Annotated in this window: 55 protein-coding genes (1 of these 55 cut by a window edge); 25 read left to right on the forward strand and 30 right to left on the reverse strand. The window is 61.8% G+C overall.

Features of this window, described 5'->3' with window-relative positions:
* Positions 1–309: 309 nt before the first annotated feature.
* On the reverse strand, positions 310–990 hold the full coding sequence (locus ACFPN2_RS16955) for a GNAT family N-acetyltransferase (protein ID WP_380598569.1): 681 nt from the start codon (positions 988–990) through the stop codon (positions 310–312).
* 65 nt (positions 991–1,055) lie between these two features.
* On the opposite strand from ACFPN2_RS16955, the gene ACFPN2_RS16960 reads away from it, so the two are divergent.
* Complete coding sequence (locus ACFPN2_RS16960; protein WP_380598571.1) at positions 1,056–1,535, forward strand: RidA family protein; 480 nt, start codon at positions 1,056–1,058, stop codon at positions 1,533–1,535.
* 47 nt (positions 1,536–1,582) lie between these two features.
* On the opposite strand, the gene ACFPN2_RS16965 is transcribed toward ACFPN2_RS16960, so the two are convergent.
* Positions 1,583–4,804 carry an amidohydrolase family protein gene (locus ACFPN2_RS16965; protein WP_380598573.1) on the reverse strand — a complete coding sequence of 1,074 codons (3,222 nt, stop codon included), beginning with the start codon at positions 4,802–4,804 and terminating at the stop codon, positions 1,583–1,585.
* Between the two features lie 183 nt (positions 4,805–4,987).
* On the opposite strand from ACFPN2_RS16965, the gene purT reads away from it, so the two are divergent.
* Positions 4,988–6,178, forward strand: a complete 1,191-nt coding sequence (gene purT / locus ACFPN2_RS16970; RefSeq protein WP_380598575.1) for a formate-dependent phosphoribosylglycinamide formyltransferase — start codon at positions 4,988–4,990, stop codon at positions 6,176–6,178.
* A gap of 47 nt (positions 6,179–6,225) precedes the next feature.
* On the opposite strand, the gene ACFPN2_RS16975 is transcribed toward purT, so the two are convergent.
* A complete protein-coding gene (locus ACFPN2_RS16975) occupies positions 6,226–6,978 on the reverse strand; it encodes an EcsC family protein (protein WP_380598577.1) in 753 nt (250 codons plus the stop codon).
* 125 nt (positions 6,979–7,103) lie between these two features.
* Here ACFPN2_RS16975 and ACFPN2_RS16980 point away from each other — a divergent pair, with 125 nt between their 5' ends.
* The 3 genes from ACFPN2_RS16980 (at position 7,104) to ACFPN2_RS16990 (ending at position 8,755) form a co-directional block, all read left to right on the forward strand.
* Positions 7,104–7,592, forward strand: coding sequence for a nuclear transport factor 2 family protein (locus ACFPN2_RS16980; RefSeq protein ID WP_380598579.1), 489 nt, complete (start codon positions 7,104–7,106; stop codon positions 7,590–7,592).
* Between the two features lie 104 nt (positions 7,593–7,696).
* On the forward strand, positions 7,697–8,257 hold the full coding sequence (locus tag ACFPN2_RS16985; RefSeq protein WP_380598581.1) for a DUF6644 family protein: 561 nt from the start codon (positions 7,697–7,699) through the stop codon (positions 8,255–8,257).
* 21 nt (positions 8,258–8,278) lie between these two features.
* Positions 8,279–8,755: a DUF6644 family protein gene (locus tag ACFPN2_RS16990; protein WP_380598583.1), complete on the forward strand. Its 477-nt coding sequence runs from the start codon at positions 8,279–8,281 to the stop codon at positions 8,753–8,755.
* Between the two features lie 959 nt (positions 8,756–9,714).
* Here ACFPN2_RS16990 and ACFPN2_RS16995 read toward each other — a convergent pair.
* The 5 genes from ACFPN2_RS16995 to ACFPN2_RS17015 form a co-directional block, all read right to left on the reverse strand.
* A complete protein-coding gene (locus ACFPN2_RS16995) occupies positions 9,715–9,867 on the reverse strand; it encodes a hypothetical protein (protein ID WP_380598585.1) in 153 nt (50 codons plus the stop codon).
* Positions 9,851–10,294 (reverse strand): DUF6152 family protein, encoded by a 444-nt coding sequence (locus tag ACFPN2_RS17000; RefSeq protein ID WP_380598587.1) that lies wholly within the window; start codon positions 10,292–10,294, stop codon positions 9,851–9,853. Before ACFPN2_RS17000 ends, ACFPN2_RS16995 begins: the two co-directional genes overlap by 17 nt.
* A 19-nt stretch (positions 10,295–10,313) precedes the next feature.
* Positions 10,314–11,183 (reverse strand): hypothetical protein, encoded by an 870-nt coding sequence (locus ACFPN2_RS17005; RefSeq protein WP_380598589.1) that lies wholly within the window; start codon positions 11,181–11,183, stop codon positions 10,314–10,316.
* Between the two features lie 188 nt (positions 11,184–11,371).
* Positions 11,372–12,562: an aldose epimerase family protein gene (locus tag ACFPN2_RS17010; protein ID WP_380598591.1), complete on the reverse strand. Its 1,191-nt coding sequence runs from the start codon at positions 12,560–12,562 to the stop codon at positions 11,372–11,374.
* A gap of 180 nt (positions 12,563–12,742) precedes the next feature.
* A complete protein-coding gene (locus tag ACFPN2_RS17015; protein ID WP_380598593.1) occupies positions 12,743–12,973 on the reverse strand; it encodes an EF-hand domain-containing protein in 231 nt (76 codons plus the stop codon).
* A gap of 210 nt (positions 12,974–13,183) precedes the next feature.
* On the opposite strand from ACFPN2_RS17015, the gene ACFPN2_RS17020 reads away from it, so the two are divergent.
* The 4 genes from ACFPN2_RS17020 to treA all read left to right on the forward strand — a co-directional run bounded on the left by ACFPN2_RS17020 (position 13,184) and on the right by treA (position 19,440).
* Positions 13,184–14,653: a sensor histidine kinase gene (locus ACFPN2_RS17020; RefSeq protein WP_380598595.1), complete on the forward strand. Its 1,470-nt coding sequence runs from the start codon at positions 13,184–13,186 to the stop codon at positions 14,651–14,653.
* A gap of 14 nt (positions 14,654–14,667) precedes the next feature.
* On the forward strand, positions 14,668–14,874 hold the full coding sequence (locus tag ACFPN2_RS17025) for a SlyX family protein (protein ID WP_380598597.1): 207 nt from the start codon (positions 14,668–14,670) through the stop codon (positions 14,872–14,874).
* A gap of 196 nt (positions 14,875–15,070) precedes the next feature.
* Positions 15,071–17,809, forward strand: a complete 2,739-nt coding sequence (locus ACFPN2_RS17030; protein WP_380598599.1) for a TonB-dependent receptor — start codon at positions 15,071–15,073, stop codon at positions 17,807–17,809.
* A 59-nt stretch (positions 17,810–17,868) separates the two neighbouring features.
* Complete coding sequence (treA, locus tag ACFPN2_RS17035) at positions 17,869–19,440, forward strand: alpha,alpha-trehalase TreA (protein WP_380598601.1); 1,572 nt, start codon at positions 17,869–17,871, stop codon at positions 19,438–19,440.
* Positions 19,441–19,449: 9 nt separating this feature from the next.
* Here treA and ACFPN2_RS17040 read toward each other — a convergent pair whose 3' ends face one another.
* The 4 genes from ACFPN2_RS17040 to ACFPN2_RS17055 all read right to left on the reverse strand — a co-directional run bounded on the left by ACFPN2_RS17040 (position 19,450) and on the right by ACFPN2_RS17055 (position 23,414).
* On the reverse strand, positions 19,450–20,271 hold the full coding sequence (locus ACFPN2_RS17040) for a nucleotidyltransferase domain-containing protein (protein ID WP_380598603.1): 822 nt from the start codon (positions 20,269–20,271) through the stop codon (positions 19,450–19,452).
* 28 nt (positions 20,272–20,299) lie between these two features.
* Positions 20,300–21,670 carry a deoxyguanosinetriphosphate triphosphohydrolase family protein gene (locus ACFPN2_RS17045; RefSeq protein ID WP_380598605.1) on the reverse strand — a complete coding sequence of 457 codons (1,371 nt, stop codon included), beginning with the start codon at positions 21,668–21,670 and terminating at the stop codon, positions 20,300–20,302.
* Positions 21,671–21,836: 166 nt separating this feature from the next.
* On the reverse strand, positions 21,837–22,910 hold the full coding sequence (locus tag ACFPN2_RS17050; protein ID WP_380598606.1) for a FecR family protein: 1,074 nt from the start codon (positions 22,908–22,910) through the stop codon (positions 21,837–21,839).
* Positions 22,911–22,913: 3 nt separating this feature from the next.
* Positions 22,914–23,414, reverse strand: coding sequence for an RNA polymerase sigma factor (locus ACFPN2_RS17055; RefSeq protein WP_380598608.1), 501 nt, complete (start codon positions 23,412–23,414; stop codon positions 22,914–22,916).
* 159 nt (positions 23,415–23,573) lie between these two features.
* On the opposite strand from ACFPN2_RS17055, the gene ACFPN2_RS17060 reads away from it, so the two are divergent.
* A complete protein-coding gene (locus ACFPN2_RS17060; protein ID WP_380598610.1) occupies positions 23,574–24,293 on the forward strand; it encodes a pirin family protein in 720 nt (239 codons plus the stop codon).
* Entirely contained in the window at positions 24,290–25,183 is an 894-nt protein-coding gene (locus ACFPN2_RS17065; protein ID WP_380598612.1) for a pirin family protein, read from the forward strand. Before ACFPN2_RS17060 ends, ACFPN2_RS17065 begins: the two co-directional genes overlap by 4 nt.
* 188 nt (positions 25,184–25,371) lie before the next feature.
* Here ACFPN2_RS17065 and ACFPN2_RS17070 read toward each other — a convergent pair whose 3' ends face one another.
* The 5 genes from ACFPN2_RS17070 to ACFPN2_RS17090 all read right to left on the reverse strand — a co-directional run bounded on the left by ACFPN2_RS17070 (position 25,372) and on the right by ACFPN2_RS17090 (position 29,955).
* Positions 25,372–25,971, reverse strand: a complete 600-nt coding sequence (locus ACFPN2_RS17070) for a hypothetical protein (RefSeq protein ID WP_380598614.1) — start codon at positions 25,969–25,971, stop codon at positions 25,372–25,374.
* Between the two features lie 138 nt (positions 25,972–26,109).
* A complete protein-coding gene (locus ACFPN2_RS17075) occupies positions 26,110–26,892 on the reverse strand; it encodes a MipA/OmpV family protein (protein ID WP_380598616.1) in 783 nt (260 codons plus the stop codon).
* Between the two features lie 316 nt (positions 26,893–27,208).
* A complete protein-coding gene (locus ACFPN2_RS17080; protein WP_380598618.1) occupies positions 27,209–28,636 on the reverse strand; it encodes an ATP-binding protein in 1,428 nt (475 codons plus the stop codon).
* Positions 28,633–29,298 (reverse strand): response regulator transcription factor, encoded by a 666-nt coding sequence (locus ACFPN2_RS17085; RefSeq protein ID WP_380598620.1) that lies wholly within the window; start codon positions 29,296–29,298, stop codon positions 28,633–28,635. Before ACFPN2_RS17085 ends, ACFPN2_RS17080 begins: the two co-directional genes overlap by 4 nt.
* A 48-nt stretch (positions 29,299–29,346) precedes the next feature.
* The gene (locus ACFPN2_RS17090) at positions 29,347–29,955 is read right to left on the reverse strand and encodes an FMN-dependent NADH-azoreductase (RefSeq protein ID WP_380598622.1); all 609 of its coding nucleotides are present in this window, start codon (positions 29,953–29,955) and stop codon (positions 29,347–29,349) included.
* Positions 29,956–30,059: 104 nt separating this feature from the next.
* Between ACFPN2_RS17090 and ACFPN2_RS17095 the strand changes: the two genes are divergently transcribed.
* A complete protein-coding gene (locus ACFPN2_RS17095) occupies positions 30,060–31,016 on the forward strand; it encodes a LysR family transcriptional regulator (RefSeq protein ID WP_380598624.1) in 957 nt (318 codons plus the stop codon).
* Here ACFPN2_RS17095 and ACFPN2_RS17100 read toward each other — a convergent pair.
* Positions 31,003–31,635: a response regulator gene (locus ACFPN2_RS17100; RefSeq protein ID WP_380598626.1), complete on the reverse strand. Its 633-nt coding sequence runs from the start codon at positions 31,633–31,635 to the stop codon at positions 31,003–31,005. The two genes, ACFPN2_RS17095 and ACFPN2_RS17100, sit on opposite strands and share 14 nt — an antisense overlap.
* A gap of 124 nt (positions 31,636–31,759) precedes the next feature.
* Between ACFPN2_RS17100 and ACFPN2_RS17105 the strand changes: the two genes are divergently transcribed.
* The 3 genes from ACFPN2_RS17105 (at position 31,760) to ACFPN2_RS17115 (ending at position 33,211) form a co-directional block, all read left to right on the forward strand.
* Positions 31,760–32,131, forward strand: coding sequence for a hypothetical protein (locus ACFPN2_RS17105; protein ID WP_380598628.1), 372 nt, complete (start codon positions 31,760–31,762; stop codon positions 32,129–32,131).
* A gap of 91 nt (positions 32,132–32,222) precedes the next feature.
* Entirely contained in the window at positions 32,223–32,633 is a 411-nt protein-coding gene (locus tag ACFPN2_RS17110) for a helix-turn-helix domain-containing protein (protein WP_380598630.1), read from the forward strand.
* A 236-nt stretch (positions 32,634–32,869) separates the two neighbouring features.
* The gene (locus tag ACFPN2_RS17115; RefSeq protein ID WP_380598632.1) at positions 32,870–33,211 is read left to right on the forward strand and encodes a hypothetical protein; all 342 of its coding nucleotides are present in this window, start codon (positions 32,870–32,872) and stop codon (positions 33,209–33,211) included.
* A gap of 3 nt (positions 33,212–33,214) precedes the next feature.
* On the opposite strand, the gene ACFPN2_RS17120 is transcribed toward ACFPN2_RS17115, so the two are convergent.
* Entirely contained in the window at positions 33,215–33,958 is a 744-nt protein-coding gene (locus ACFPN2_RS17120; protein ID WP_380598634.1) for a phosphotransferase, read from the reverse strand.
* A 60-nt stretch (positions 33,959–34,018) separates the two neighbouring features.
* Between ACFPN2_RS17120 and ACFPN2_RS17125 the strand changes: the two genes are divergently transcribed.
* From ACFPN2_RS17125 to ACFPN2_RS17135, 3 genes are all read left to right on the forward strand, one after another.
* Positions 34,019–34,402 (forward strand): GNAT family N-acetyltransferase, encoded by a 384-nt coding sequence (locus ACFPN2_RS17125; protein ID WP_380598636.1) that lies wholly within the window; start codon positions 34,019–34,021, stop codon positions 34,400–34,402.
* A 3-nt stretch (positions 34,403–34,405) separates the two neighbouring features.
* Entirely contained in the window at positions 34,406–34,813 is a 408-nt protein-coding gene (locus ACFPN2_RS17130) for a DUF4431 domain-containing protein (RefSeq protein WP_380598638.1), read from the forward strand.
* A gap of 84 nt (positions 34,814–34,897) precedes the next feature.
* Positions 34,898–35,839, forward strand: a complete 942-nt coding sequence (locus ACFPN2_RS17135) for a rhodanese-like domain-containing protein (protein ID WP_380598640.1) — start codon at positions 34,898–34,900, stop codon at positions 35,837–35,839.
* Here the strand turns inward: ACFPN2_RS17135 and ACFPN2_RS17140 are convergent.
* On the reverse strand, positions 35,826–36,131 hold the full coding sequence (locus ACFPN2_RS17140; RefSeq protein ID WP_380598642.1) for an EF-hand domain-containing protein: 306 nt from the start codon (positions 36,129–36,131) through the stop codon (positions 35,826–35,828). The genes ACFPN2_RS17135 and ACFPN2_RS17140 overlap by 14 nt on opposite strands.
* Positions 36,132–36,323: 192 nt before the next feature.
* On the opposite strand from ACFPN2_RS17140, the gene ACFPN2_RS17145 reads away from it, so the two are divergent.
* Positions 36,324–36,836, forward strand: coding sequence for a Dps family protein (locus ACFPN2_RS17145; protein WP_380598644.1), 513 nt, complete (start codon positions 36,324–36,326; stop codon positions 36,834–36,836).
* 30 nt (positions 36,837–36,866) lie between these two features.
* On the opposite strand, the gene ACFPN2_RS17150 is transcribed toward ACFPN2_RS17145, so the two are convergent.
* Positions 36,867–37,226, reverse strand: a complete 360-nt coding sequence (locus tag ACFPN2_RS17150) for a PilZ domain-containing protein (protein WP_380598646.1) — start codon at positions 37,224–37,226, stop codon at positions 36,867–36,869.
* Between the two features lie 271 nt (positions 37,227–37,497).
* Between ACFPN2_RS17150 and ACFPN2_RS17155 the strand changes: the two genes are divergently transcribed.
* On the forward strand, positions 37,498–38,781 hold the full coding sequence (locus tag ACFPN2_RS17155) for a TetR/AcrR family transcriptional regulator (protein ID WP_380598648.1): 1,284 nt from the start codon (positions 37,498–37,500) through the stop codon (positions 38,779–38,781).
* Positions 38,778–39,812: a histone deacetylase family protein gene (locus ACFPN2_RS17160; protein WP_380598650.1), complete on the forward strand. Its 1,035-nt coding sequence runs from the start codon at positions 38,778–38,780 to the stop codon at positions 39,810–39,812. Before ACFPN2_RS17155 ends, ACFPN2_RS17160 begins: the two co-directional genes overlap by 4 nt.
* An 8-nt stretch (positions 39,813–39,820) precedes the next feature.
* Here ACFPN2_RS17160 and ACFPN2_RS17165 read toward each other — a convergent pair whose 3' ends face one another.
* The 7 genes from ACFPN2_RS17165 to ACFPN2_RS17195 form a co-directional block, all read right to left on the reverse strand.
* Positions 39,821–41,389 carry an ATP-binding protein gene (locus ACFPN2_RS17165; protein ID WP_380598652.1) on the reverse strand — a complete coding sequence of 523 codons (1,569 nt, stop codon included), beginning with the start codon at positions 41,387–41,389 and terminating at the stop codon, positions 39,821–39,823.
* A gap of 247 nt (positions 41,390–41,636) precedes the next feature.
* On the reverse strand, positions 41,637–43,937 hold the full coding sequence (locus ACFPN2_RS17170; protein ID WP_380598654.1) for a TonB-dependent receptor plug domain-containing protein: 2,301 nt from the start codon (positions 43,935–43,937) through the stop codon (positions 41,637–41,639).
* Positions 43,852–44,649, reverse strand: coding sequence for a phosphatase PAP2 family protein (locus ACFPN2_RS17175; RefSeq protein ID WP_380598656.1), 798 nt, complete (start codon positions 44,647–44,649; stop codon positions 43,852–43,854). The genes ACFPN2_RS17170 and ACFPN2_RS17175 overlap by 86 nt, the downstream gene beginning before the upstream one ends.
* Before the next feature lie 3 nt (positions 44,650–44,652).
* Positions 44,653–46,323, reverse strand: a complete 1,671-nt coding sequence (locus ACFPN2_RS17180; RefSeq protein ID WP_380598658.1) for a BamA/TamA family outer membrane protein — start codon at positions 46,321–46,323, stop codon at positions 44,653–44,655.
* A 55-nt stretch (positions 46,324–46,378) separates the two neighbouring features.
* The gene (locus ACFPN2_RS17185) at positions 46,379–47,413 is read right to left on the reverse strand and encodes a FecR domain-containing protein (protein ID WP_380598660.1); all 1,035 of its coding nucleotides are present in this window, start codon (positions 47,411–47,413) and stop codon (positions 46,379–46,381) included.
* 4 nt (positions 47,414–47,417) lie between these two features.
* A complete protein-coding gene (locus ACFPN2_RS17190) occupies positions 47,418–48,041 on the reverse strand; it encodes an RNA polymerase sigma factor (protein WP_380598662.1) in 624 nt (207 codons plus the stop codon).
* Between the two features lie 41 nt (positions 48,042–48,082).
* Positions 48,083–49,780, reverse strand: a complete 1,698-nt coding sequence (locus ACFPN2_RS17195; protein WP_380598664.1) for a phosphoethanolamine transferase — start codon at positions 49,778–49,780, stop codon at positions 48,083–48,085.
* A 143-nt stretch (positions 49,781–49,923) separates the two neighbouring features.
* Here ACFPN2_RS17195 and ACFPN2_RS17200 point away from each other — a divergent pair, with 143 nt between their 5' ends.
* Entirely contained in the window at positions 49,924–51,666 is a 1,743-nt protein-coding gene (locus ACFPN2_RS17200; protein WP_380598666.1) for an ArnT family glycosyltransferase, read from the forward strand.
* A gap of 1 nt (position 51,667) precedes the next feature.
* On the opposite strand, the gene ACFPN2_RS17205 is transcribed toward ACFPN2_RS17200, so the two are convergent.
* A complete protein-coding gene (locus ACFPN2_RS17205) occupies positions 51,668–52,111 on the reverse strand; it encodes a superoxide dismutase family protein (protein WP_380598668.1) in 444 nt (147 codons plus the stop codon).
* Between the two features lie 250 nt (positions 52,112–52,361).
* Here ACFPN2_RS17205 and ACFPN2_RS17210 point away from each other — a divergent pair, with 250 nt between their 5' ends.
* The 3 genes from ACFPN2_RS17210 to ACFPN2_RS17220 all read left to right on the forward strand — a co-directional run bounded on the left by ACFPN2_RS17210 (position 52,362) and on the right by ACFPN2_RS17220 (position 54,582).
* The gene (locus ACFPN2_RS17210; RefSeq protein WP_380598670.1) at positions 52,362–52,586 is read left to right on the forward strand and encodes a hypothetical protein; all 225 of its coding nucleotides are present in this window, start codon (positions 52,362–52,364) and stop codon (positions 52,584–52,586) included.
* Between the two features lie 15 nt (positions 52,587–52,601).
* Positions 52,602–54,020 (forward strand): CehA/McbA family metallohydrolase, encoded by a 1,419-nt coding sequence (locus ACFPN2_RS17215; protein WP_380598671.1) that lies wholly within the window; start codon positions 52,602–52,604, stop codon positions 54,018–54,020.
* A gap of 157 nt (positions 54,021–54,177) precedes the next feature.
* Positions 54,178–54,582 carry a response regulator gene (locus ACFPN2_RS17220; RefSeq protein ID WP_380598673.1) on the forward strand — a complete coding sequence of 135 codons (405 nt, stop codon included), beginning with the start codon at positions 54,178–54,180 and terminating at the stop codon, positions 54,580–54,582.
* A 4-nt stretch (positions 54,583–54,586) separates the two neighbouring features.
* Here ACFPN2_RS17220 and ACFPN2_RS17225 read toward each other — a convergent pair whose 3' ends face one another.
* On the reverse strand, positions 54,587–56,283 hold the 3' portion of the coding sequence (locus tag ACFPN2_RS17225) for a redoxin domain-containing protein (protein WP_380598675.1). Its footprint extends 67 nt past the window's final position; the window shows 1,697 of its 1,764 coding nt (coding positions 68–1,764); its start codon lies beyond the right edge, outside the window; the stop codon is at positions 54,587–54,589.

The following is a 56,283-nucleotide window of genomic DNA, read 5'->3' on the forward strand; positions in this document are numbered from 1 at the left end:
GCGCAACCCATTTAATGAATAAATATCCTTATATGGGACGAGCTATTGCGGTTCAGGCCGTCGTTACTCCTCCCTTATGTACAGAGAGTACACGGCGGTCGTCGCGCCTAGCCCTGAACCGCAATAGCTCGTCGCAGCCCATCCAATGAGTGTTAACAGGCCCTGGCGTCCCCGCTGCCGGGCCAGGGCCGGCAGCGCGGGGCGAGAGACTAGCGGGGCGCGCTGCGGGAAACCGAGAAGATCAGCACACAAATGCGGCGAGTCGCCCGCAAAAATGCCGCGCTGGGAGGAAATTTGTTAAGTGCGCCGCTAAACCCGTTTCATTAGCCACAGCGGCAGCGTCGCCCGGTCCGCGAAGCCGAGGCGAGCATACAAAGCACGCGCGCGTGCGTTTGTTTCGTTGACGTGGAGGAACGGCACGATGCCACGTGCGAGCTGTTTCGCGACGAGGTGATTGATCAAGCGCGCGGCATAACCGCGCCCGGTGAAATTGGGATGCGTGCAGACGGCGCTGATCTCTTCGTAGCCGTGCACTTTCATACGCTCGCCGGCCATCGCGGCGAACTGGCCATCTTGCCGGATGCCGAAGTACTCGCCCATCTCGGGCGTGCGGCGACGGAAGTAGCCAGGGAACACCAGCGCGGTGAGCCCCATCATGTCGGGGGCGTCGGCGTCGCTGAGCGGCACGATGCCTGTTGAGTCCTCGGCGGGCGGGGCGGCGTCGTCACGCCAGACCATCTGCACGATGTTGCCGGTGGCGAGCAGTTCCCAGCCTTGGTCGAGCTTGGGGGTGAGGCTGATGATGTTCACAATCTCGCCGGGGGACACCAGCTCGGCCAGCGCTTCGGCGGCTGCGGCAGTGGGCTCGGGGGCGGCGATGAAGGGGGCGACGTCGGCGGGATAGCGCTTCGCGACGGGCCCGCCGATGGCAAAGTGCGCCTGCGCGGTGGTCAGGGCGGACCAGATGGGGTTGTCGAGGATGGCTGGCATGCCACAATTTTATCCGAAGCGCTAAGCTGTCGGTCACCACGAACGAGAATACCGGAAGGTCGCCTATGCTGATTCACAATCGGGTTGGGTTGAGCATGATCGTCGGCGCGCTGTCGCTGCTGGCCGCCGTGAGCAGCGGCGCGACCGAGAAGCCGCAGTTCCTGAATTCGCCGCGAGCGCTGGAGCTGGACCGGCCGTTTTCCGAGGCCGTCCATGCCGGTGACTTTCTGTTTCTGTCCGGCCAGATCGGCGAAGACCCCGCCACCGCCAAGCTGCCGCCCGGCGGCATCGAGCCGGAGTCGCGTCAGGTGCTCGCCAATGTGAAGCGCGTGCTGGAAGCGAACGGTGCGACATTGAACGATGTAGTGAAGTGCACCGTGTTCCTGGCGGACATCAGCGAGTGGGGCGCGTTCAACAGTATTTATCGTGAGGTTTTCAAGAAGCCGTTCCCGGCGCGCAGCGCGCTCGGGGCCAACGGCCTGGCGATGAATGCTCGCGTTGAGCTGGAGTGCATCGCTTACCTTCCTCAAAAACGCGGCCGCTGATTTCGACGAGGGTCGCTGCGGCGGTTGGCCGCAGCGACCCGTCGTGGCTATTTCTGCCAGTACAACGGTGCGAGCTTGTGCTCGCCAGTCAGCTTCTCTGTGAGCGTGCCGCCCTCATAGATGCGCCCGTTCTGAATCACGTACGAAATATCGTCCGTCACCCGGATGTCTTCGAGCGGATTCCCATCCAGCACGAGTAGATCGGCCAACTTGCCGGCTTCGATCGAGCCGAGATCCTTGTCGAGTCCCATGTACTGCGCCGGCTGAATGGTTGCAGTCTGCAGCGCCTGCAGCGGCGACATGCCGCCCATCACAAAGCCCCACATTTCCCAGTGCGACCCCAGCCCCTCGCGCTGACCGTGCGCGCCGATGTGCACTGACACACCCGACTCCATCAGCTTCTTGGCATTCGCGACCGAGTCGAGAATGGGTTGATAGTCCGTCTTCGGCGCCATCTGACGGCGCACAGAGCGGGGCTGCACGATGTGAGGCGGCACGTACTTCGACAGCAATGGATGCGCCCAGACATCCGACTCTTGATAGAACATGAATTCCGCGCCCGGCCCGCCGTAAGTCACAACCAACGTCGGCGTGTAACCGACGCCGGTCTTCGGCCAGAACTGCAGGACATCGTCATGGAAATGTTGGGGCGGATTGTTGTGCTCGAGGCCGGTGTTGCCGTCCGCGATAATGGTCATGTCCATCGGGTACAGCGAGCCACCTTCGGCGACCACCATCATTCCGTTCTCGCGCGCAGCCGTAACAACCATTTGTCGTTGCTCACGACGCGGCTGGTTGTAGTTCTTCACGGAGATCGCGCCTTGCGCCTTGAGGCGTTGAATGTGATGGCGGGCGTCGTCGATGTTGCCGATGTCGGCAAGGCCTTCGGAGCGGGCGCCATAGACGACGTCGCCGGTCGAGAAGATGCGCGGCGCGGGGACGAGACCGGCGCGTTGATACTCAGCGGCGGCGAAGACTTCGGTGGCGGCGTTCGACGGATCGTGGACGGTGGTGACACCTAACCCCAGATGCGCGAGCGCGGACCAGTTCTGTTGAGGAATGAGGTCTTCGACGCCTTGCGGGCCGTGCGCGTGGATGTCGATGATTCCTGGCATCACCGTCTTGCCGGCGAGATCCAATCGTTTTGCGTCGGCTGGAATCTGCACCGAACTCGCGGCGCCGACGGCAGCGATGCGATTGTTACGAATCACGATCACGCCGTTGTCGATGACTTGATCGCCGTTCATCGTGATGATGCGTGCGCCCGTGAGCGCCACGACGCCGGTGGGTTTGTCGGCGGGCCGAGCGCTGCTGAGATCGGCGACGCGCTGGCCGTACACCGCCGCGGGCTCGGCGTTCGCAGTCGCCTTCGGGAACAGCGCCGACATTTCACCGCGATACAAGGCTGGGCCGAGGGTCCAGGTCAACGTGTCGCCATCGGTCCAGTTCAAATAATCGCCACCAATCTCCGAAGCGCGCACGGTACGGACCGACTTCGTCTTGGGAGACAGATCGAGCGTTCCTCCGGGCGGCATCGGCACGACGTAGACCTGGAAGTTCTCGCGGAACGCCACGTATTCGCCACTCGGCGAGACTTCGATGCGGCTCGCGTAGTTCGAGCGCGCGTGGACGCGACGGTCTTGCCCTTCAGCGTCGACGCTGACCAGTTCATGCGCCGGCTCGGCTTCCTTCGCGGGATCGGCATCCTGGGTGTAGTAAATGCGATCGGACGAATCGACGAAGTGCGGATTGCGACCCGTGTCTGTGAGCTTCTGCAACTCACCGCCGGCCGTCGGCACTCGATACAGGCCGGGCGCGACCGACCAGTTCGGCGATGTGAGATAACCGCCCGCCGCGCGTTGCACGACGATGGCATCGCCTTTCGGCGTGAAGCGCGGTTGATAGTAGTGACCAGGCTGCTTGGTGACGACGCGCGATTTTCCACCGCCGGCGCTGACGACGCGGATCTCGCCTAGCGTCGTGTCGTTCCAGCGTACGAAGACGAGGCTCTTGCCATCGCGGGACCACGAAGGAAATAGTTCGAACGCGTTGTCGCCATCGCTGGTGAGCTGCCGCGCGGTGCCGCCGCCGACATCGCGAATCCACAGACGGCCAAACGATTCATACACGACCCGCTGACCGTTCGGCGACACGGTTGCGAAACGAACCATGCGTGCCTGCACTTGATCCGGCGCTACGTCGACTTGGAAGCGAGGTGGAGCGATCGAAGCGCGCGTGCCGGTGACGTGGAAGGGAATGTCGTGCACCGTTAGTGAAGCGATATCCAGACGTTTGATAGCGCCGCCGGCCCAGAACACGAGCGACTTGCTGTCGGGCGTCCAGTCCATGCGCGGGTACAGGCCGTTGACGGCCCAGGTTTCCTGCATGTCGCGATCAAGGTCGGCGTAGATCAGTTTGATTTCGCCGGAGCGCAGGTCTTGCGTGTACAGCGCCGTCTTCAATGCCTCGGGCGTGCGCAGGCGACGAATGAATGCGAGATAACGGCCATCGGGCGACGGTGTCGGACGCACGGCGCCGCCCGCACCTGTGACGGCAGGGGATGTTTCGCCGCTGGCGAGCTCGAGACGTTTGATCGAGAACACCTCGTCGTTCACGTCCTGCGCGTAGGCGAAGCGATTGCCGGGCGTGGCGTTCTGTGTGTAATAGAGATATTTGCCGTCGGGCGAGAAGGTCGGCTCGCCGAGCTCCTTCTGATAGTCCTCGTTCGGGCGCTTCACGACCTGCACGCCGTCGCCGCCGTCGACGTTGTAGATCCAGATCTCGCCGGTGCCGAGCGAGCGGCGCGTCGTGAAATGTTTGCGGCCAGCCACGTAACGACCGTTGGGATGCCAGGCCGGATCGTTCAGCAGACGAAACTCTTCCTTGGTGAGCGGGCGGGGCGCATTGCCGTTGCGATCCATCAGCCACAGGTTATCGCCGCCGGCGCGATCCGACGTGAACACGATGCTATTGCCATCGGGCGAGTAGCGCGGCTGCATGTCCCAGGCCAGGCCGGAGGTGAGCGATTTGGCGTCGCCGCCGGCGATGGGCAGCTCGTAGATGTCACCCAACAGATCGAACAGGACGCGGCTGCCGTCCGGACTCACGTCCACGCTCATCCACGTGCCGGTGCGCACATCGATCGGGATCTCGCGGCGCTCGCCGGGCGGCGCGTTCACGTCCCAGGTTTTCTTGCCTTCCTCCGCGCCATGTGAGGCAGCGGCGAGTGTGGCGAGCAGCGTTCCCAGCAGCAGGCGTGAACGAGGCATGATCATCCTTTCGCTGACGAAAGGGCGAAGACTAAGACGACAAACGCCAGCCGGACAAGTCGACTACCCTGAGCGAGACGGGCCTGGTGGTCGCAAGACCAACTCGCTAGGGAATCTGGCTTGTTGTATGCAATCGCCATCGGCCCGATACTTCGCGGTCTACTCCTCCGTTGAGCAATTACCGTGACTACTCTAGGCACTCCGCTTTCGTCTTCCGCCACCCGCGTCATGATGCTCGGCTCGGGCGAGCTGGGTAAGGAAGTCGTGATCGAGTTGCAGCGCTATGGCTGCGAAGTCATCGCGGTGGATCGTTATCCGAACGCGCCGGCCATGCAGGTGGCGCATCGCTCGCACGTCATCAACATGCTCGACCCGGTCGCGCTTCGACAGGTCGTCGAGCTGGAGCGGCCGCAGCTGATCGTGCCAGAGATCGAGGCGATCGCCACGCCGGCGCTGATCGAGCTGGAGAAAGAAGGATTCACCGTGGTGCCGACCGCGCGGGCGGCGCGACTCACGATGGATCGCGAAGGCATCCGGCGCCTGGCCGCGGAACAGCTGAAGATCCGCACGTCGCCGTACCGTTTCGCCGATACGGAACAGGAATATCTCCAGGCGGTTCGCGATATCGGCATGCCGTGCGTGGTGAAGCCGGTGATGAGCTCGTCCGGTAAAGGTCAGAGCACGGTGCGAACCGAAGCAGATATTCCGCACGCTTGGAAATATTCGCAGCAAGGCGGGCGCACCGGCGCCGGGCGCATCATCGTCGAAGGCTTCATCAAGTTCGATTTCGAGATCACGCTGCTGACGGTGCGTCACAACGGTCAGACCAGCTTCTGCGCGCCCATCGGTCACTTGCAGATCGACGGTGACTATCGCGAGTCCTGGCAGCCGCAGCCCATGAGTGACGCCGCGCTGAAGGAGTCGCAGCGGATCGCGCATGCGGTGACGGAGAATCTCGGCGGCAATGGCATCTTCGGCGTCGAGCTGTTTGTCGCGGGCGATGAGATTTATTTCAGCGAAGTGTCGCCCCGGCCGCATGACACCGGCCTGGTGACCTTGATCTCGCAGGATCTGTCCGAGTTCGCGCTGCACGCCCGCGCCATTCTCGGGTTGCCGATTCCGGCTATTCGACAGCAAGGGCCTGCTGCTTCGTGTGCCCTGCTGGTCGAAGGCGAGTCGAAGAACGTTCGCTTCGAAAATGTCGACCGCGCCCTCACGCAGCCGGATACAGCGGTGCGTTTGTTTGGTAAGCCGGAGGTGCATGGTCAGAGACGCATGGGGGTGTCACTTGCGCTTGGTTCGAGCATCGATGAAGCTCGTGCTAAGGCTCGTGCGATGACTCAGACCTTATTAGAAGGCGTCCGTCTGTCTTGACGGGCTCAGGCCGCCGCGAAGCGGCCGGCCGGCTCTTGCCTTAGGCGCTAAGGCTGCGCGGAGCTTGTATCAACGAGCGCTGGTCGTTCGAACCAGCGCATCCGGTACGCGTTCATCGCGGTGACGCCAAGCTTCCTCAGCAGACTGTTGTTCACGATCACGCCCACCGGTGCGCCGATGACGGGCAGCAGCTGCGCCAGCTTCGCGAGATCGATGTAGTCGCGATATTCCTGCTGAAACTTGCGCCAGTCGAACTCGTCGATCGAGTTCGGCAGCGTCGCACTTTGTTCATGCCAGCGCTGCATCTTCTGATACACGTCGGCGCGATGTGTGTCGCTGGAGAAGGCTAGCTGGAAGATGTGAAGTAGATACAGCCGCTCTCGATAGTCCTCACCGGAGAAGCCATACAGCGCTGCGATCTCGAACAGCATCTTCAACTTGATGCTGAGAAGCAGCGGAAAGTCGGCCAGCCCCATCAGAAAGCCGCCGGCCCCGGTGATGCCGCCTTCGATGGCCGCTGTTTTCCGGTATCGATCCACCGTCGCACGCACGCGAGTTTCGCGATCCTCCAGACTGCCTTCGAGCAGCGGCGCCGACGCGATAAAGTTCGAGCCGCCGAGCACGGCACGCGTCATTTGTTTGATCACGGCGGTGACGCTGGCGTGCACTTTCTCTGGAATATAGCTGTTGATTTTGCGCTGAACGCCGCTGGTCGCGCGATTCCATAGGCCGGGCGGACGCTGCATCTCGTGTTGCCAGCGACGCAGCTCCTCCAGAGCCTGGGTTTCGTAAGCGCTCATGACGTGACCATGCCGCGTTTGTTTCTGCTCTGCAAGACATGCAGCGGCCGCGCCTGAAAAACGCAAGCTGTGCGCTACCATTCACGCTGACGCATCGAACTCACTACAACCAACAAGGACACCTCATGAACACCCTCGCTCGTTTCTTTACTCGCGCGACGGCCATCGTCGCGCTTGCCGTTGCGGGATCAGCGAACGCGGCGGATCTCACGACGCAGGACTACATCGACATCGAGCAGCTTTACGCAACGTACAACCACGCCATCGATTCGGGTGACGGCGAGGCGTGGGCGGCGACATTCACGCCGGACGGATCGTTCAATACGCGGTTCACTGGCAAGGAGGCGCTGGCGGGATTCGTGAAGCTGTGGCGCGAGAGGATGAATGGCGCGAATCGTCGCCACTGGAATTCGAACTTGCGCATCACCCCGTCGGCCGAAGGCGCGAACGGCACGGTGATGCTGATGCTGCTCGACGTGAGCACCAAGCCGCCGTCCATCGCGAGCACGGGGCTGTACACCGATGTTCTGGTAAAAACCCCGAACGGCTGGCGGTTCAAGGCGCGCCAGGTGAAGGGCGATACACCTCCGCCGCCGGCTGTGGCGAAACCCTGATTTCCTGGCCTGATCTTCACCCGGCGCGGACAGACATTGATATTTCTTGTCCGCCCGCGCCGGCGGCCCCGACTAGAATGAATTTGTCATCGGGGGGATACCGCGTGAATTCGGCGTTACTACGATTCGCTGAGTGGCTGGGCGAAAGCTCCTTCAGCGTGGGGCTGCACGAGTCCTACTACATGTACAACTGGATCGAGACAACGCATGTCATGACGCTGATGCTCAGCTTCGGCATGCTGGCGGTGGTCGATCTGCGCATGCTCGGGCTGGCGTTCGCGCACGTGCCGGCGTCGAAGATCGCCGAACGGCTCGATAAACCGATGCTGCTCGGCTTCTCCATCATGTTCATCACGGGGATTCTGCTGTTCTCCGCCATTCCCGTGCGCACCACGCAGAGTCTGTGGTTTCGTATCAAAGTGATCCTGCTGATCGCGGCGGCCATCAATGCGTGGCTGTTCCGAGGTTATTTACTCGCTTCCAAGAATTCGTGGGACTTGAAAGCGGTGGCGCCGCGGCGGGCGCGAATCGCGGCGGGGTTGTCGCTGGCGTTGTGGTGCGGAGTGATCATGACCGGCCGCTTCATCGCCTACGACTGGTTCGACTGCGGTGGCGACAATCCCGCCTTCGTCGATTGGGCGGCCGGCTGCGTGGCAGCCGAGTAAGCATCATCAGGGGAACCGCTCATGTTGCTGTCGTTTTTTGAATGGCTGGAAGCGTCGAGGCTCGGTGTCTTCATGAAGGATTTGCCGGCGACGTTTGCGATCGTCGAGGCGGTTCATTTGATGGGACTGGCGCTGCTCGGTGGCACGGTGCTGGCGCAGGACCTGCGATTGTTGAACGTGATCCTGCGGGATGTGCCGTCGAACGTGGTGACGGAGCAGGCGCATCGGTGGTTCAAGGTGGGGTTGTGGGTGCTCTTATTGACTGGGGTGCCGATGCTCGCGGGTGTGGCTACCAAGTGTTATCACAATGTTTTTTATTGGACCAAGATGGTTGCGCTTGCGGTGGGTGTTTTGTTTGTCTTCACGCTTAAGCAGCCGTTACTTCGTGGGGACCACTCGGCGCTCAAGCCTGTGACGCTCAAGCTCATGGCGGTTGCGTCGATGTCGGTTTGGTTTCTCGTCGCCGCGTCGGGGCGGTGGATCGGATTTTCCGGCTGACGGCTGTTGCCGTTTTTGAGGTTGCAGTCGGAGTCGGATCGGAGGCGTCGGTGGTCCGGCGTCGCCAGGGTGGGGGATCTCCTCCCCGGCACCGCGCACACGCCGTCGCTACGCTTCGCTCCCGCTGACGCGGGCGCCGTTGCTGTACATCCATGTAGCTGCTATCGGACCACCGTCCCTGGGTGGATCCAATTGCCGGGGAGGAGATCCCCCACCCTGTCGCCGCCCTCTACGTCAACTGCGCATTCGCGCGTGACTTTGCTCCGACCCTGCGACCCTCAACTCAGAAGCGAACGTGATCGTTGTCGTCACTGTCGTTGCGGCCGCGTTTGGGCGCGGCCGCTCTTCCACGGTTAGCTATTGATTTGAGCTTGATCGTTGTCGCCACTGTGCGCGGCTACGCTTCGCGCGCCGCTACGCTTCGCGCGCCGCTCTGATGAGCGTGGCTGTTACTTGAGTTCAATTGTTATCGCAACGGCAGTTGCGGCCCGCGCATAGCGCGGCCGCTAGCTGGCGCCGCGGGCGCTGATGCGCTCAATGTGAGCGCTATTCCCAGTTTCGAGCGACAGCAAGAAACGCCCAGCGCTCGTAGAGCGCGTTATTGCGAAACGAAGTTCGCTTGGCTGAGCTCCGCTCAACCGCATCGGCGGCGTCGGGAGGGTCTATCTCCTCCTGGCAGCCTCGAAAAAGAGGACCTTTTCGGGGCAGTGCGCCCAGGGATGGGACCAACGGGCCGAGCGATAGCGAAGGCAGTAGGGGAGCACGGTGCCAGGAGGAGATAGACCCGCACGACGACGCGGACCACCGACGCCTCGGACAGCAACGTCTCAATCAAGCGCCCAGGCGGCGCAGACCACCGACGCCCTCCGGCAGCAACGTCTCAATTAAGCGCCCAAGCGACGCAGACCACCGACGCCTCTGACAGCAACCTCAGCGAAACCCGCCGAGGTATCTAACAATTAGCCGTAAGCCATCTTCAACGCCGAGATGACATCGCTAATCTGCACCACCCAGTAACCCACAGTGGCGAGCACGATCGCACCAGACACACCCAGCGCGATTTTTTCACGAGTGCTCAAGGCAGCACCGAAGTGCTCACTTCTCACTCTCATCCGACCCATCCTTCGGCGCGCCCGTTCCCGACGATCCCATGAACAGCTTCCGCCCATCCGGGAACGTCACGTCGCGCCCGTTGGCGCGACACTTTGGTTTGCACAACCCGTCCTTCGACTGATAACCGCGCACCACAATCTCCGTGCCGATCTTCAGTGAGTCCTTGGTGATGCCACGACGGAGCAGCGTGTTAGGCGTGCCGCCTTCAACCATCCACGCTTCAACAGTCCCATCGGGCTTTTTGTTCTCGATGTGGATCCACGCGTGGGGATTGATCCATTCGATGCGGGTGACCGGGCCGCGAAGGTTCACCGGGCGGTTGGCGTCGAATTCGGCGGCGAAGGCGTGGTGGGCGTAGGCGACGGCGCTGCCGAGTACGGTGCTGGCCACAGCGGCGCTGGCGGCGATGAGAAGTTTGGTACGCATATTCCTTTCCTCGGAGAGACTATTTCTTCGCCGGCGGCGGGGCGCCTTCGGTGGCGGGTTTCTTGCGCAGATGGCCGTACATCAGCTCTTCGACGAACTCCACGCACTTGAATTGCATCAACTGAGCATTCGGCTCGACGCGACGATACAACGGCATGGCGATCTTCCACGCGCGGGTGAACGTCTCGGGATCTTCGATGGTTGCTTCATACCACAGGTGATCCGGGCCGCGTTGCGTGTAGCGCTCGGTCACCTTCAGCTTGTCGCTGTGATGATTGCCGGCGCGGTCGAACCAGGTTTGATCGTTGAAGCCGGTGACTTCGACGACCAGGGTGTCGCCGTCCCACTTGCCGACCGACTGGCCCATCCAGGAATCCGCCGGCGGCGGGCCGGGGTCTTTCATGTAAATGTTCCGGACCGCGCCCGCATATTCATACGCGATGAACGTCTGCGAGTTGCTCTGGAAGATCTGGAACGGATACGGCATGTACGTGGCACGCGGCACGCCCGGCAGATAGCACTTCACTTCCGGGTCCAGCTCGAGCCAGTTCTTTTGATTTTCTTTTTTCTTCGCGAGCGCCGCCGGCGTGTATGGAATCGCGTCGCCATCGACGACGCCGAGGCCGCCGGGCACCGAGCCGACGGCGCCGAGGGCGACGACCTGCGGAGCGGGCACGGGAACGAATTGACCAGGCACCAGCGCCATCGCGGCACGCGCGGCGTGCGGTTCGAGGTCGTAGTTGGCGGAATTCAGGGCCTGCCAGATGCCGTTCAGATCAGGCTTGCCGTCCTTGGTGCGCGGGCCCTTGGCGGGCTGTGCCGCGACGGCGACGGATGAAACGCAAACGGCCAGCGCCATTGCGATCGCGCGCGTCAGAACACTCTTCATTAAGTGAGTCTCCCCCGTGAATTTGCGAGCGATAAAACAACGCGCGCGAGGGGCGTGTCAATGAAACGCGTGTCAAGAAAAATCGGCGCCGGAGGCGGCGCCGAGATTATTAAATGATCGAAAGTGGCCGAGGCCCTTTCGGCGTCAAGAGATGTGAAGATTCCGCTGTGCGCGACGCGGATTCGCGCTCAACGCACGCTGAATGTATAGACCGTTTTGCTGTTGTATTCCTCACCCGGACGCAGCACCGTGCTGGGAAACGCGGGCTGATTCGGCGAATCGGGGAAGTGCTGAGTCTCCAGGGCGAAGCCGCTGTGCTTGCCGTACGGCTTGCCGGATTTCGCGGCGAGTGTGTCGTCCAGGAAATTGCCGCTGTAGAACTGCACGCCGGGCTCGGTGGTGTGCACTTCCATCACGCGTCGGGTGGACGGTTCAGAGACGCGGGCCGCCAGTGTCAGGCCCGGCTGCTTTTTCTTCAGCACGAAGTTGTGGTCGATGCCCTTGCCGAATTTGATCTGCTCGTTGTCGACATTGACGCGGTCGGCGAGCTTCACCTTGTTGCGGAAGTCGAACGGCGTATCGGTCACGGGCTCGATCTTGCCGGTCGGGATGAGCAGTTTATTTACCGGCGTATATTCGTTCGCATAGATGGTGAACTCGTGCCCGAGCACGTCGCCGTTGCCGTCGCCGGCGAGATTGAAATAAGCGTGCTGGGTGAGATTCACCACGGTCGGCTTGTCGGTGGTGGCATGATAGTCGAAGGACAGCTCGTTCTTGTCCGTGAGCGTATAAGTCACGCGTGTCTGCAGGTTGCCCGGAAAGCCTTCCTCGCCGTCCTTGCTGGTGTACGTGAAGATCACGCCCACCGAATCTTCCTTTTCGAACGGCTCGGCCTGCCACACCACTTTGTCGAACCCTTTCAGGCCGCCGTGCAGGGTGTTCGGACCGTCGTTCTTCGGCAGCTTGTAGGTCTGATCGTCGATCTTGAACTGCGCCTTGCCGATGCGATTGCCGTAGCGGCCGATGATGGCGCCGAAGTACGGCGGGTTCTTCACGTAGTCGTCGAATGTTTTCAAGCCGAGCGTGATATCGGTCGTCTTGCCCGTGCCATCGGGAACCAGCAGCGCGGTGATGATGCCGCCGTAGTTGCTGGCGCGCACTTCCATGCCGTTCGCGTTCACCATCGTGAACAAGTCAACGGCGGTGCCGTCGGGCAGGGTGCCGAAGGCGGACTTGCTGATCGTGTTCTTGGATTTTTCCTGAGGCGTCGGCGGAGCTTTGGGCGGTGCCGGCGGCGGCTTGCTGCAACCGACGAGTGCGGTTGCGAGCACCACGCAGGCCAACCAACGGAACGTGGACGACGAGAACTCATTCTTCATGTGTTATCCCCCGACGTTGACGACAAAATACTATCCGACCCGGGCAGGCCTGACAGGACAAGGGGGAGACATTGCCGGAAGGCCCAGGTCCATCTGTTTGAAGATGAGCCTGCGTGGGCGAACGTATCCTTGTCCGGCCAGTCGGGCGCGGGCCGCGCGGGCCCGCGCCGCTAGTTCAAATTATTTGTACTTGGCAAACTCGTCGCGCGTCAGCTCACCGTCCTTGTTGGTGTCCAGGCTCTTGAACGCGACGAACAGGGCGTCGTTGTTCGAGGCCTCGCTGAGGCTGATCTTGCCGTCGCCGTTTTTATCCAGCGACTCGAAAGTCGGCTTGGCGTCCGCCGCCAGCGCGCCGGTGGCTACCAGAGCGCCCAAGGCCGCCAGTGCGGACATGCGAGAGAATCGGGTCATGATGCTTCCTTCCTAACCTACGGTCTCTAGTGAATGGCGCCGACGCGGCAAGGTTCCGGCGCGGCCCCCGGCGCATCTTACTCCTGCCCCCGGCGGGGGCGAACTGGCATGTTTCGCACCGGGTCTATCCGCATGTTTGGCCAGTTGTGTTGGGGCGGCGGCCACCCATAATAGGGACTGTTAAATGGGTACGGCCAAGGAGCTGTCCGGATGGCCGAAGCCGTCACTACTTCCACCCGCGAGCATATCGAGGCGCGCGTCCTGGGCGAGCAGGTCGCGCTCATGTGTCGTCTGACTACGTCGCCGCTGACCGCCAGCGTCGTCATCGGTGCCATGATGGTCTGGCTGACCATGGAGGACCATGGTTGGGGCCCGGCGCTGATCTGGTACGCGGCGTTGTTGTTGGTGTTGCTACTACGTTGGCGGATTGCCGCGACTTATTTGCGCCGGCCACGCGGCCTGGCGGAGACCCATCGCTGGCGTCGGGCGATGATGGCGGCCGCGGTCCTGGGCGGTGCGTCCTGGTCGATCGCCGGCTCGTTTCTTCTGCCGCACGATCCGACCCGAGAGATTGTGATGTCCGTGTTCTTCATCGGCTGCACGGCGGCGGGCATGGGCTCGCAGGCGCCGGTGCGCAATGCCTATGCCTGTCTGTTGATTCCGTTCTGCCTGCCCTACATCGTCACGCAGTTGTGGCTGGGTGGGGATCGAGTAGCAGTCGCGCTGGCGTTCATGGTCTATATCCCCGTGGTGCTGGTGATCGCCAAACGGCAGACCGATTCGATCGAGCGTCAGATTCGGCTCGCGATCGAGAACGAGTCGCTCGCCGAGGAGTTGCGCCAGGAGCGCGATCGCGCCAATCAGGCCAACCACGAGCTGGAAGAGCAACTCATGGAACAGAAGCGCTCGACGCAACGAATCCGCGAGCTCAATGTCGAGCTGGAGCGTCAGGCCCACGAGCTGCGCACGGCGAATAACGATCTGGAAGGGTTTTCCTATTCGGTCTCGCACGATCTGCGGGCGCCGTTGCGAGCCATCGATGGATTCTCGCAATTGGTCATGGAGGACAAGACCAAGAGCATCAGCGCCGACACGCGGCATCATCTGCAACGCATTCGCGCCAACGTCGCCCACATGGCGTCGCTCATCGACGATCTGCTCGAGTTCGCACGCTGCGGCCGCCAATCGTTGGACTTCGGGCGACTCGACATGGCCTCGCTCGCGAAATACGCAGCCGAGCAGGCGCGTAGCACGCGGTTGAATGAAGCGGTGATGCCGACCATCGAGATCGGCGAGTTACCGGCGGCGCGCGGCGACGAAGGTTTGATTCGCCAGGTGTGGGTGAATCTGCTGGACAACGCGGTGAAGTACACGAGCAAGGTGGAGAGCCCGCACATCGTGGTCAGCGGACGCGAAGAAGGCGAGCGTCTGGTGTATGAGATTCGTGACAACGGCGTCGGTTTCGACAGCGCGTTCAGTTCGAATCTGTTCGGGGTCTTTCGCCGGTTGCACGGCGCGCGTGAATATCCAGGCTCGGGCGTCGGGCTCGCCATCGTGCAACGAATCGTGACCCGTCACGGCGGCAATGTGTGGGCGCACGCCGAGCCTAACAAAGGTGCCACGTTTAGTTTTTCGCTGCCCAAGCCCCATGCCAATGTCATGTTGAGGGCGGTCGGGTGAGCGCAGGTGATGTCATGAATGCCGAATTCATCGAGCGGATCGAGTTGAAGATCGCTTATCTGGAACGTGCCAATAACGATCTGAGCGAAGTCGTGTATCGCCAGCAACAGGAGATCGACGCGCTGCGCGCCAAGCTGGACGCATTGAACGGCAAAATGGAGGCCGCCATGACCGAGCACACTGTGTATACGCCCGAACAAGAACGACCACCTCACTATTGAGCCGAGCATGATCAGGCAGCCCCAGGCGGAGGCAAAAGTCACGCCTTTTGCCGACTCGCCACGCGGGGCCGTGCAGGATGCCCGGATCCCGCGTCAATAGAAACAGGGCAGCTTTGTGCCCTCACCCCCTCATAGCTGGCAACGGCTCGACGAACGAGCTGCTACAACTCTAATCGGGGGATACATGCTGCGTGCAATGATCGCATCGCTGCTGGCGGTCGCGTCGGCCGGCTCGGTTCTGGCTCAGACGACGGCGAATCCAACGACCGTCGATCAGACGCGCCAGGAATTCAACATCGCGGCTCAGCCGCTGTCGCAGGCGTTGCGTGAATATGCGCAACAGAGCGGCGATCAAGTCGTGTTTTATTCCGACATCGGCAAAGGCCGTGAAGCGCCCGCGCTCGCCGGCTCCTACACGCGCCAGGAAGCTTTGCAGCGCCTGCTCGAGAACACCGGTCTGAAATATCGGCGCGTGAACGCCAAGACCGTTGCGATCAGCACCGCCGCGCCCACGCGCCCCGAAGCAGCTATTCAGCGGACGTCGATGGCTGCGCCAATGCGACTGGCGCAAGCGACGGAAACAGTGCCGTTGCCTCAAGCGCAAGAACAAGGCGGTGGTGGCGAGCAGGCCCCGACCGATTCTTTGTTCGGTGTGGAAGAAGTGATTGTCACGGGCACCGCCGTTGCGGAGCGCACCAAGTTCGATTCAAGCGTAGCGATCTCCACGTTCAACGCCGAAGACATCGCTCAGCAGGCGCCGTCCAGCGCCGCCGATTTGATTTCGGCGGTGCCGGGCTTCTGGGTGGAATCGACGTCCGGTACGACACAAGGCAACGTGTTTGCCCGCGGCATCATTCAAGACGGCGGCTATCGCTACGTCGGCTTGATGGAAGACGGCATCCCGATCTATCCCGTGTTCGAGCTGTCGTTCTACAACCCCGATCAGTTCGTGCGCGTTGACGACACCATCGAACGTGTCGAAGCATTGCGTGGTGGCACAGCGCCGATCTTCACAGCTGGCGCGGTCGGCGGCACGGTGAACTTCGTCACTCAATCTGCGAAAGACACCGCGCGGGGCTCGATGAAGCTGGGCTTCAGCGATTACGGCATGTATCGCGCCGACGTTGCCTGGAGCGCGCCGCTCGGCGATGACTGGGGCATCGCGCTCGGTGGTTACTATCGAACGTCCGACGGCGTTCGCGATCCGGGGTATGCCGCCGACGAAGGCGGGCAGTTTCGCGTGAAGGTCGGGCGCAAGTTCGACAACGGCAGCATCGAATTCTTCGGCAAGTACATCGACGATCGTTCGTTGTTCGTCGTGCCGATTCCGTTGACGGGTAATCCGTCCGATCCGCGCGGCTTGAATGGCGCGGACGCCGGCACCTATTCATTGCACAGCGAAGATCTGGCTCGTGCGGGCTTGCCGGTGACCGCCGCTGAAGTGGGCTTGCGCGGCTCGAATCTGGAAGATGGCATCCATCCGCAGCTCGCCACGATCGGCGGCAAGCTCAACTGGGAATTCAACGACACGGTCTCGATGACCAATCTGTTGCGTTACACCGATGGCGAAGTGCGCTTCGACGGCATCTTTCCCGACGCGGCCCCTGTAACCGGCGCCGCCTTTGCGGCTGCTCGCGGTGTGGCTGCGAACTACAGTGTGATTTCGAGCGGCGCTTCGTACGCGGCGAATCAGTTAGTGCAGAACCACGGCCATTGGGTGGTGAACAAGGAATACGACGCGATCCAGGACGATCTGCGCCTCAACTTGAAGCTCGATACGCACGCGGTGACGTTCGGTTTGTATGTGGCCGATTATTCGATGAAGGATGCGTGGAGCCTGGGCAATCTGATCCTGATGGATGTGAGCGACCAACCGCGTCGTCTCGCGCTGCCGGGCGTCACTGACCCGAATGGTTTCACGAAGTACTCGACGTTCAACTTGCTCACCGACTACGACGCGACGGCGTACTCGCTGTATGCGGCGGACGAGTGGCAAGTCACGGACGCGCTGCGTTTTGATTTTGGCGTTCGCTACGACAGGCAGGATATCAAGGGAACGATTCGCGCGGGCTCGCAGGAAGTGGCGCCGGGTGTGCCCACCGACCTCGATGGCAATCCGGCGACGACGTACGACCGCAGCGTTTCGTTGATCGGCGCGAACCGCAGTACTGTCGACGAGGACTTCGACAACACCGGTTTTTCCATCGGCTTCAACTACGAGTTCACGCCACATCAGGGGCTGTTCGGTCACTACACCGACTCGGCCAAGCTGCCGCACTTCGACGATGTGCGTAACGGCGTGACGCAGAAGGATCAGGTCACGAACATCGAGCTGGGGTACAAGGCGTCGATCGAGCGGCTGGTGGTGTTCGCGACGTTGTTCCAGACCGAGTTCGACAACGTGCCGTTCCAGGACATTCTTTCCAATGGCAGTACCATCGTCCGTCGCGCCGAGACGCGCACGCGAGGTGTCGAGTTGGAAGGTGAGTTCCAGCCGCTCGATGCGCTGGGCATTCGTTTCAGCATCACTCAGCAAGATCCGACGTACGAAGGGTTCACGGGCTCGGCGGCGGGCAACACCGGCAACGTCATTCGTCGCATCCCGAAGACGATGGCGCGCATCACGCCGACGTATACGTTCATGGATGGAGCGGCGCGCGTGTACTTCACTTACACGTATGCGGGCAAGCGTTACGCGAACGACGAGAACACCATCGAGCTGCCCAAGTACAACAAGCTGGATGCCGGGGTGATGTTCGATGTCGGCGGCAACTGGACGATCCAGGTCACCGGCGACAACCTCACCGACGAGGTCGGCCTGACCGAAGGCAATCCCCGCACCGACGTGGGCTCGGGCGGGATCGGCAACATTTATATGGTGCGCCCGTTGTTCGGCCGTTCCTTCATGGGCTCGGTTACATATCGCTGGCCCTGACCGTGATTTGCGATCCTTGCGCCTTGCAGTGTCCGCCGTCCGGGTTGACACTGCGAGGCATGCTTCAAAACGTTCTGAGAGTCGCCTGCATGGGTGTTTGGTTGGCTGGCGCGACCGTCGCGTCGGCGCAGGAAGCCGTGCCCACTCCGGCCGATATTTATGGGGAGCTGTTCAAGGACGTGCAGCTCAATGCCGTGTTCCCCGACAGCAAGTCGTTCACCGACGCGCTGCCCAACCGACCGCCCGAGCGGATCCTGAGCGAGTATCGCCAGCTCAAAGGGCAGCCGGGCTTCGACCTGAAAAAGTTCGTCGCCGAACGCTTCTCGCCGCCGCCCAACGTCGCGTCCGATTTCCACACCGTCGCCGGGCAGGACGTCCGCCACCACATCGACGCACTCTGGAAAGTGCTCGAGCGCAAGCCCGAAGACCAGCGCGAATACACCTCGCGCATAGCGCTGCCATATCGCTACATCGTGCCCGGCGGGCGCTTCAACGAGATCTATTACTGGGACTCGTACTTCACCATGCAAGGCCTGGAAGAAAGCGGCCGGCACGATCTGACCATGGACATGATCGCCAACTTCGGCTGGCTGATCGATCAATTCGGCCACATCCCCAATGGCAACCGCAGTTATTTCCTGAGCCGCTCGCAGCCACCGTTCTTCGCGGCGATGATCGAGCTGGCGGCGGATGAGGAAGGGGAGTCGGTCTACAAGAAATATCTGCCGCAGCTGATTCGCGAATATCAGTTCTGGATGGACGGCGCCTCGGCGCTCAAGCCGGGCTCTTCGCATCGACGTGTCGTGAAGCTCGCCGATGGCACGGTGCTGAATCGTTACTACGACGATCGGAATGTGCCGCGCGAGGAAGCCTACAAAGAGGACGTCGCGACGGCGAAGGTCGCGGGGTCGCCGGAGATCTATCGCAATTTACGCGCGGCTGCGGAGAGCGGATGGGATTTCAGCTCTCGCTGGTTCGCTGGGAAGGAGCTCGCGACCATTCACACGACGGATTTGATCCCGCCGGATTTGAACAGCCTGCTGTATCAATTGGAACGGACCATCGCCAAGGGCTGTGAAGTGACGGCCGATACGTCGTGCGCCAAAGAGATGAAAGGCAAGGCCGAGGCGCGGAAGGCCGCGATCACGAAATATTTGTGGAACACGAAAGCGGGCGCGTTCACTGACTACGATTGGCGCGCGAAGAAATTGAGCCCGCAGGTGACGGCGGCGACGGTGTATCCGCTGTATTTCAATGCGGCCAGCAAGGAGCAGGGCAAGGCGGTCGCGACGACTGTGCGCACTACCTTGTTGAAGCCCCATGGCGTCGCGACGACCACTGTGTCTTCGGGCGAGCAATGGGATGCGCCCAATGGCTGGGCGCCGCTGCAATGGCTGGCTATCAAAGGGTTGAAGAATTACGGAGAGGAACAACTCGCGGCGACGATTGCTCAGCGCTGGGTTGGCAAGAACCTGCAAGTGTTCAAGGCCACCGGCAAGCTGGTGGAGAAGTACGACGTCCTTTCAGATCAGGCCGGCGGCGGCGGGGAGTATCCGTTGCAGGATGGGTTTGGCTGGACCAACGGCGTGCTTCGGAAGCTGTTGGCGATGTATCCGAAGTTGGCGGAGTGAGCCGTCGCGTCAGACCAGCTGTAGTTCTCCTCGATGGATCTCGATAGCGCCGAGGCTAAAGCTGGTGGCCTCGCTGTCGTTCATCTGTTCGAAGAGTTTGTAAGTATCTCGCTTGATCATGGAATTGCCGTAGCTCCGGCGCTCTGCGTTGACAATGTCGGTGTAGCTGTATCTGGTAGTGGACTCGGTGAGAAATTTCGCGGCCGCGCTGGTGACCCTTCGGGCCTCCTTGGAACACAGATGCCTGAAGACTCTTACGATCATGCCTAGCGGATTGGGGTTGGCTACCAACACGACGTCGAGCGTTCGTTCCCGCAGGTCCTCCAGGTAGCCTTCTCGGCATACGAATGCGCCGGTCCTCCAGTTCATGAGGATTGCATCCCAGTTCAGTACGGTGGTTTCCGTCAGCGATGCGATGCCGTGGTATCTGACAAGACCTTGCCTTATCGCCCAGGTGTCGGTCGCGTTCCAAATGTCGACGGGCCAGCCCGCCACGTCCAATCGGAAGCCACCAAACTTGTTCTGATGAGCGCCCAGCGAGGCAAGATATTTGACACAGTGGTCCCAATCGCCCTCGACGACGAGATCAAGATCGGAGGCGAAGCCACGGTAGCCGAACAGCGCAACATCCCTGAGCACGCCACCGAAAAGATACACGTCTCCATCGGGTACTACATCGGACACGAAGTCCAGAAACTCGACAATGCTCTTGTTTGGATGAGGAATCGCCACTTCCGGATCCACCCGCGTATCAATGTCCAGCGATCCTTGCTGATCTTCGCGTTGCGGAACGTCGCCGAACCTTAGCAATCGCTCGACGCGACTACGCAAATTCTCCAGCGAGTCGACAGGTTGTGGTCTAAGTGGCTGCATTATCTAAAGAACTGAACTCAGCGTGCTTGTGCATCAGATAGGACTCAGTCATTCCCGATAGCACATCGCACAGCAGTTGACAACGTGCGTACGCCGAGCCGCCAGCGGCACTATAGACTCTTCTATAGTTCTCCGATATCTCGCCGAAGACGAACCGTTCGAATGGGCTGTTCGGGTCGTTACCGCGCAGAATCGCGCGCCAAAGCGTATCCATCATGCTCTTGATGTACCGGTTGCCTTTCAGTTCGAGACGCAGCACCTCCCTGTGCTGAAATCCGTGGCGACGCGCAAATTCCTTGGCGGCTTTACAAAGCTGTGTGCAAGGCGAGTTCTTGATCAGCTCGAAACCAGGCCCGATGGTCCCTGCCATCATCTTGCCGATGTTGTCGACGAAAGTTTCCGTCGCTGCCTGAACCATTTCATGGATCGCTTTCACGCGGAACATCTGCATGGACATATCATTCAGCTCGCGCGAGCTGAGTTGCTCCAGCTTGAACTGTTTGTTCTTCGCTTGCGAAAACTCGACGACATTCCCTATTGCCCGGTCGCCGCCACCGAATGATTGCAGGAAATCCATCAGATCGTAGAAGGAGGCGTAGCCTTTCTTGACCGTGTCCTCGGCATCGATGACCGAATAGGCGATGTCATCACAAGCTTCCATGACGTACGCGAGCGGATGTCTTATTCCGGGCGCCAGGCCAGTCTGGTGCCACACCTCTTCGACAATCTGCCCCTCGCTTTGGAAAATCCCGTACTTCTTGAACCCTCCTTTATCCGATGAACCATAGATGCTGGGGTATTTGACGAGGGCGGCTAGTGTTCCCAACGTCAGGTTCAAGCCGAACTTATCATTGAGCAGTTGTAGTCGGGTGAGCAGTCTGAAGGTTTGTGCGTTGCCATCGAACTCCAGAAAATCGATCGGGACATCGGCGCCTGCCTTACCTTCTTGGAACCACTGCTGAATCGCTATCTCTCCCTGATGGCCGAAGGGTGGATTGCCAAGGTCATGAGCTAAACCGACCGCCGCCAGCATGGAGGGGACATTTCGCTTGACCTGCAACATTTCATGGTCCGGACCGAACACTGCGTCGGCGTGTTCGAAGGCCAGACGGACACCGATACTGCGAGCCAGATTGCTTACTTCATGAGAATGGGTCAGCCGTGTGCGGACAGAATCGTTGACCTCCATCGGGAACACTTGAGTCTTGTCGGCTAGCCGCCGTGTCGGAGTCGCAAAGAGAATGCGATCGTAATCTCGCTCGCACTCCGTTCTGCCGCCTCGAGTGCCCGTCGATTCCGCGGGTCCATGGAGATCCTTTCGGCGAACGTTGTTCAGCAGTTTTTCCCAGGTCAGCACGGAGGACTCCCTAAGTTGCTCGGTTAAGCACGGTCCTGCTGAACTAAGATCGAATGGGCAGGCGATATGATCCCTTTCTTGCTATTGCTGTCGAACGCACAATCCGCGGGGAAACGCGCGGCCTCAAGTTACGCGCGTTGCGCGCGGTGTTTTGGCGCGCGAAGAATTAGCGAGCGCTGACGGTCCACCCGTCAGCATCGCTGCGAACCTCCAGCGTCTCATCCCCTTTCAAGAACTCAGCCAACGACGCCGGATCCGTCGCATCGAACACGCCGTTGATCTTCCGCTCGCCCACGGAGGGATCTTCAATGCGAATTGCACGAGGACTATATCGAGCGAACTCGGCAGCCGCTGCGGACAGTGGGGTGTCTTCGAAGATCAGCCGACGTTCGGTCCACGACGTTACTTTCTCTGTATCGCGTAAGGAGACGCGAATCGCTGGCTGGGCCTTGCCGACGATGAGTTGATCGCCGACCGCGAGTTCGAATTCACTCACGGCCTTGGCCGTCGCAGCCGCTGAACGCTCAGCGGCATCGCGTTGATTCACGCGAACGCGACCTTCCAACACAGTCACCACCGTTCGAGCGTCGTTCGCCTTGACGTTGAAGGCAGTGCCGACGGCGACGATGTCCGTCGCGCCAGTGCGTACTCGAAACGGCCGGTTGGGATCTTTGGAGACGCGGAAGATCGCCTCGCCTCCCAACAACTCAATCGCGCGCAGGTGAGCTTCGAAGTGGGCGCGTAAGCGTGACTGACTGTTGAGCTCAACCACCGATCCATCTTCCAGCGTAATAGACCGCTGCTCGCCCACCGCCGTCACATACTCCGGGGCGAACCACCGTTCGATCTGCGAACGCCCCGCAATCAGCCCAGCCAAAACAAACACGCATGCCACCGCCGCCGCCATCGACCAGCGCAGCGCCTTGCGTTCAGGACGAGCGACGAAAACGGACGGCTGATCGAGTGGCGTGACATTTCCTTCGCCACTGACCTTGGCCGCCGCAACGAGAGAGGCCACTTCCATCTCCGGCCACAAGTCGCGCTGACTCATGCGCCCCGTGAGGCGACTCAGTCGCAAGAACTCATCCACGTGCTGACCCGACGCGCGCAGCCAAACGAAAAACTGCCTCCGCTCGGCCTCGGTGCAGTGCTCGTCCGACAGCACCGACAGCCAATGCGCGGCGCACTGCCGGGCGTGCGTCGTGGCTGGGTCTGAGGTGGTGTCTTGATCGGGGTGCATGGGTCAATCGAACTCGATGGTTGCGCGGAGCTGCGCGTAACCGGTAGTCAACATTCTTCGCACCATCCGGGGCGTCACACCCAAATGGCTGGCAATCTCGTCGTGAGACATGTCCTCACGCAGCTTCAGGTACACGACCGCTCGCACCATCGGTGTCATGGTCTGCAGGGCCGCGTCGAGCTGGGACTTGAATTGGGCGTCGTCGAGCAGCGATTCCGGGGTGGCGGTTGAGACCAGGGTGTCCAGCTCGGCGTCGCTATGAGGCCGGGCGTGGACCGCGCGCATGCGCCATTCCTGCGCGACGTTGCTGGCGACCCGGTACAGGTAGGCCTGCGGTTCCTTGATGTGCTCGATCTGTTCGACCCGGAGCAGGCGGATGTAGACCTCCTGGGCCAGGTCTTCCGGGTCGATGCGGCCGGGCAGCCGACGGCGCAGATAGCGCGTCAGGCCCGCGTTCCAATGGCGGGCCCACTCGGCGATGCGTTGGCTGCGGCCGGAGGACATGGCGACGCGACGTTTCCCGGATGGCTTCTGAGGGGTTCAGGGGCTATGAGGGGGCGAGGGCCGAAACCTGCCCGGGAGCATAAGATTTATCGCATGGGCGTGCTATTTCCGAGGACGGTCGCGGCGTACCTTGGACCCATCGAAACCAAGGAGCCAACCATGCAGAACATCCGACGCAGTAACGAACGCGGCTACGCCGATCACGGCTGGCTGAAGTCGTTCCACACGTTCTCCTTTGCCGACTATTACGACCCGCGGCACGTCGAATTCGGCGCCCTGCGCGTGATCAACGAGGATCGCGTCGCTGCCGGCGCGGGCTTCGGGACGCACGGGCATCGGGACATGGAAATCATCAGCTACGTGCTGGACGGCGAGCTGGCGCATAAGGACTCGATGGGCACGGGCGAGACCATTCGCCCCGGCGATGTTCAGCGCATGAGCGCGGGGCGGGGCGTGACTCACAGTGAGTTCAATCCGTCGCAGGAGAAGCCGGTGCATTTCCTGCAGATCTGGATTCAGCCGAATCAGCGCGGCGTGCAGCCGAGCTACGAGCAGAAGCACTTTCCGGCCGAGGACAAGCGCGGCAAGTTGCGACTGATTGCTTCGCCGGATGGTGCGAACGGCTCGGTCAGCATCCACCAGGATGCGAAGGTGTACGCCGGCTTGTTCGACGGTGAGGAGCAGGTGGAGTTGCCGATCGCGGCCGATCGTCAGGTGTATTTGCACGTGGCGCGCGGCACGGTGACGGCGAATGGCAACGTGCTCAATGCCGGCGATGCGCTGTCGCTGACGGACACATCGGCGTTGTCGCTGACTCATGGTCACGGCGCTGAAGTGATAGTGTTCGATCTGCAGCGAGTTCCTGGAGTGCGGCAGTGACGATTGAGTTGGTGATTCCTTCCCGGCGCAAGGACCTGGGCGGCTTCGAAGTCGGCCGGGTCCTGCCCTGGACGAAGCGGCGCATGGTCGGACCGTTCATCTTTTTCGACCACATGGGGCCGGTGAACTTTCCGCCCCAGGTGCCGCGCAAGACCGATGTGAGGCCGCATCCTCACATCGGCCTTTCCACCATCACGTATCTGTACGAAGGCGAGATCGTGCATCGGGACAGCGTCGGGTTTCATCAGACCATCCGGCCCGGTGAAGTGAACTGGATGACGGCCGGTCGCGGCATCAGTCATTCGGAGCGCTTCGATAGCATTCGTGACACCGGCGGTGCGTTGAACGGCATTCAAGCGTGGGTGGCGTTGCCGGAGGCGGCGGAGGAAACGTCGCCGAGCTTCGTGCATTTCGACGCGGGTCAGTTGCCGTCGCATGCGGAGCAGGGCTTGAGCGTCAAGGTCATCGCCGGGTCGGCGTATGGCATGACCAGTCCGGTGCAGACGCATTCGCCGTTGTTCTATGTGCATCTCGAGTTGGATGCGGGGCGGACGACGGATGTGTGCGGTGGGTATAGCGAGCGGGCGGTTTATATCGCCAAGGGGTCCGTTCGTCTCAACGGTGAGCGATATGAGACCGGGCAGATGGCGGTGGTGTCGCCCGGTGCGATGCCTTCGATTACGGCTGTTGAGCCGTCGATTGTGATGTTGCTCGGGGGCGAGGCGGTGGGTCCACGGAATATCTGGTGGAATTTCGTGTCGTCGAGCAAGGAGCGGATTGAGCAGGCGAAGGCGGATTGGAAGGCTGGGCGGATTCAGCTGCCGGTCGATGATGATAAGGAGTTCATTCCTTTGCCGGAGGATCCTCCGCCTGCGGCTCAGCCGATGTAGGTTCGGAGTACGGTGGTTCGCATCGCTTGGGGGAGGGATGTCCTTCCCCAGGCGCTGCCGCGATGTGAGTGGTGCGTTGAGAGGTAAGACAAGACGCGAGGCAAGCCGCCCAACGTCGGGGTGCGTTGAGAGGCGGGGCAGGCATTGCTCACCATCTTCGCGCCTTCTGAGGCGCAAGAAGGCGAGCTTTAATTTGGGACGGCGATCAAGGCGGCGACGGAGAGTTGCGGCTGGCCAACGTTGCCGAACGCAACCGAGCAGCGCAGGTTGTCTCGCACGACGCGGATCGACAGGTGTGGGAACACCTCGCGGCGGAGTTGTTTTACCAGCTCACAATCTCCCGACTCCAACTTGAGCGTCTTATCTCGCGACATGGAAACGGTTCTCCATTCGGCGGGAAAGCGAGCGATGTTCTCTGGCGTCGGCAGTGCTTCATTTCTCACCTTCGCGGCTAACTCTTCCGTGCTGGTGTGCTGAGTCACAGCGGCGACGTTGGCCTCCGTCGCCTCCACAGGCGATTCGAGCGTGATCTGCACGAACGCATCCGCCTGATCCGTACACCGTTGCATGACGATAGTGAGCCCGTCGCGGGCGCCAACGCTGCGGAGGATGGCTTCGAGGCGTCGCTGTAAGGTGCTGCACGAGTAAGCTGTGTTCGTGCCTTGATACGCGAACTCCAGCGACTGCTGCCGCCACACCGCAGTGACGTAATCGGGCGCAGCCGGCGCCGCGGCACCGGTTAACAGCAGCGCGATTCCAGCGACGATCAAGGTAGCTCGTTGAAGCACTCACCACTCCATTGCCGCTCGCCTTAACTCTGACTCCGAACTCTGAGTCCGAACTCTGAGTCCGAACTCTGAGTCCGAACTCTGACTCCGAACTCTGAGTCCGTCTCGCGCGCCAAACGGATTTGATGCGGAAGCGGCTCAGAATCTGTACATCACCGCCGTATCGAATTGGAAGTACGAATCGTCCTCGACGATCGGGCTGTCCTTGGCATCGCCTTGCAGCTGGCCGGCGGCCGCGCCGGCGGCGACGATCCAGCGCGGGCTCAGGGCGTAGACGGCGTTGACGAACAGTCGGGCGTCGCCAATGCCGCTCTGGGCTTCATATGGGGATAACCCTGATCTTTGACTTTGTTGCGGGTCGATGCCGAAAAAACTTTCCGCGTATTCGTCGTCGATCCAGCGCGCCGCGATTCCGTAACTGAGCGAGAAGCGTTGCGTGATGTCGGCGCGACTTTGCAACGTCAGTTCGGCGACGGTGCCGTGGCCTTGATCTGCGATGTCGGTCGATATAGCCGCCGTTGCTGTCACCGGCCCGAGGTTGTATGCGCCCTTGAGTCGAGCGACGGCTGTTCGATCGACGTCGCCGAGGCCGCGAAGATGGGAGGAATCGGATTCGTCGCGCTGTGTGACATCGGGGGCGAGCGACAGTGTCAGGGAGCTGTGATCGCGACGGACGAGATATGCGCCCAGGCCGTCGGCGTTCAGAAACCAACGATCGCCGTAGGTGACATTGAAGGCCGGCAATGGCAGGACCTCGAGCGAGTCGCTGCCCGGGAAATCGGGGCGAGCGATGACGCCGGCGCCGGCGCTGACTTGCCAGGACTTGTCGTGAGCGTCGTCACGGCTCTCGGCGATGATGTTTCCGGCGTAACAGAGGCCGACGCCGCTGAAGATCAGCAGCGCATAGCGAACCAAATGCATGACGGTCTCCCGAGTAGGCGAGACCAGCATAGGGAACGAAACTTAGCGGACACTTAGTTCGCGCCGAACATGGCTCCACTGCGCGAGCATACTTGCGCAAGCGAACAGCTGGACGAGGGCGCGCGTGCGCGGCGCGCGTAGGTGGCGTTTTAGATCTCAGGTTGGCGCCTGCGTTTCGTCGGCCAGCTCAGACACGGGCGATGTTTGGCGGCTGCGTTTCATCGGCAAGCTCAGACACGGGCGATGTTCGACGGCTGGGTTTCGCCGGCCAGCTCAGGCACGGGCGATGTTCGGCGGCTGGGTTTCGTCGGCCAGCTCAGACACGGGCGATGTTCGGCGGCTGCGTTTCATCGGCAAGCTCCGGCGGGGCCGATGTTTCTTCCTGTTCAACAACAGCCGGCTTAGCACTCGGTTGCACGATCACCGTCGCCGCTTCGAATCGCATCTTCGCGACCAGTCCCGAGCCATCGACGCGATTCATCAACTCCAGTCCGCAGCGATTCCGATCCGCCGCATTCTTAGCGATAGCGAGGCCGAGCCCGCTGCCTTCCGTCTCCGCGCCTTCGATGCGGAAGAAACGATCGAACACTCGCGGCAGTAACTCCGCCGGAATGCCGGTGCCGTTGTCGGCGATCTCGACGGTCACGACGCCCGTGTCCCGATGCAAAGTCACATCGACGATGCCACCGGGTGGCGTGTAGCGCAGGGCGTTGTCGAGCAGGTTGTGAATCAGGCTTCGCAGCTCGTCTTCATTCGCATGCACGGTCGCATCGATATCCGCCGCGTAGCCGAGATCGATCTTGCGCTTATCCGCCAGCGCCATGAAATCCGCGATGCTCGACTTCAGCATCCCATCCAGCTGAATCGCGACCGGCGGATCGGTCGGCCGCGGCGACTCCTGTCGGGCCAAGCGCAACAGTTGTTCGACCAGGCGTTTGGTCCGAGCCAGGCCCGCTTCGAGCTGCGTCAGCTGCTCAGCCGACGAAGCATCCGGCATGCGAGATTTCAAATTCTCCAGCTGCAAGCTCATCGCCGTGATCGGCGTGCGCAGCTCGTGGGCGGCGTCTTGCACGAAGCGACGCTGTGCCATGAACGCATTCCGCAAGCGTGCGAGCAAAGTATTCACCGCCATCACCAGCGGCTTGATCTCACAAGGAGCATGCTCGACCGGCAGCTCCGTCAAACGGTGCTCGTCCTGCTGAGCCGCCGCGCGAGAAATCAACTCGAGCCGGCGCACGGCCGGTCGCATGCCGAACCAGAGGAAACAGCCTGAGATTGGAATCATCAGCAGCACCGGCAAGGCCACCTGGAAGGCCTGCGACTTCACCAGGTGCCGACGGAACTGCAGGCTCTGCGCGCTCTGCACGGTGCGATCGGGAGATTGCAGGGTGTAAACGCGCCAGCGCGATTCGCCGATGGTCACATCGTGGAAGCCCTGCGCAGTCTGACGCTTCAGATCGAGCTCGGGCCAGGAGGTGGCGACCAGGCGATTCGAGCGATCCCAGATCTGCACGAACATGTCGCCCTTCTCGACCACGTTGTGACGCGTGAGCGGGCGCAAGGCCGGTGCCGAGCCGGACGCGCCGGCGTGGGAATCGGCGAACAGGCGCAGCTGGTTGTCCATGAAGACGCTGACCATGTTGCCGTACACGTGGTAGGTAACGGTCGCCGCCACGATGGCCGCTACCACATACAGCGGCATCAGCCAGGTCATCAGTTGTTTGCGGAGCGAATCTTTGCTCATGATGCGTCCTTGCTGACGCGCCAGCCCAGGCCGCGCACGTTGCGGATCACATCGGCGCCGAGCTTGCGCCGGACGCCGTGAATCAGAACTTCGACAGCATTGCTGCTGACTTCTTCGCCCCAGCCATACAAGCGCTCTTCCAGCTGAGTGCGCGACAGGATCGCGCCGGGCCGTTCGAGCAGCGCATGCATGAGACGGAATTCTTTGGCGGAAAGCAGAATGGACGTGCCGGCGTGAGTGAGCTCGCGACTGGAAAGATCCAGTTGAGTCTCTGCGGTGCCAATCGTGGACTGCGCGTGTCCGCCGACGCGGCGGACGATGGCTCGCATGCGTGCCAGCAATTCGCGCATCTCGAAAGGCTTGATCAGATAATCGTCCGCGCCGACATCCAGTCCCTGGACCCGATCGTCGACGCCGTCCCGCGCGGTCAGCACCAGCATGGGCGTGCGATCGCCGTCCTGACGCGCACGGCGCAGGACTTCGAGGCCGGAGCGGCGGGGCAATCCCAGATCCAGCAGCACGGCCGCATAGCCGCCCTGAGACAGCGCGTCCTGCGCCAGCACGCCGTCCTTGACCCAATCGACGGTCAGGCCATTCTCGGTCAGTGCCTGTCTCAGGCTCTGACCGATCATGGTGTCGTCTTCAACCAGCAGGATACGCATGCGCCGCACGTTCGTGGACGAACGTGCGGCTGTCAAGATGCGCTTGAGTTACGCGGCTCGCGGCAGCAACTCGCCGATCGCGTTATGAGCCTGATTCAAGCTCTTTTCGCGAGACTCTTCGCCCAGACCGAGGCCTTCGGCGAACACGAAGCTCACATCGGTGATGCCGATGAAGCCGAGGAACTGCTTCAGGTACGGCGTCTGCGTATCGGCCGCGTCGGCGTAGAAGCCGCCGCGAGTGATGAACACATACGCTTTCTTACCCTTGAGCAATCCTTCCGGGCCGTTGGCGGTGTAACGGAACGTCACGCCGGCGCGGGCGATGTGATCGAAGTACGCACGCAGCGTCGACGGGACGCTGAAGTTGTACATCGGCACCGCGAACACGATGGTGTCGGCGTTCTTGATCTCCTCGATCAGCGCATCCGAATACTCAGCGTGCGTGCGCTGTTCATCCGTGCGGGCTTCGGGCTGCGACAGGAACGCCTGGAAGCGCTCGGCCGTCAGGTGCGGCACCGGATCGCTCGCGAGGTCGCGCGTGATCACGCGGCCATCGGGATGCTGAGCCTGCCAGTCCGCGACGAAGCGCTGGGCGAGGCGGGACGACTGGCCGTTGGCGCCGGCCAGGCTGGCGTTGATCTGTAGCAAAGTGCTCATGTGACCTCCGAACTAGCTTTGTTTTCAGTGGTCACTATTTAAGTATTGAGTGGATCGATAAAAAAGCTCAAGATTTCGACGTTATTCATCGAATGGATCGATAGATGGCCGAAAATACCTCCCCGATCATGCGGTTGCCCCACATCAGCATGGAGCAGTGGCGGTGCCTGATTGCCGTCGTGGAGGCGGGCGGATACGCCCGGGCGGCGGAGGTACTGCATAAGAGTCAGTCCTCCGTGACCTACGCCGTGCAGAAGCTCGAATCGACCTTGCAGGTGAAGGCGTTCGAGATTCAGGGCCGCAAAGCCAAGCTCACGCCGACCGGTGAGATGTTGTATCGGCGGGCGCGCTTACTTCTCGAAGAGGCAGATGCCATCGAGCGCGCGGCGAGTCGCGTGTCGGCCGGATGGGAAGCGGAGATCTCCATCGCGGTGGAGATTCTGTTTCCAACCTGGCTGATGTTTCAATGTCTGGAGCGGTTCGGCAAGGAGAGTCCGCAGACTCGGATCGAATGGTACGAGACGGTGCTCGACGGCACGCCCGAAGCCTTGCGGACTGGCAAGGCGGATCTTGCGATTACCGGCGTCGTTCCGCCAGGACTGCCCGCGGAGCACTTGATGACGGCGCGGGTCACCGCAGTCGCGAATCCGAATCACGAGCTGCATAAGCTCGGGCGCCCGGTGGAGTTTCGAGATCTAAGGAAACATCGTCATATCATCGTGCGTGACACCAGCGCCAAGCGCGACAAGAAAGCATTGACGCTCGATGTCGCGCGTCGCTGGACGGTGAGCAACATGGCCACGTCGATCGGCGCGGTGTCGCGTGGCTACGGATTCTCCTGGCTGGCTGAAGATAAGATTCGTACGGAGCTGCAGAACGGCGAGCTGAAGGCGCTGCCGATGCGCGATATGAATCAACGCACACAGCCGCTGTATCTGGCCTTTGCAGATCGTGCGGGCGCGGGGCCCGGCGCGTTGCGTCTGGCGGAGATCATCAAGGAAGAAGTGAAAAACGCCTGCCTGTCCGTGGGGCGGGAAGAGCGCGAGGCTAGATCTCGATGATGCCGCGACTGAGCGCGATCGTGACGGCATGAGTCCGATCGTTGGCCGACAGCTTGGCCAGGATGCTCTTCATGTGCGCCTTGACGGTCTCTTCGGAGATTCCCAGCGTCACGGCGATCTGTTTGTTCGCGCTGCCGACCGCCACGCGCTTTAGCACGGCGATCTCACGTTCGGTGAGCGAGTCGTCGGCGGCATGCTCGGCGATTTCAGTGGCGATCTCCGGCGGCACGCGCCGGCGGCCGGCATGCACGGCACGAATCGTTTCCAGCAGCTCCTTGCGAAGCATGCTCTTGAGCAGGTAACCCGCCGCGCCCGCCTTCAACGCGCGCAATGCCTGCACGTCACCTTTATAGGTGGTCAGCACGATGATGCGGGCATCGGGAAACTCGGCGCGAATCGCGTTGATCGCATCGACGCCGTTCACGTCCGGCATCTGCAGGTCCATCAGCGTCACATCGGGGCGATGCTGGCGGAAGCTGTCGATGGCCTGGCGACCGTTGGACGCTTCGCCGATCAACACCATGTCGGGCTGCGCTTCGATCACCGAAGCGACTCCTTCGCGCAGCAGTGGGTGATCGTCGACGGTCAGGATGCGGATTGGCTTGGCGGACTCACTCATCTCGGGGCGATCATAGCAGGGCCACCCCGGCTGCCCGCCGGACACTCATCTCCCTCGAAAGGGTGAGGCGGCCGTCCCTGGCTTCGGGCTTACCTCGGCGCGGCGGCGGGCTAGCATCGAAATAGTGCAAAAACTGTTTTCCATGTTCCCGGCGGGCCCGCCCGGCGTCGCATTGTTATTACTGCGACTGTGTCTGGGCGCGCTGCTGTTCGTCGATCAGACCGGGCGAATCGCCTGGCCGATGCCAGTGTGGCTGGCAATTGGCAGTGTGCTCGCGGCGGCCGCGGTCGCCGTGGGCATTCTGACGCCGCTGTTCGCATTGGTTTGCGGCGTGCTCGAGCTCGCCGCGTTGGCCGGCATGGCTGAGCTTGGCGCACCCTGGGAAGTCTTCAATCTCATCCTCGCGATCGCCGCCGCGTTGCTCGGGCCCGGCGCGTACTCCATCGACGCCTGGATGTTCGGCCGGCGCGTGGTGGTATTGCCGCCCGAGCGGTAGTCGTCACTTCCCCAATCGGGGGATGTCAGGCCCGCGGCCCTCGACGACGATGTCATTCGCTGTCAACGCCATGTTCGCCTGGAGAGGGCCAATGACTACTCAACTACAGATGCACGACACCATGCCGCCGCGTGCATGGACTCGTGTCGTCGCCGGGACGCCGCGGGGCCTGAGCCGACGCGCGCTCAATCGTGCTCACAGTTACATGGCCGAGAATCTGGGCGAGCGTTTCACGCTCGACGATCTGGCCCGGCAGGCGGGGGTGAGTCGGTTTCATTTCGCACGGTTGTTTCGTGTGAGTACCGGCGATAGTCCGATGGCGTATCTGCTCAAGTCCCGCATCGAGCGAGCCAAGCAGATGCTGTTACAGGACGATCGGCCGGTGTGCGAGATCGCGGCGGCGCTGGGCTTCTGTGATCAGAGTCACCTGACGCGCACGTTTCGGCGCATGACCGGACTCACTCCGCGAGAGTTCGCACGTCTGCATGCCGACGTCGATTGAGTGAGAGCAGTGCGGCAAGGGATTGCCGCTGACACGGCAAGGGAATTCCGCGAATGCGGGAAGGCTCCGCAGTAAGCGTTGCTTGCAAGTCGGTCTTAGGGGTGCATTCAGGGTTGGTCTTATCCACGATTTTCCCTTACCTAACGATAACTACTCCAACTGGTGAGTAACCCGATCAGCGACGAGCACTCGAGTGCTCGAGGGGCGCACCGGATCGAAAAAGAATTGGAGAGGTCATGAGTCAGTCGGTTGAGAAGAAGACGTCGGCGCAGCCGGGCGTGGACCGGAAGTCCGGCCGGGCGGTGTTCGACGAAGGTCGCACAGTGTGGGAGTGGCAGACAGCCACGGGTGTGTTTGAGCGTCATGTGACCGAGGAGCAGCTTGCTCGTCTCGAGCATGCGGGCCTGCAATTGGTGGAACAGGCGCACGAAGGCCGCGCGATTTACGGCGAGACCGGCAGCCAGACGGCGTACAACGCTCGCAAGCAAGTGTTCGTGGGCCGTCCCGCGCCCGTCGTTCGGTCGACTGCGACCGGCTCGTTTCGTCAGTTCTTCCGTCGACTGTTGCCGTCGACCTGATCGTTATCGATAGCTGGCCCGAAGCTCGTGGGTTGCTTCGGGCGAGACCCCGATCCGGTCTTCGTTGTCCCAGAGAAAGCGATAGTAGGCAATGCGTCGCGCATCGGGCTCGATGTCGTAGGCGCGGAAGAATTCCTGCTCCCAGTCGGGGCCGTAGTTGTAGTCGAGATTCACGCTCGCGACCGCCAGGTCGGCCCAGCGATCGGCGCGGCCCAGTGAGCCCAAGTCGACATGGCCGATGGGATTGCCGTCGGCACCGATGATGGTGTTCGGCGAGCAAGGATCGCCGTGACATACAACTAATCGGTCGATCGGCGGCACGCCCAGTTGATCCAAAGGAACGCGCCGGCCGGTGCGGATCTCCGGCGACCATTCGAACGGACATTCAGCGACCGGCAATGTTTCATGCAGGATGCGGAGTCCACGTCCGATGGCGCGTGCCGCGAGTAGAGGCTGCGAGATCCACGGCTCCATCACCGCGCCCGTGCCGGCCAACGCGGCTGTCACCAACCACTGCGCTTCTTCATTCGTGCCGTAGTCGAGCACGCGCGGAACATTGTGATAACGCACGGCCCATTCCAGCTTCTGTCGTTCTGGCTCCAGATCGAGACGGGTGGTGTGGGGATTCCATTTGATGAAACGCGCCCCGGCTCGATACGTCGTGCCGCCGCGCTCATTGGTCCACACGAGTTGCGGTTGCGCCCCGGCGGCTAGCTCCAGGACCTTGGATGGGATAGGGTCAGTCATCCACGAACGATAGCGGAGACCGGAAGGATGCGGCAGGCTCGTTCAGCAGATGTGCCAGCAATGCATCGCGTGCGCATGTCCGTGCTCGAGAATCGGCTGGTCTCGCGGCAGTTGTCTGAACAGGACTACGTCGTCGAGATCGAAGTCACTGGACGCGGCTGGGTGATCGAATCCGAAGGAAACATCGTTGCCTTCGCCGTCGGCAACAGCGCGACCGGCAGCATCTGGGCGCTGTTCGTCGAGCCGGGGCACGAAGGCAAAGGTTACGGCCGTCAATTGCATGACGTCATGATTGCGTGGCTCTGGGAACAGGGACACGATCGGTTGTGGCTGACCACCGGGCCAGGGACTCGCGCGGCACGTTTTTATGAAGCTGCCGGGTGGCGGCAGGTCAGCGCGAGCACCGATGGCGAATTGCGCTTCGAGCTGCAGCGGCCGGAATAGGATATGTGGCGCGCTTTGCTGGTCATCGCATGTTTCAGCGTGACGCCGGCAGTGGCGTTGGAATACACGTGTCTGCAATACGGCCCCATCGATATCGCGGGCAGGATCGTGCAACAGACTCACGCGGGGCCGCCGGATTACGAGAGTGTGACGAAGGGCGATGAGCCGCGGACGGTGTGGATTCTGCAGCTCGATGAGCGCATCTGTGTCGAGGCCAACAGGAGCTATCCGCGCGAGCCATTGCAGCTCGAGATCGAATTGGCGCTGACGCCGGAGCAGTACCGGCAGTATCGGGGCCTGCTTGGACAGAAGGTGAGGGTGACCGGTGAGCTCAAGCACGGCGGTGCCAATTACCAGAAGCGCCTCGTCATCGCGCCCGGCGAGATTGAAAAGACGCGGCTGACGCCATAACTACAGCCTCATTCCGGCACAATAAGCGCACGGCGATGCCAGTTCCCCAGCCGGGGCCGGGGCACAATTCGCGGGTGAGGTTGGATGGACACGCTGCTGCACATCATCGAGAGCTACGGCCTGTGGGTCGTGTTCTTTTGCGTGCTGCTGGATCAGGGCGGTCTGCCGTTTCCCTCGTATGCGCCAATGATCGTGACCGCCGCGCTCGCCACTGACAAACACGAATCGCTGCTGCCGGTGTTGCTGGTCGCGACGCTCGCGGCGTTGATCGCCGATCTCGCGTGGTTCGCGGGCGGGCGGCGCTTCGGGAATCAGCTGCTGCGATTGATGTGTCGTGTCTCGTTGTCGCCGGATTCGTGTGTCGGCATGACTCGGAACATTTATGCGAAGTGGGGCGCGCCGTCGTTGATTCTCGCCAAATACATTCCCGGGTTTGCCGCCGTGTCGACCACGCTGGCGGGCGAGTCGGGCACGAGCGTCCGGCGCTTCATTATTTATGACGGCATCGGTGCCGCGCTCTGGGCCGCCGGCGCGATCGCGTTGGGCGCGATGTTTCATGAGGCGGTCGAGGCGCTGCTGGATCAGCTCGAGCAGCTGGGCCACTTCGCCCTGCTGTTGCTGATCGTCGCGATCGTGCTGTTCGTGCTGTTCAAATGGTGGCAGCGTCAGCGCTTCACGGCGCAGATCCGCATGTCGCGCATTTCGGTCGACGAGTTGCTGTCGCTGCTCGACTCAGGATCGGCGGCGGTGATTCTGGATGTGCGCAGCCCCGAGCGTCGCGCGGCGTCCGGCTGGATTCCGGGCAGCATCAGCGTGCGCGATCTCTCCGAGCTGCAGTTGAAGCCCGGCGAGGAAGTCATCGTCTACTGCGATTGCCCGAACGACGCCTCAGCGGCGGTCGTGGCGCGAAAGCTCAGCGAGCTGGGCTTCAAGCGGGTCCGGCCGCTGGCGGGCGGCATCGAAGCGTGGCAGGCGAGCGGGCGGCCGGTAGACCGCCACGCCACCGACACGGCTACTGCCGCGTGAGCTTGCCGACAGTGACGCGGTTTTTATCGGCGGCGGCGTTGAATTCGGCCACGGACACGAAGCCGTCGCCATCGGTGTCGAGCTCGACGAACGTATCCGACAGCCAGCGATCGAAGCCGGCTTCGGAGCGGCTCAGGCGGTTATCGCCGTTGCGGTCCAGTGCGGTGAACGAATTCGCGGTCGAGGTTTTTTTCTGGGCGTCGTCGTCGGCCAATGCGCCGGTGGCAGCGAGCAGGCCCGTGGTGCCTGCGACGGCGGCCAGAATAAGTTTTTGTATTACAAAGTGTCTCATGGTCTCGTTATCTCCGCGCCGATCCGCTCGGGCGGCGCGCGTATTGCAAATTATCCGCTCTGAATACTCCCTGAATGTTGCAGACGTCATCGATCCTGCACATAGAGCGTCGCTGTTGGAGCGGCCGGGAGCGAGCGGGTACGATGCTGAATCGGTTCAGTTCCCAGCTCGATTTTCGTGAGGAGAATCTGTATGGCCAAAGAAAGTTCCAAGAAAAATGGCGGCAAGAGCGCCGAGGTCGCCATCGACATCGGCATCGGCGGCAAGGATCGCGAGAAGATTGCCAACGGTCTGTCCAAGGTGCTGGCCGATACCTACTCGCTGTATTTGAAGACTCACAATTTCCATTGGAACGTCGAAGGCCCGATGTTCAACACGCTGCACCTGATGTTCATGGAGCAGTACACCGAGCTGTGGAACGCGCTCGATGCAGTGGCCGAGCGCATTCGTTCGCTAGGCTACCCCGCGCCGGGCACCTATAGCGAGTTCGCGCGCCTCACTTCCATCGAGGAAACCGAAGGTGTGCCGGAAGCCCTGGAGATGGTGCGCCTGTTGGTGGCCGGGCATGAAGCTGTCGCTCGGACCGCACGCTCGACTTTCCCGGCAGCGGAGAAAGGCGGCGACGAGTCGACCGCGGATCTGCTGACCCAGCGTCTGCAGGTTCACGAAAAGACGGCGTGGATGTTGCGCAGTCTGTTGAAGTGATTTGAGTCTGAGTGGCGCGCCCGCTGGCCGTCAGCGGGCGGCGCCCAGTAGCGCTTCGACCGCGCTCTGCGCGTCGTCATCCAGTTCCTGGAAGCGCAGCGAGATCCGGAATCCGTCCATTCCCACACAGGTACAGCAGACCACGCTGGTCCGCGCCTGCAACCGCACCGGATTACCACTCACAAAGGCATCCACCCGCACCAGCGCGGTCTCGCCTTCCCGCAGGGTGCGCTCCATCAGCAACCCCACGCCGCTGTTGGAGATCTGAATCGCTTTGGCGCTCAGAACGGTGGTATGGCCCAGGCGCACGCTGGCCGGCCAGCGCATGGCCTTGACGCGGGTGGCCCCGGCGTCGGAAGAGGGCCCGTGTGAGCTGAAAAAAGACTCCATGTCGGCCGTGTTCTTGGTTGCGGTATTCCGGTAGTGGCTTACTTCACCGGTCGATTCGGGGGAAATCGTAGCCTATTCGTGGGGAGAACGGCCGTCTGACCCGGTCGGAGGCGTTGGGAATTGTGAACCGGCTCTCGTGCTGGGCAGGACGCCCGAATGCCGGGGTCGCAGGGATGCGAAGGACCGGCCCGGCCCATGCGATGAATGAGTCGGGGGCGGGGTGAACGGAAACGGCGCTGCGGGTTACTATGGGTAACTCCGGTTTACTGCCATGACTTCGAATCCCAAAGACAGCACCGCCCAGCCCACCGTCGAGGCGCCCGCCTCGGGGGCGGGTGTCGTCAATCGTCACGAGCGGGTGCTCGACGAGGCCGCCCGACAATTGAATCAAAAGGGCGTGCTGCTCACCTCGCTGGCCGAAATCGCCGCGAAACTGGGTGTCACGCGCGGGGCGATGTATCACTACGTCGCCGATCGCGAGGATCTGGTATTCCAGTGTTATCGCCGGGCGGCCGAGATCATCGCGCGACATCTGCGGGAGGCCGAGCGCGTTGGCGGCACCTCGGCGGACGTACTAGTCGATTTCATCAGCCGCATGCTCGATCCCAAAGAGCCCGAGATCGCGGCCCGCGCCGAAATCGCGATGATGAATCAGACCCAGCGCGACACCATCCAGGGTCTGTATGACGGGTTGACCGCCCGCCTGGCGCATTTGCTGGAGACCGGGCATCGCGAAGGCGTGCTGAGATCCTGCGATATCGAGGTCAATGCGCGAGTCATTCTCAGTCTCGTGACCTGGGCGCCGCTGGCGCGACCCTGGGCGCACGCGGTCGGGCCGATGGGCGCGGAACGGTTGCGGTCCGCGGTGATGGCGACTGTGCTCGAAGGATTCTCGACCAGCGCGAACCTGCCGGCCTACGAGCCGTTGGATCTTTCCAAGCTCGCGCCTCAAGTGGTGAGCGCCTTCGATCGGGACGCGGCGCTCGAAGCCAAGCGCGAAGCCTTGTTACGAGCAGCGTCGCGGGCCTTCAATCGCAAAGGCATTGATGCCACGTCGCTCGAAGAAATCGCCGCGCAGCTCGGCACGACCAAGCGCACGTTTCATCATCACATCGGCAGCAAGCAGGAAGTGGTGTCGGCGTGCTACGAGCGCGCCTTCCGCATCTTTCTGTTTATCAAAGATCGCATGCTCGAATATTCGGGCACGCGCATGGAAGCGCTGTCGGCGTCGATGGACGCGCTGGCCCGCGCCTATCCCAATGAAGACCTGAACCCGTTGTCGCCGCTGGTCGGCCACGGCGCGTTGTCGCCGGAAGGTCAGGCGAAATTCGCGGTGCGCTCCGATCAGCTCGGCGACGCGTATCACGAGCTGATCCGTCACGGCATGCGCGAAACCAGCATCAAGGACGTGGACGTGCATGCGCGGGCGCTGATGTTGCCCGGCCTGCTCAGCTGGCTGGTCAAGGACGACGTGCCCACCGATCCGACCCAACAGCAACACATCGCCCGCGAGATCGCCAATCTGGTGGCCGTGGGACTTAGAGCCCGTTCATGAAAATCATCTATAGCGACCGTCACCGACTGCATGCCGGTGACAAGGAAATGTATCGCGGTCAACTCGTGCCGTGCTTCGAAAAGCCGGAGCGTGCCGACTTCGTTTATGACGCCGTGAAGGCGCGCAACTTCGGCGCGATCCTGGAGCCGAAGGAATTTCCGGTGTCGCTGATCGAGCGCGTGCATGCGTCCCGCTACATTCGTTTTCTCGAAAAGGCCTGGGATCTGTGGAGCGCTCAGGGCTACACGAACGATGCGCTGCCGGCGGTGTGGCCAGTGCGCGGCCATCGTACTGACATCGAGCCCGATCACTTCGCGGGCAAATTCGGTTTGTATTCTTACGACAGCGGCACGCCGCTGACGGCGGGCACCTGGGCAGCGGCAAAGACCGGTGCGGACATCGCGCTGACGGCTCAGCAGATCGTCGCGGGTGGCGAGCGCGCCGCTTTCGCGTTGTCGCGTCCGCCCGGGCATCACGCCGGCGCGGATTTCTTCGGCGGCTACTGCTTTATCAATAACGCCGCGGTCGCCGCTCAGGCGTTTCGTGACAACGGCGCCAAGCGCGTCGTCGTGCTGGACGTGGACTATCACCACGGCAATGGCACGCAGAACATCTTCTACGATCGCAGCGACGTGATGTTTCTTTCCATTCACGGCGATCCGCGCACCGAATATCCGTTCTTCCTCGGCCATGCCGACGAAACGGGCAGCGGCGAGGGTGTCGGTTACAACAAGAACTATCCGTTGCCGGCCGGTAGCAGCAATGCGTTGTGGTTCGATGCGCTGGGCGATGCGGTCCGTCGCATCAATGAGTTCAAGCCCGACGCGTTGGTGATCTCACTCGGCGTCGATACTTTCGCCGACGATCCGATCTCCAAGTTCCAGCTGCGCGAGCCGGAGTATTTGAAGCTCGGTGCGCAGATCGCGGCGCTCGGGCTGCCGACCGTATTCATTCTCGAAGGTGGCTACGCGGTGGCCGAGATCGGCCACAACGTCGCGCATGTCCTGCGGGGATTCGAAGACGCCGTGTGATCGGCGAGCTAGGTTTGCTCGCCCAGCGTAAACATGAACTGGGCGCCGGTATTGCCATCGCTAGTCGCCCAGATCTCGCCGCCGTGACGTTGAATGATGCGTTGAACGGTGGCTAAGCCGATGCCCACGCCCGGGAACTGCCGGGCGTCGTGCAGCCGGGTGAACGGCTTGAACAACCGGTCGGCCTGATTCGGATTGAAGCCCGCGCCGTTGTCCTGCACCCGATAGACGATGCCGTCGGCGCTGTCCCGATAAGAGCTCAGCTCGATGCGGCTGCGCTCGCGCTTGGAGCTGTATTTCCAGGCGTTCGACAACAAATTCTCCAGCACCACGCTCATCAGGCCGGCATCGGCCGTTGCCACCAGGCCGGGCTCGATGCAGATCTCGACGTCCCGTTGCGGCTCGGCGTTGCGCAGGCGGGTCACGATCTTGTTCGCGATCTCGCTGAGATCGGTCTGCTGCAGATACAGCTCGGTGCGAGTGATGTGCGAGAGTCGCAGCAGGTCGTCGATGAGCGAGCCCATGCGAGTGGTGGAGTCGCGCAGTCGCACGACCGATGCTGCCGGCAGCACGCCGGCATGCTCGCGAGCCATGTCCAGCTCGGCATTCATGATCCGCAGCGGCGCACGCAGATCGTGCGACACCGCCGATGAAAACGCCTCGAGTTCTTGATTCACTGTTTGCAGCTCGCGGGTGCGCTCGCGGACCTGACGTTCGAGGTTTTGATAGACCTCGACGTTTTCCATCGCCACCGCGGTGGTGTTCGCCAGCGCTTCCAACAACATCAGTTCCTGAGGCGTGCACTCGTGATGGTTCGCCCAATAGTTGCCGATGGCGCCGATCGGTGCGTAGGAGCGGATCGGCACCATCGCCAGACTGTGCACGAAGGTCGGCCGATACGCCGCGTGCGGAATGCGCGAGTCCTTATAGATGTCGGGAATGACGGCGGACTGGCTGTTGAGCATCGCCCAGCCGCTGATGCAGGTCTCCAGCGGGAAGCGTTGTCCTTTCCAGAGCGGCGAGATCGCGTCTTCATCCACGTAGTAACAGAAGGGGCCGTCGCGCAAAACAAACGTCGCGCCGTCGCAGCCGGTGAGCTGGCGGGCCGCCTTGCGAACGATGTCGACGATGGCGTCGATCCCACGTGCCAGCGACAGCTTCTGCACGACATCCACCAGCAACATCATGGCCGCTTGCGGAGGTGCCACCACCGGTGCTGGCGATTTGATATTCCGGCGCAGGGCTGCACTGAGCTGCCAAAGATGATCCTTGAGCACATAGTCATTGGCGCCGGCCGCGAAGCTCGCCGCCACTTCTGCATCGAGCGCCGCGCCCGAACAAACGATCACCGGCACTTCGGGATAGCTGGCCTTGGCCTCGACGATGGCATCTTCGGCGCTGTAGCCCGGCAGGTTGTTATCGACCAGCACGACATCGAAGCCGCCGGCCTTCAAGGCCTCGGAGTACTCGCTGGGGCTACGGACTTGGATGAAGGCGGCCTGGATGCCTTGTCGCTGGATGCCGCGCTCAATGATGAGCGCATCGCTCGGGTTGTCCTCGAGATGCAGGATCTTCATCTAACCTTCTGTCCTCGCAGCCTCCAGATGGCCTTCCGGGGCTATGGTCCGCTCTAATAATCGAAATGCTATGCGCTGCGGACGCGTATCTTCACGCCGAGCGCGACTGCAGGCGTGTGCGCCCGGTCACGTTCGAAGCGTCGCTACGTATTTTCCCCGCGCCCGACAGCCTAGATTACCAAGCGTAAGGCGTCCCTACCTATGAGGATTTGCAGGAAAGGTGGATCGGCTTCGCGCCCGGGCGCGATCAATATCGCCACAGCACTCCGGCCGAGGGCACCAGCGGCAGCCAGGAATTGAAATCGCGCTCGTAGCGGGTCGAGCCGTCGGCGTTCTGCCGGGCTTTGTACTCGACACAGCAAGGATTCTCCCGCGACGTCGCGTTGGTGAATTCGACGAATACATCCAGCGCGCCCCGAGGCATCAGGAAGGTTCGGGTCAGCCGCATATCCAGCGAATTGAAATCTTTCAGGCGGCTGCGATTGCGCGCCGAGACGTCAACGATCGGCACGCCGGTCACCGGATCGATGGGCAGCACCGTGGTCGGCCAGCCGCTGTGGTAGCTGTCGATGAGCGTGGCGGTCCACGGCCCGCTCGCCCAGGTCACGCCAAGATTCACGGCATGTCGTTGATCCCAGCTGCGTGGCACGTCCTCGTTACCGATTCGATCCGTGACCTGTGACCACGTGTAACTGAGGAAGCCGCTCCAGGGACCGCGAGGCCTCATCTGCATCAGCACTTCGATGCCTTCGGCCCGCGCGCTGTGCGCGTCGACCACGACGCGATCGAACTCCGCTTCTGGAAACAGGACCAGCGGATCGAGCATGTTCTCGAAGCGCGGGTGAATGCGCCGATAATATTTACGGTACGCCTCGACCCGCATGTTGAAGCCTTCGTCGAACGCGTGCTCCAGGCTCAGGATGGCGTGATCGGCATGCTGAGCGGGATAGAACTGCGAGATGCCGTCCTCGACCTGCAGCTCGTTGATGCCTTGGGATTGGAAGAAACGTCCCCAGCCGGCGCGCAGCCTGGTGTCCGGCGCTAACGAATACATCACACTCAGGCGCGGGCTCAATTGCTCGCCATCGTCGGTGCCGTCGTAAGTCTGCACGTCGACGCGCAGGCCGGCCTCGACCGTCCAGCGCTGGGCGAGCGTCGTTCTCATGTCCCAATACGCCGAGTTTTCATAACCCTCCGGCGCCGGCGAGACCCGACGCGTGGTCACCGAGCCCGGCGACCCTGGAAAGGGATAATCGGGGAACACCGTCAGATCGAGCGCGTAATCGTAGTCACCCCACAGCTTGCGAACCTCGCCGCCGAACCGATGCGTGATGGCGCCGACGTCCCAACTGTTCTCCAAGCGGAGCCCGGCGACATGAAATGACCGGTCGTCTTTGACCTGGCCGGTGCGCTGACCCGGTTGATCGACGTAGCCGCGGCGCTCGTTGACCAGGTCGGTGAACGAGCCGATCAAGCGGCTCGACGCGTGCGATGACCAGTTGTGGTCGAGTGTGAGCCAGCCATAGACGTTGCGATACTTGGCGCGAGCCTGCTGCGTGCCTTCCTCGCGCTTGGCGACGATTTGATCGCCGGACACGAGCGCGTCGAAAGAAATGCGAGTGTCGTCGTTCAAGGCATATTCCACGCGGGCGAAGCCGTCCGAATAGTCGGGCTTGCCAAAATCCTCTTCCGCGAATTGCGCGAGCTCGCCGAGATTGCCGCGACGAGCGGACACCAACGCTTGACCGCGGCCGCCGGCGAAAGGGGTCGCGGCCAGTGCACTCGTATTGAAGAAGCTGATGCCGGCTTCGTAATAACGCTCGGTCGGGCGAATGGTATGGGCATCGATGATGGCGCTCATGCGGTCGCCATACGGCGCCGGAAAGCCGCCCGAATAGAACTCGATGCCGTCGATCAGCCGGGAGTCCAGCAGACTGATGGGGCTGTAAAAGTTCTTGAGATGAAACGGCTCATACAGTCGCAGGCCGTTCAGCAGAATGGCCGTCTCGTTCGGCTCGCCGCCGCGAATCGGACCGAGGCTCGAGACGCCGTTGGTCGCCGTGCCCGGCAGGCGTTGCACGGCCCGCAATGTTTCATCGGCCAGGCGCGGCATCGCCTGCACTTCGTCCTGAGTCAGAAAATTCTTGGGCGCGATGCTCTCGGCCGCGGCCAGCACGTAACGGCTGGTTTGCACGACGACCTCTTCCAATTTCGCACTCTGCGGGGTCGGCGGTGAGGGCGGTCGTGGCGGTGGAGCATCGGTTGAATTGCGAACCACCGCATAAACGCGAGGTGCCGCTTCAGAAACCGTCAAGCCGTGTGCGGCCAGAATTTCGCGAGCCAGCTCCAGTCCGCGACTCGCATTCGGCTCGACCTGAACGCGCAGCGTGGTCGGGACGATCTGGTCGTTGTAGATGAAGATCAGGCCCTGGCTGCGCAGATCCTTGAGAACATCGCCGACGCTACGACCCTGCAGCTGTGCCACTGCGGTATGGCACATCAACAGTCCCGTCGACAGGCAGGCGAGGCGCCGCAGCGCTGACTTCATTGCTTTCCCACTGAGACGAGGCCGGATTCCATAGACGGGCCTTGAAAACGAACGTGTATACCGACAGCGAGACCGTCCACACCAGCATCGCACTCCACACATCATGCGATACGAAATGCGCGCCCCGTGCCTGTTGAGCGATGCCGAACACCAGGCCCATCAACAAGCCGGAGGCCAGGCCCAACCGCGCAACCCTGCGACTGCGCTCGCGAAACACGAAGTATAAGGCCAGCAGCGCATAACCGGAGCTGGCATGCGCGGCAGGAAAGCACTGGGCGTGACGTAGCGCTGCGGGGCGATGCTCGAACAGATGAATGAAGGGGAAAGCGCCGCCGAACTCGGTCAAATCGCGCGGGCAATCGACGTTGGTCAGGGTTTTCAGCAAGCCCACCAGTCCCACCGACAGCACCACCGAGACAAAAAAGTACAGCGAGGGCCTACGCAATACGTGCAACTGCGGTCGTGCCCAGGTCGCTGCCCACAGTGCCAACGCCAGCAACGCGACGATGCGCATGAACCACATGCCGCCGTGATGGATCAGCTCGTTGGCCCACCAGCTGCCGGCGCCGATCCAGCGCGACTGGACCTCGTCGAAGTACAGCGCATGCGCGATGGAAATATCGAGCGTCGTGGTGGCAAGCACGGCGGCGAGCAGTACGAACAGCACCAGCGGCGCACGCAGATGGCGCCAGTAAAACATTGCGTTTGACATGCGTCAGAAGGACTTCTTGGTTTCGATCAACAGTTGCAGGGAATCGATGTCGTTGCTCCGGTTCAGCGGCATCGCCAGATCGATGTGCAGGACATTGCCCAGACCGGATCGGGCACTGCCCAGTCGCAAGCCGATGCCTACATCCGAGAGCCAGCCCGAGGGCGCCGCTGCATATTGATCCTGTCCCCACGCACGGCCGGTATCGAAGAACACCGCGCCGCCGACGTTCACCAGCTTGAGCGGTTGCCAGTTGCTGTAGAAGCGTTCCTCCAGCGTCACCAGTGCGTTGGTCTTACCCGCCTGATAGCGCAATGGGTATCCGCGCAGACCGTTGTCGCCGCCCAGCAAGAGCTGCTTTTCTGGATCGAGGTTGGAAGTGATCGACGCCGTGACCGATGCGAAGAACACCCGGTGCTCGGACTGGCGCAGATAAAAGCGGCTGTTGGCGTCGAACACGCCGTCGGCGACCGTGCCGCCTTCCAATCGTCCGTGCCAGCCCAGGCTGTTGATGAGATAGCGCTCATGATCGAGATCGACGCCTGCCGCCAGCTCGCCACTCAAGATGAAGGCATCGCGCGTCGAGCCGAACGCGGTGCTGGCGAAACCCGCTTCGAATCGGGCGCTGCGACCCAGATGGACGTCTTCGGTCCGGCCGATCTGATCCAGATTGCGCGTGCTCAGATAATTGTCTTCGAGCATCTCGATACCGACCCAGGGATACGCCACCGTGCGATCGTCAGGCAGCGCCACGTTGGGCTCGTTCAGGCGCGTCGTGAATGAGCGCTCGTCGTAGCGAAAGCCGCCGAGATATCGCGTGGTCCAGCCATCGTGCAGACCGGATGAAATACCGCCGCCGACTTCGAACAGGCGCTCGCCCATCTCGAACCGTTCGATACGTTTACCGAGCGAGTAACGTGAGATGGCGCTGTCGACGTCGGAGGCGCCGATATTCGCGCTCCATCGAGAATCGAGTGCATAAAATGGCCGGGACAAGCCCAATGCTTTTTCCGTGCCGTCGCTCATCGAGGAATACGCGGTGGAGAGCGTCCACCAGCTGCCGAACAGATGCGGATCGACATAGGTCAGGCGCCAGGCGGTGCGATCGACGTCGCTGGTGCGCTCCATTGCCACTTGTTTGCCCAGTCCGAGGAAGTTGCTGTCAGCAAACTTCAATCGCGTGTTGTTCTCGCCACCTTTGCGGCCGAAAGAAAAGCCGGGGCTCAATGTCCAGACGTCATGAACCCGCACCTCGACATCGACCGTATTGTCCTCGTTGTAGCGGACCACGGTGACCGAGGCTTCATTGAGATAACGCTGATCGCGCAGCAGGCGTGCTGTTTCATCGAGCACGCGACGGTGAAAGGGTTCGCCGCTTTGAAACAACAATTGTTGACGCACCGTTGCGTCGTGCGTGGCAATGTGCAAACCGTTGACGACGCGATAGGGCGCGGACAGCGATGTTTTGTCTCCTTCGAACACGTCGTCGATGCGAACATCGATGCGGCCGATTTTCGCGCCGCGCTTCTCGAGCTCGGCGTCCGGCGGCAACTGCGATTGATCGAGCGCGAGTCGGCCGGGAAGCATTGCGACCACGGTGTCGCTTGCGTGGGTCATCGATGCGACGAACAAGGTCGACGCAGCCGTCGTGATCGCAATCGTAGTGAAGCGTCGCATCGAGCCCCCATCGCCGCCGCTTCCAGGCCGCGATGATTCGCGTCCAGCCCGGCGCTCAGTGGGTTGGACGCGTGGGGGCGCTCGAATCAATCGGCGCGAGCTCGATGCCGATCTCGTCCGACTTTGTTTGATAGCGACGCAGTTGTGTGGTCGCAAGCACCGTGGTCAATGCCACATCCGCGTCGAGGCCCGCAATCGAACCACGCAGCTTCACTGCTTGCGCGGCCGCTTGGGCTTGCGGCGTGGAATAAACCAGATGACGGCCGGTCTCGCGCGCGATCCATTGCAGGAACAGCGCGAGCGATTGATTGTCGATGTCGAAGTCGGGCGCCGCTTGTTCCGCCCAATCCCAGTGAGGATCGGTGGCGGTGAGCGCGCCGCGGGTCAGTTCGCCCGCGGTCGTCAATCGCAGTACCTGGCCCGCTTCGCCGGTGCTCGAACTGTTCGAGCTGGTCACGCGCACGCGACCCTCGCGAACGCTGACGACCATCGCGTCGGCATGCGCCCGCACTTCATATTGAGTGCCGAGGTGCTGGACCGATCCGGCCTTCGTATCGACTGTCAGAGTGTTGGCGCCACGCAGGCTCGGAGGCGAGTCGATATATACAGCGCCAGCGGCCAACGTGATGCGATCGGTCGCGTCGACGGTGAGCTGAGTGTCGTGATCGAGCCGCAACGACAGCCCGTCCGGGAAAGAAACGGCGGCCCGCGACTGCGCGTCGGTTTGCATGCGGTCGCCGACGTGAATGAGCTGCCCGACGTTGCGAGGCTGGACGGTGCTGTCGCCATCGCTCGCCAGCAGATGACCGTCGATGTTTGCAATGCTGGCCACCTGCTCGGGCGCCGGCGTCAGGTATCGATAGCTGAAAGTGGAGACCAATACAGCCAGCACTACACCCGCGGCGATCCGCCAGGCAACGACCCGTTGCTGGCGCTTGCGTTGTTGAACGATGGTGAGCCATTCGGCGTGCACGGCCGACATGACCTCGCTCGCCGTGGCGGCGGAAGGTTCGTCGCGTGCGCCAACCTCTCGCAACAGCGCTTCGATGCTGGCATCGTTAGACTCGGGTTCGTTGGGTACCGTCGTCATGGCGCTACTTTCTCATACCGGCGAGCACATCGCTCGCAGTCGAACCGAATACTGTTTCCAGGGCCTCGCGGAATGCCGTGCGGGCGCGGGCCAGCAGCGATTGCGCCGCTATGTGGCCGACGCCGAGCAGCTCGCCGATCTCCTCGACGCTGCGTCCCTCGATATATTTCCATTCCAGCACATCGCCATAGCGCGATGGCAGCCGATCCAGGACCGATTGCACCAGCCGGCGGGTCTCGGCGGTGCCATACCCTTGCATGGGCTCGTCCGAGGCGGGCGCGGCTATGGATTCCAGCGCTTCGCGCAGGCCCGGAGTGTCGTCGATCAGCACGACATTTTGATGATGCCGCTTGTGAGCGCGCAGATAGTCCGCGATCTGCCGCCGGCAGATCTGGCACAACCAGCTGAACAGCGCCGCCTCGCCGCGGAACCCGGCCAGGCCGCGCATTGCTTTGACCAGCGTTGCTTGCACCACTTCTTTACAGGCCTCGGCGTCGTTGCCCAGCCGAGGCAGGGCGAACCGGTAGACTCGCGGGAAATAAGTTTCGAAAAAGCGGCGAAAAGCGGCCTCGTCGCCGCTCAACATGGCGGCAATCAGGGCGCTATCGGTGCTTTGTTCTGAGCTCACTCGGTCAGTAAGACGGGCAATGGCGACAAATCAATCGCTGCTCACTCGCTGCCGCCACCGCGGCGGCAGCCGGCAATCAGGTCCAGGCGCCGATCATAAGCCTGGTTGCGCGTCTCGGCCGCTCCCAGCACGGTGTGATAGAAAAAATCATGACTGACCGGCAACTTGGCCTCGGTGCTCAGGCAGTCCGGCCGGAGCTGGGTGCGTCGGACATAACCTTCCGAGGTCCACATCAGCATGGGCACCTGCTTCTGCGCCTCCGGCGCAAATGCGTAGGGCATGCCGTGTAAGTAAATGCCGTTCTCGCCCAGCGACTCGCCGTGATCGGAGACATAAAGCAGCAGGCTGTCGATCTTCGAGCTGGCCTCGCGCAGCATCCTTATCTGACTGGCGAGGACATGATCGGTGTAAGCAATCGTGTTGTCGTACGCGTTGGTGATTTCCTGCTGGCTGCAATGCTGGAGCTGATTGGAGCGACAGGCCGGCCGGAAGCGCTCGAACTCCGGCGGATAGCGCTCGGAGTAGAACGGGCCGTGACTGCCTTTCTGATGAAACACGATCACGGTGTCGTGCTCGATCTTGCGCAGGGTCTGCGGCAGGTCGTCGAGCATGACGGCGTCGAAACAGTTCGCATCGGTGCAATAGCGTCGGTCGGGCTTCTGGTTGTAATCGACATTGGTCACACGGGCGCAGACGCCTTTGCAACCCGAGTTGTTGTCGCGCCATTGCACGTCGAAGCCGGCCTGAACCAGCGAGTCGAGCAGGTTCTTGTAGCGGCCGGCCTCATCGACTTTGAACCCGGTGCGCGGCAGGTGCGAGAACAGGCACGGCACCGAGATGGCCGTCGAAGTGCCGCACGACGACGTGTTCGAGAAATAAGTGATGCCGGAGATCTGCTTCAGCTCGGGATTGGTCTCGCGACCATAGCCGCCCAATTGGAAGTTCGCGGCCCGCGCGGTTTCACCAATGACCAGGAACAACACCAGCGGCTTGGCCGAAGTCGCCGCCGTGCGCTCGACCTTCCCTGCGGGGTCGATCAGCGGTTCGTTGGCTCGTGACTCGCGGCTACCGGCGAGCAGGCCGGTCATGCTGACGATCTGCGCGATCGGATTGAGCGTGTAGCGAATGGGCTTGTGCTCGCGAAAGAAGGTGGCGTAGTCGGCCGAGTTGGCGAACACGCCCGCGAACGCCACACCGAGTCCAGCGACGATTGCTATCGCGCGTCGGCTGAGTTGCGAGCGCCAGCTCGTCGCGGGCAAACGAACCCGCCACAACAGCAACGCCGGCAGTACTCCGAGTAACACAACATGCAACGCCAGGTCCGCGTTCATCAGCGCGCCGACCTCGGCGCGGTCGGTCTGGATCACGTTGCGCATCATTTCCTGATTCATGATGGCGCCGTACTCGCTCATGAAGTACGCACCGAACGCGGCGGCGACGAACATCAGGCTGGCGGCTACGCGCATTACCCGTCGAGTTGGCGACAACAGCAACAACAGCGCCAGCACGACCCACGCGAGGACGCCCAGCGACGCCATGAACAGCACCGAGCCCACATTCGGATGCCACATGGCCTGAGCCGACAGTTCCCAGAAGCGGACGTTGTACAGGACCAGCCAGATGAAGGAGACGCCAAACGCGAAGGCGATATCGGAAGAGCAGGGAATGCCAGCGGCCCAGCGCTCGCGCAGACGGATCGACAAAGACAGCGGCGCGGCCGAAACGTGTTGAGTTTGCATCGCTTCGTTGGACGTTCGTCCGTGAAGCGATCAATCGAACAAAAAATTCGCGAAATCGCGATTGGTTTTTGTCCCAGGGGTCGTCCAACCCAGATTTGCGGTCGGCCAGTGCATAATTACCGCGGCAATGAGGGCAAGAACGAATGACGCAGGCGAGTTGGGTGCAGGGAGTGTTCCGTGTGGGTAGTCACAGCACGCGCGACGTCCGGCTCGACCTTTTCTGGCTGTTGGGGCTTGGGTTGCTACTCATTGCGACGGGCATCGGGCTGCGCGACCCCTGGCCCGCCGACGAGCCGCGCTTCGCCTTGATCGTGCGCGACATGGTGGCGACCGGCGATTGGCTGTTGCCACGCGTCGGTGGCGACGTTTATGCCGACAAGCCGCCGCTGTTCTTCTGGCTGATGGGGCTGTGCCTCACGGTCATCGGTTCCCTGCGCATCGCCTTTCTGGTGCCCTCACTGCTGAGCGGCCTTGCGTGCCTGCTGCTCATCTACGATCTCGGCCGTCGTCTGTGGAATCGCGAGACGGGGCTGGCCGCCGCGCTGGTCCTGCTGCTGACAGTGCAATTTGTCTGGCAAGTGCGTCAGGCGCAGATCGATGCGACCTTGTTGTTCTGGGTCGTGCTCGGTCTGTATGGCTTGGTCCGCCACTTATTACTTGGGCCCGCCTGGGGCTGGTACGCGGTGGGTTGGGCGGCGGCCGGATTTGGTGTGATCACCAAAGGCGTCGGCTTCCTGCCGTTATTGATCCTGATTCCGTTTGCAGCGATGCGCGGCCCGCGTTGGTCGCCGCGCATGCAAAGCTCGAGCGTCGCGTTGTGGTTCATCGGGCCGGTGGCGTTCCTGCTCGCGGTGAGCACGTGGCTGGTGCCGATGTTGCTGGCGGCCAATGCCGATCCGACTATCGCGGCGTATCGCGACGAGATTTTGTTTCATCAAACCGTCGGGCGTTACACCGATGCGTGGCACCACCGCGAGCCGTTCTGGTATTTCCTCGTTCAGGTGATTCCGGGGCTGTGGCTGCCGCTCACCCTGTTATTACCATGGCTCGTGCCTCAATGGCGCAAGGCGTGGCAAGCGGGTGACTTGCGGATTGGGTTGCTCACGGCTTGGGTCGTGCTGGTGGTATTGTTCTTCAGCTTCAGCAGCGGCAAGCGTGGCGTTTATGTTCTGCCCGCGGTGCCGGCGCTGGCGCTTGCGACCGGCCCGTATCTGCTGGATCTGCTTCAGCGTCGCGGCGTGCAGCGTGCGATGTTTGTTTTAGCCGCGGTGCTCGCCACGGTTTGTTTGCTGGGCGCGATCTACGTGCAGATCCGGCCGGACCGACGTCTGGAGATGATCTCCAGTTATGAGATCGACGTGTTCGGTCCGTTGCTGTTGATCGGCATTGCCGGTGCGTTGGTGTGCGCGTTCACGAAACCCGCGCGAGGTGTGCTTGCGTACGCCGGTTTGCTTGCCGTCACGTTGCTCACGGTGAGTTACTGGGTCAACCCGGCGATGAATACGGCGCGCTCGGGCGCGGCCTTTATCAAACGCGTCGAGCAGATCGACGATCCGACCGCCGAGCTCGGCTTCGTCGGCTTCAAGGAGCAATATTTGCTCAACGTGCATCGACCCATCGTTCATTTCGGGCACGCGCGTTGGCGCGAGGCCGATCAAGAGGCGGCGGACGCGGCGCTGTGGTTGAGCGGTTCAGGGAGTCGCCAGCTGGTCGTCAATGATTACGCGCGGAAGCTGTGCTTTGCCGATACGGCCAGCCAGTCCCTGGGAGAAGCCAATCGCTCGGAATGGTTCATCGTGCGAGGCAAGCCCGACGGGAAGTGCGTGGCCCGAGGCAAAGCGGCGGCGCTGTATCGCTATGCGCCGCCACCGCGTGCCGCGGACTAAATCAATTCGTTTGAATCGCCACGACACCGCAAGCGATGCGGTCGCCGGAGTTGCCTGACGGCTGCGTCGTGTAGTCGTCGGGCTTGGCATGCACCACTATGGCCTTGCCGAGAATGTCGTTCGGCTGGCCCGTCTGCAATGAAACTTCGGCATTGTCGATGCTCACCTCGGCCACGCCTTGCGCATCCGACTTCACGTTCAGCATGTCGCCGGCGTGATGCGGTGGGGCCTGCGGGTTGCCATGGTTCTGGCTGCCTGGATTGAAATGAGCGCCGGCGCTGGTCGCGTCGGGCGCGCTGCAATCGCCCTTCTCATGAAAATGAAATCCAAACTCGCTGTCGGGCTTCAGGCCCTGCACCATGCCTGAAATTTTTACGCCCGTGCCCGCGGCGGTAATTTTCAACGCGCCGTTGGCGGTGTTGCCTTGAGTCGGTGAGAGCTTCACTGCCGCGCCCGCGGTGGCCTCAGCAGTTGCTGTGGTCTCGGGTTCGGTAGTTGTCGCAACGGAAGGTCCGTCACCTGCGGGCGGTGGCGCCGTGGTCGCGGGCGGGGCGTGCTCTTTTTGACCACAAGCAGCGAGCAACAAAGCGGCGGCGACAAGGCTGGCGTATTTTTTCATTGGAGCAAGACCTCGCGTGTATGAACCGAGGTAAATCCGTGACGCATCGGTTGCGTTCCGTCGCATCGCGCTCGCGATGCCAGTCTTCGCCGCTGGTCTCGCGCACTCGCAGGCTGCAGCAAACAATCTGGAAGAAGTCGTCGTCACCCGCCGGGCCGGCGTGGAAGAAATCCGCAAGGTGGAAGTGAGCTACGCCGTCACCACCATCGGCGGTGAAGCGCTGCGAATGGATGCGCCGCTCGGTGTCGCCGATGCACTAGGCTCGGTGCCGGGCTTCTGGGTTGAATCGCCAATCTGTTGAAGCTGCCTTCGTACGATGTGCTGTTTGCATGCGGCCGCGCCGACGCCCGATCTCATCCTTCGCGACACCATTACCGATAAAGCCTATCGCACCTATCGTCTGCTCCCGTTCGACGTCCCGGACGGTATCCAGGCCCTGGAGATTCGCTTCGATTACACGGGCCGGGACGCACGGACGACCATCGACGTAGGCTTGCTCGGTCCGGGCGAGAAGTTCGATATCGAGTTCCGGGGCTGGAGCGGTGGAAATAAACGTTCGTTCACGCTCTCGGCGAGCGACGCGACGCCGTCTTATCTTGCCGGTCCGGTGACGCCGGGCAAATGGCAACCGCTGCTCGGCGTGCCAAACATTCGCAATGGCCAAACCACCGAGTTCACCGCAGAGGTTTATTTCCAGCGCAATAACCCGGCGCCACTCAAAGCCGAAGCCGGCTGGTATCGCGGCGACCTGCACATGCACAGCGCTCACAGCGACGGGAACTGTGCGAGCAAGAGCGGCGACAAGCGCGTGCCGTGTCCATTGTTTCTAACGCTGGACGCCGCCGCCAACCATGGCCTCGACTTCGTGGCCTTCACCGACCACAACACCATCTCGCATATAAAAGAGCTGACGGCCCCGCAGCCATACTTCGACAAACTATTGCTAATCCCCGGCATGGAGATGACCACCTTCCAAGGCCACGCCAACGCCTTCAACCTCCGCGAGCCCGTCGACATCCGTGTCAGCAGCAAGGAAGTCCCTGACTGGAACACTCTGCTCACGGAAGCAAAGAACAAAGGCGCACTGGTCTCGATCAATCATCCGCGAGTGCCAACCGGCGAGGCCTGCATGGGCTGCGGCTGGTCGCCGAATCCACCGGCCGACCTGTCGCTGGTGCAAGCCGTCGAAGTCGTGAACGGCAACGACATCGAGAGCCCGATCACCGGCATTCCGTTCTGGCACGAACAACTACAGAAGGGCTATCGCCTGACCGCGATCGGCGGCAGCGACACGCACGATGTAACATCGAAGAACGTTTCTCCGCCGCAGGGACGCATCGGCGTGCCGACGACCGTGGTCTACGCGAAAGAGTTGAGCATCGACGCAATCATGGAAGGCATTCGCGCCTGCAACGTATTCATCGACGCCGCTGGCTCGCGAGATCGCAAGCTCGAGCTAAGCGCCACTTATAAGCAGACCGTCGCGATGGGCGGCCAGCTATCGGTGCCAGCAAAGCAATCCGTGACATTCACCGCGCGCATCGAGCAGATGACCGGCGGCACCGTCGAAATCATTCGCGCCGGCAACATCACTCGACGCACCGGCATCCCCGCGGCGAAGCACACCTGGTCGTTTGAGGAAACATCGGACGGCCAGCGCCATTGGATTCGGATCGACGTGCGTGACGCCGACGGCAAGCTGGCACTGCTCGGCAACCCGATCTACGTGAACTGACGCGGCAACTCAGCGCCTACGGCTTCCGCGTAGTCGCGGCCGCTATGTGATTGATTCTCTGACGATCGTCGCCGGGCTTTACGGAGGAGTGCAGGAACGATTCGCCGGGTTGCGACGTTGCCATTTTTAGGAGACGCCGACGCAAATCGAAACGAAGATGTTGATATTGGTAGTAGAGGACGAGCCCATTTGCGCGCTGAGCACGGTTGCCGAGCTGGAGCACGCCGGACATAAAACACTGGGGCCTGCCGCCACCCTGGAAGAAGGCCTGGAGCTGGCACGCACCGGCCATCCCGCCTTAGCCCTCATTGATATCGATCTGATGCACGCCGGCGATGGCGTTGAATTGGCAAAGCGCCTGCGCGAGTTGCATGTCGCCGCGGTGTTCGTCAGCGCTCAGCATCCGTCGGCATTCCAGAATCAGCATCTGGCGCTGGGCTTCATTGGTAAGCCCTACAACCCGGCGGACCTGCCGCCGAGCATCGAGATCATCTCGGCGATTCTGGAAGGGAAGCCAGCGCCCGAGGCATCGATACCGCGGGCGCTGCAGCTGTTTCATTAGAAGATCATTCAGCCGAGTTCTGCGACACCTTGGCCGGCGGGGCGGTCGGCGCGTCGCTCTCGTTCACATAGCGATAGCGAACCACACCGTAGAGCATTTCGTCCCAAGTCTGCTGACCCCACGGTACCTCTCGATTGGGATCGGGGTTCGCTTTGTTCTGCGCCGAGTTGTCCCAGGTCGTGTGATGCGTGACCTTGGTGCCGGCGGGCAGCAGCTTCGGTGTCTTCAGCTCGTATGTGGTCTGCCAGTTGAAGTCGTAGTTCGGCACTGACAGCAACGTTTCAGTGCGCCCATCCGGATAGGTCGCGATGAAGTCCGACGCCTTGCCACGGAAATGCGAGTGCGGCAGCAAGTTGTAGACGATCACGTCGTGGTCGAACGTCTTCGAGGCCGACTCGGTGTGCTCCTTGGTATTCGCCGGAATCTTCAGGCGCGGGTTGAGCAGCACGGCGCTGCGCATCTGGTATTGAGGCGCATCCTTCCGGAAGTACAGACCCATGCGGCTCACGTCGCGTGCGGGCTTGCCGCTCACGGTGTAGTGCATCTGGAAGAAGAACTTCGCGTCCTTCTTGATCAGCACGCCCGTTTCAGCAGGCAACAGCATCGGGCCGGCACCCGGCACGTAACCGCCGAGACTGCCGCCATCGCGCACGCTCTCCGCATTCGATCCCATGGTCGCGATGATGTGATGGAGCACGGTGCGATCGCCCGGCTGGAAGTCGACAGCGCGGACCCACACGTCATGACCGAGCGGGTTGTCGGCACTCGGCATCTGATACGGAATCACGCCCGTCGCCGGCACATCGAACGCCGGAATCTCGACGATCAGGTCCGGCTCGCCGAGCGCCCACTCCGGCCATTGTTTCTTCAGGTCCTTCAGCGGATCGCTGCCACCGCCGCGCGGCGAGCCTGCTTCGATCCAGTGCACGAGCTTCTTGATCTCGTCCTTGCTTAGGGAACGATCGTTGGAGAACACGTTGTAGTGCGGATCGGCGTGCCACGGCGGCATGCGCTCGGTGCGCACCACTTCGCGAATCATCGGGCTGAAGCCTTTGATCATGTCGTAGCTGGTCATCTGCCACGGACCGATGCCGCCCTGACGATGACAAGTGACGCAGTTGTCGATGAGCATGGGCGCAATGGTCTTCTCATAAGAGATGTTCGCATGCGCCTGTTTGCGATCGGCTTCGGGGAATTTCAGATCGCAGCCTTTACCTTTGCTGGCGTCGACCTGTGCGGTTTTCACCGGCGTCGCGTTGATGACCGCGTCGAGCGCGTTGGCCGCATACGGCGTGCCGCCGGCGGATACCGGGCCGCGATACGCAACTTTCCAGCCTTTGGTGTTGATGACCAGCAATTCGCCGTTGCGCTTCAGGCCCAGCGATTCGCCGATGATCTGAGTTTCATCGAGCAGGATGGGCAGGTCGATGCCTTGCGCCTTCGCTTCCTTCTCGATGGCGTCGCGCGTGTCGGCGAGGTTGGAGTTGATCATCAACAACTCGACGCCTTGCGCGCGGTATTTGTCTCGCAGCGCCTGCATCTCCGGCAGTGACTTGCGAACGACCTCGCAGCCATTGCCTTGTGCCATCAGCACGACGGCTTTCATGTCCGAGAGGTAATAGAGCTGGCGCGACGCGCCGGTGTGATCGAGCAGGCGGAAGTTATCGACCGTATCGCCCGGGCTGAGCGCCAGTGCGGGGC

The sequence above is a fragment of the Steroidobacter flavus genome (genome assembly GCF_042651805.1).
GTDB lineage: Bacteria > Pseudomonadota > Gammaproteobacteria > Steroidobacterales > Steroidobacteraceae > Steroidobacter > Steroidobacter flavus.

Coding starts and splice junctions, on each gene's coding strand:
- ACFPN2_RS17055 (WP_380598608.1), bottom strand. CDS start 23,414: ATGTCCTCCGGCCGCAGCCAACGCATCGCCGAGTGGGCCCGCCATTGG.
- ACFPN2_RS17165 (WP_380598652.1), bottom strand. CDS start 41,389: ATGAAGATCCTGCATCTCGAGGACAACCCGAGCGATGCGCTCATCATT.
- ACFPN2_RS17115 (WP_380598632.1), top strand. CDS start 32,870: ATGAGTCAGTCGGTTGAGAAGAAGACGTCGGCGCAGCCGGGCGTGGAC.
- ACFPN2_RS17210 (WP_380598670.1), top strand. CDS start 52,362: ATGCCAGTCTTCGCCGCTGGTCTCGCGCACTCGCAGGCTGCAGCAAAC.
- ACFPN2_RS17085 (WP_380598620.1), bottom strand. CDS start 29,298: ATGCGTATCCTGCTGGTTGAAGACGACACCATGATCGGTCAGAGCCTG.
- ACFPN2_RS17080 (WP_380598618.1), bottom strand. CDS start 28,636: ATGAGCAAAGATTCGCTCCGCAAACAACTGATGACCTGGCTGATGCCG.
- ACFPN2_RS16960 (WP_380598571.1), top strand. CDS start 1,056: ATGCTGATTCACAATCGGGTTGGGTTGAGCATGATCGTCGGCGCGCTG.
- ACFPN2_RS17100 (WP_380598626.1), bottom strand. CDS start 31,635: ATGAGTGAGTCCGCCAAGCCAATCCGCATCCTGACCGTCGACGATCAC.
- ACFPN2_RS17050 (WP_380598606.1), bottom strand. CDS start 22,910: ATGCACCCCGATCAAGACACCACCTCAGACCCAGCCACGACGCACGCC.
- ACFPN2_RS17010 (WP_380598591.1), bottom strand. CDS start 12,562: ATGAAGAATGAGTTCTCGTCGTCCACGTTCCGTTGGTTGGCCTGCGTG.
- ACFPN2_RS16975 (WP_380598577.1), bottom strand. CDS start 6,978: ATGAGCGCTTACGAAACCCAGGCTCTGGAGGAGCTGCGTCGCTGGCAA.
- ACFPN2_RS17140 (WP_380598642.1), bottom strand. CDS start 36,131: ATGAGACACTTTGTAATACAAAAACTTATTCTGGCCGCCGTCGCAGGC.
- ACFPN2_RS17060 (WP_380598610.1), top strand. CDS start 23,574: ATGCAGAACATCCGACGCAGTAACGAACGCGGCTACGCCGATCACGGC.
- ACFPN2_RS17150 (WP_380598646.1), bottom strand. CDS start 37,226: ATGGAGTCTTTTTTCAGCTCACACGGGCCCTCTTCCGACGCCGGGGCC.
- ACFPN2_RS17185 (WP_380598660.1), bottom strand. CDS start 47,413: ATGACGACGGTACCCAACGAACCCGAGTCTAACGATGCCAGCATCGAA.
- ACFPN2_RS17110 (WP_380598630.1), top strand. CDS start 32,223: ATGACTACTCAACTACAGATGCACGACACCATGCCGCCGCGTGCATGG.
- ACFPN2_RS17130 (WP_380598638.1), top strand. CDS start 34,406: ATGTGGCGCGCTTTGCTGGTCATCGCATGTTTCAGCGTGACGCCGGCA.
- ACFPN2_RS16955 (WP_380598569.1), bottom strand. CDS start 990: ATGCCAGCCATCCTCGACAACCCCATCTGGTCCGCCCTGACCACCGCG.
- ACFPN2_RS17170 (WP_380598654.1), bottom strand. CDS start 43,937: ATGAAGTCAGCGCTGCGGCGCCTCGCCTGCCTGTCGACGGGACTGTTG.
- ACFPN2_RS17000 (WP_380598587.1), bottom strand. CDS start 10,294: ATGCGTACCAAACTTCTCATCGCCGCCAGCGCCGCTGTGGCCAGCACC.
- ACFPN2_RS16980 (WP_380598579.1), top strand. CDS start 7,104: ATGAACACCCTCGCTCGTTTCTTTACTCGCGCGACGGCCATCGTCGCG.
- ACFPN2_RS17015 (WP_380598593.1), bottom strand. CDS start 12,973: ATGACCCGATTCTCTCGCATGTCCGCACTGGCGGCCTTGGGCGCTCTG.
- ACFPN2_RS17005 (WP_380598589.1), bottom strand. CDS start 11,183: ATGAAGAGTGTTCTGACGCGCGCGATCGCAATGGCGCTGGCCGTTTGC.
- ACFPN2_RS17125 (WP_380598636.1), top strand. CDS start 34,019: ATGCATCGCGTGCGCATGTCCGTGCTCGAGAATCGGCTGGTCTCGCGG.
- treA (WP_380598601.1), top strand. CDS start 17,869: ATGCTTCAAAACGTTCTGAGAGTCGCCTGCATGGGTGTTTGGTTGGCT.
- ACFPN2_RS17155 (WP_380598648.1), top strand. CDS start 37,498: ATGACTTCGAATCCCAAAGACAGCACCGCCCAGCCCACCGTCGAGGCG.
- ACFPN2_RS17020 (WP_380598595.1), top strand. CDS start 13,184: ATGGCCGAAGCCGTCACTACTTCCACCCGCGAGCATATCGAGGCGCGC.
- ACFPN2_RS17175 (WP_380598656.1), bottom strand. CDS start 44,649: ATGTCAAACGCAATGTTTTACTGGCGCCATCTGCGTGCGCCGCTGGTG.
- ACFPN2_RS17120 (WP_380598634.1), bottom strand. CDS start 33,958: ATGACTGACCCTATCCCATCCAAGGTCCTGGAGCTAGCCGCCGGGGCG.
- ACFPN2_RS17200 (WP_380598666.1), top strand. CDS start 49,924: ATGACGCAGGCGAGTTGGGTGCAGGGAGTGTTCCGTGTGGGTAGTCAC.
- ACFPN2_RS17215 (WP_380598671.1), top strand. CDS start 52,602: ATGTGCTGTTTGCATGCGGCCGCGCCGACGCCCGATCTCATCCTTCGC.
- ACFPN2_RS17195 (WP_380598664.1), bottom strand. CDS start 49,780: ATGCAAACTCAACACGTTTCGGCCGCGCCGCTGTCTTTGTCGATCCGT.
- ACFPN2_RS17135 (WP_380598640.1), top strand. CDS start 34,898: ATGGACACGCTGCTGCACATCATCGAGAGCTACGGCCTGTGGGTCGTG.
- ACFPN2_RS17090 (WP_380598622.1), bottom strand. CDS start 29,955: ATGAGCACTTTGCTACAGATCAACGCCAGCCTGGCCGGCGCCAACGGC.
- ACFPN2_RS16990 (WP_380598583.1), top strand. CDS start 8,279: ATGTTGCTGTCGTTTTTTGAATGGCTGGAAGCGTCGAGGCTCGGTGTC.
- ACFPN2_RS17160 (WP_380598650.1), top strand. CDS start 38,778: ATGAAAATCATCTATAGCGACCGTCACCGACTGCATGCCGGTGACAAG.
- ACFPN2_RS17145 (WP_380598644.1), top strand. CDS start 36,324: ATGGCCAAAGAAAGTTCCAAGAAAAATGGCGGCAAGAGCGCCGAGGTC.
- ACFPN2_RS17095 (WP_380598624.1), top strand. CDS start 30,060: ATGGCCGAAAATACCTCCCCGATCATGCGGTTGCCCCACATCAGCATG.
- ACFPN2_RS17075 (WP_380598616.1), bottom strand. CDS start 26,892: ATGCATTTGGTTCGCTATGCGCTGCTGATCTTCAGCGGCGTCGGCCTC.
- ACFPN2_RS17220 (WP_380598673.1), top strand. CDS start 54,178: ATGTTGATATTGGTAGTAGAGGACGAGCCCATTTGCGCGCTGAGCACG.
- ACFPN2_RS17025 (WP_380598597.1), top strand. CDS start 14,668: ATGAATGCCGAATTCATCGAGCGGATCGAGTTGAAGATCGCTTATCTG.
- ACFPN2_RS17030 (WP_380598599.1), top strand. CDS start 15,071: ATGATCGCATCGCTGCTGGCGGTCGCGTCGGCCGGCTCGGTTCTGGCT.
- ACFPN2_RS16965 (WP_380598573.1), bottom strand. CDS start 4,804: ATGCCTCGTTCACGCCTGCTGCTGGGAACGCTGCTCGCCACACTCGCC.
- ACFPN2_RS17180 (WP_380598658.1), bottom strand. CDS start 46,323: ATGCGACGCTTCACTACGATTGCGATCACGACGGCTGCGTCGACCTTG.
- ACFPN2_RS16995 (WP_380598585.1), bottom strand. CDS start 9,867: ATGAGAGTGAGAAGTGAGCACTTCGGTGCTGCCTTGAGCACTCGTGAA.